The organism is Alcanivorax limicola, from assembly GCF_019931215.1.
Lineage (GTDB): Bacteria > Pseudomonadota > Gammaproteobacteria > Pseudomonadales > Alcanivoracaceae > Isoalcanivorax > Isoalcanivorax limicola.
This window is the reverse complement of sequence record NZ_JAIOUB010000001.1, coordinates 952,394-1,008,822: the sequence shown is the minus strand read 5'-3', so window position 1 is coordinate 1,008,822 and position 56,429 is coordinate 952,394. Positions and strand designations below refer to the sequence as shown.

Below are 56,429 nucleotides of genomic sequence, written 5' to 3'. Positions count from 1 at the left end.
TGCGGCACAGCTGCTGGTCAATATGCACCAGCGCGCACCAGATTATCGGGGGCTGGGCGATGCGTATGTCCTGTTGGCCCGGGTCTATCTGGAAGGCGATGATCGGCTGCCTCAGGCGCAGCAGTTAATGCAGTTTGTGGCGACACGCTTTCCCGACAGCCACGCCAGCGAAGCGGGTCGGCAGGTGCAGGATCTGCTCGCACGTACGGTGAATATTCAGGCCTTGTCTGCCGGTGACGCGTCTGCCGGTGACGTGCCGGACGACACCTCTCCGGCAAGCTGCTGAAGGAGCCGCTCCAGACGGGGATGCTGCCAGTTGTCCTGGTCGCGCAGGGTCGTGGCCAGTGCGCGACTCTGGCGCCAGTCTCGACGGCGCAGGCACAGCTCCGCCAGCATCAGCCGGTAAGGGGGTGGCAATGTCACGTCATCGCCACCCAGCTCATGAAAATGCCGCCAGAGCTGCGACAACTGGGCGTCAGAAATCTGTCGCGCATGGCGCGCCTTGAGGCTGGCAGCGAAGCTGTGCTGCAGCCGGGCATGGTCCAGTTGCGCTGCGGTATCCATCTCGAAAAATCGCAATGGCATGTGGTCGGGGGTGCGCGTCAGATGTTGCTGCGCCAACGCCAGTGCCTGGCCAAACTCCAGTGACTCCGCCAGTCTCAGCACCCCCGCGGGTAACGCGTCATCCGGAAGCGCGGCAGCCGCTGGCTCATCACCGGGCCGGATGATGTTCGGTTGCAGGGTCTGCCACAGCATTGCCAGCCCGAGGCCGGTGACCAGGCCGCCAGCATGGGCCATATAAGCGACATTGCTGACGGAGGTGAAGTGCTGGACCAGTTCCCAGCCGAACCAGAGGGGAAAGACCATCAACGCTGAGGCGCGGAAGCTGCCGAAGACGAAGCCGAGCGTATAGAAGAACTCCACCCTCCGGTGACGATAAGTGGCAACATAGATGCCCATTAATCCGGCGATGGCACCGGAAGCGCCGACCAGCGGAATCATGCTGTTGGGAAAAAACAGGATAAATGCCGCGCCGGCCCCCAGACCACTGGTCAGGTACAGCCCGAGCAGTCGCGTGGCGCCCCAACGGCGCTCCAGCGGAAAGCCGAAAAGCAGTAAAAAGGCCATATTGCCGACCAGGTGCAGGACGCCGCCGTGCATGAACTGGCTGCTGAACAGGGTGGTCAGTGTGGGCTCCGCAGGGGTCAGTCCCCATCTGAGCCAGCTGATCTGCCCCCGCTGGCGCGCCATGGCGCTGCGCGCTTCTTGCCAGGCAGCCGGTGGCGCTTCCGTCGCCCAGTGCGCGTGTACCGCTGCATCAAATTCCCGGTCCATCCAGCCGCGATAGAGCATCACCTGCTCCCGGTACCGCGCATCCAGCGTCACCATGGCGGCGTCATCGGTATAGCGCAGCCATAGCGGCCATTCGTAGTCAGTGAGCAGCTCGGTGTCGACGGTGTTGGTGAGACGCTCCAGCACACGCTGGTCATGACTGCTGCTCCAGGCAAACAGCAGTGTATTGGCTGCAATCAGCAGCAGGCACAGCCAGGGCGGCCGGCGCCAGTCGATGCGGTCTTCAACAGGTATCAGAAACATGGCAGGCCATGACAGTACGTTATTATTGTGGTGATTTTTTTCGGATCAGCACGGCAGTGCGCAGCCGATTGCGACCAAAGCGCGCCATGCGGTCGAAGTCTGCACGGGCAATCGGCAGATACTGGCAGTCCATATCCGTCTGTATGCCATCTTCCGGGTCTGGATCGTGCAGGTAAAGAAAATCCTCATCGAACGCGGACAGCACCACCCAGTGCGGGGTACGTTTGCCATCCATCTGCCAGGTGGAAATCATGATCAGCGGAATGGCGCCTTCCTTCAATGCCTTCGTCAGAACCTGCTGGGTGATTTCGCGGTGGTGCACGGTGATGCCTTCCTGTTTGGCCTTGCGCACAAAATCCTTGTGCACCAACTCGATAATCAGTTTTTTCTCTTCGTTGCGCACACTGTCAACAAACAGCGGCCCCGGTTGGCTGATCCAGACTTCCGCGTCATAGTCGCGCGCCACGGCCGCCAGTGCGAGGCCGAGCGGATGGCAGCCACCATGGCCGGCGGTCATGAAGATGGTGGTGGCTTCGCGCCAGATTTGCAGCTCTTCGCGCTGGCGCAGTTTCAGCGCCGGGTCCAGCGCCCGCATGGCCATCATCAGCGAGGCCGGGCCGCAGGTGAAATCCGTGGTCTGCCGATACCAGGGCACGGGCCGCTGCCACAGGGTGGCATCGAAATGGCGGATGCGTTTCTGATAACGCAAGGCGTCCTGGTGGTCTTCGTAGTAATCCCGGTACTCACCAAAACGCAGATAGCCCATGCTCTCGTACAGCGCGATGGCGGTGGTGTTGTCCTTGCGCACTTCCAGGCGCAGGGAAATGCGCTGGGCATCCAGCGCGGCGCGCTCTGCCGCTTCCACCAGGCGCCGCCCCAGGCCCGCGCCACGGCAGGTATCGCTGACCGCGATGGAATAGAGCCGCGCCATGGAGGTGCCCCGGTGCAGTATCACCAGCACGTAGCCGACCAGTGCTGGCAGGGTTGCGTCGGCGCTCTCTTTCTCAGCGCTTTCTTTTTCGGCGCTCTCTTTCTCAGTACCCTCTCTTTCCGCAATTATGAGCGCTGCATGCTCGCTTGCGAGCCAGCGGCGCAGGCTGCGGCGGCTCAGGCGATCGGATGCGAAGGTGCGTTTTTCCAGCGCTTCCAGTGCATCCAGATCTTCGCTGCGCCCGCGGCGTAATTGTATGGCCTGGGTGTGGCGCAAGGTGGGGCTCATGATGTCAGCCCTGCCAGTGCAAGGCCGACGACTTGTCGGGCGCGGAACAACACCAGTTCACGCCACTGCGGCGCGTCGGGACAGAAGTGATGGCGCATGGCCTGTTTGACCGCGCGGGTTGCCGGGCTGTGCCAGTCCGGCATGCCATGCTGATGCAACCGGTGATCGGCCAGGATCACCTCGAACAGGGTGTCCGTGGCGAAGCTGCCGAATTCCAGCGTCACGAAGCAGCTTTGCGCGTCCATGATGGCGTGCCAGGCGTAATCCAGAAGCCCGGCCTTCGGCACGGAAGAGGAGGTACCGGTTGCCGGCAGGGTGACGGCGTCGCCGTACCAGCGCCGCGCCGTCGCGGTGCCCGCGCTGTCCGGCGCATGGTCGCAGATCACCTCGCCATAGCCGTAGGGGCCCAGGCCGGTGTGCAGATCAATGACTGCCAGCTGGCGAGTCGCCAGGCGATGCTCCTGGATCAATGCCTGGATCAGATGGTTGGCTGCTGCCGGCGCCTGGCCGCCGTAAAACGGGCCCAGCGGGTCCGTGTACTGGCCGCCGCTGATGGCGATTTCCAGCGCGGTACGGCCGTGCTGCCGCTCGAAGGTGTGCAGCTGTTGCTGGCGTACTTCCCGCGATGTGCCGAGTAGCGCATCACGCAAGACGTTGTAACCCGGGTTCTCCGGCAACGGATGACGGAAATCGACAAAATTGCGGTTCAGGTCAATGCCTTGCTGATCACAGCGGCGCAGCCAGGCCGTGCCCCAGGGATTGAGCAGATGCACCATCAGGCAGGCGCAGTCAGGCGGCAGTGTCAGGCTGCCATCGGCCATCTGTTGCAGCAGATACTGCTGTATTGCCGAGCCTGCCAATCCTTCCACACCATGGGTGCCGGACATCAGCACCAGCACCCGCGACGCATCCTCCGGCCCTGACCACACGCTGTGACTTTCCAGTGTCTCGCCGTCTGGCCCACGCTCTGCGCCTGCATGGGCGCGCAAGACGCCCTGGCCGGCAGCCAGCGCCAGAAAGCGCTGTCTCGCTTCAGCATAGCTCGCAGGAAAGGAGAAAACGGAAGGGTGCCAAGCTGACATGACGTTAACCGCAATGTGATGGTCGAAGGCGATATACCGACGTTGCCGCCGATACTGATACGGGCCAGTGTACCAGCAGTCTCCGATGTATTGCGCTGCCAACAGGGCGGCGTTCGCGCCCGGCAGTCAGTCCGGTGTTTCGGTGGTCACCGTCACCATCTCACCGTTGTGATCCACAACATACAGGCTGCCGTCGCTGACGTTCACCTGCCAGGTGAAGTTGCGCGGCAGGTTGCGTGCCAGCATGTCCACCGACTCCCAGGGCAGCACAACGATCTGCGCCCGGCTCATCTTGCGGATGTCCTTCTCGTTGCGCTTCCACCATTGCGCCCATTGCCGCCCGTAAGGCAGCACGGTGACGCGCGCGGCCTTCAGGCAGGCCTTGCGCACCCGGTCGGCGTCCGGCTCGCCCACGTCGACCCAGTGGGCGATATTGTCGTGCAGGTCCTTCGCCAGCAGGTCCGCCTCATCGCGGGTGGAAATGCCGCTGCCGAATGTCAGCGGCGGGTCCGGGAACAGGCACCAGGCCAGCACCCGCGCGACCATGCGCTCCGGCGTTTCCGACGGATGCAACGCCAGCGTCAGCCGTTCGTGACCGAAGTGATTACGGTCAGTGTCTGCAATATCCAGGCTGGCGTGAAAAATGGTCGAGCTCAGTGCCATGAGGGTTCCTGATGGTGGTTGTCTGTCAGATCACTTGCGGGGCGGTTTTTCGGTGACCCACAGGTGGATGGTGCCTTCCACAACCACGGTACCGTCGACACGCCGGGCGGTCACGGTCACCGGGACTTCCGGGCCCTGTTCCCAGGCACCCGGCGCGACCTCGGCAGTGACCGTGATGTCGCTGTCCGCCTTGGCGGTATAACGTACATCCATGCCCTTGGGGATCCAGCGCAGGTGTGCCGGAATGGAGGCTTCCGCCACCACGCCCATGGCGAATTCCAGCCCGTTGCAAATGGCAATGACGTGCACGGTGCCGATATGGTTTTCCACCGCACGTCGCTTTTTCAGTGTCGCTTCGCAGTAGTCCTGTCGCAGCGTGACGATGCGCGGGCGCACCGTGCCGAAGTAGGGCGCTTTGCGACAGATGGCCATGGCGAACAGCGTTTTGCCGACGGGGAGGGCCTCCATTTTCTGGTACATCGCCAGAACCTTGTTGGGTGCTTGACTCATTGGTACGTCCTCACTGCCTGATTTGATCGGCTATTGTCCACGTCCGTCAGGCCAGAAGGAAGCGACATCTGCTAGACTTCTGCGCTTTCCGTGCGATCAAGGTGCACCATGTCAGACGTTCTTTTTCACTGCGACGGCCCCGATTATCTGCCTACGCCCGCCACCGGCAGCCCCTGGCACCCGAATATGTTGCACGGTGGTGCCGTAGCGGGATTGTTCGGGCATGTGCTTGAGGAAAATATCGCGGATTATGCTGATTTCCGCCTCGGTCGGTTGACCATGGACCTGCTGCGCCCGGTGCCCCGGCAGCGCCTGCGGGTGGAAACGCAACTGCGGCGAGACGGCGGTCGCCTCAAGGTATTGCAGCTGGACATGTACCAGGGCACGACATTGGTGGCATCGGCTTCAGCCGTGCTGCAGCGCGCCCATCAGATCGCCTTGCCGGCGCACGTACCGCGTCCGCAGGCGCCGCCGCCTGGGCCGGAAGGTCTGGCACAGACAGATATCCAGGCCATGCTGGACGCCAAGGGGCTGAAGATTCCCCGCGGGCTGCATTCCCGGGTGGCGGTCCGTGCGGTGACCCCCTGGAACGAATCCGGCCAGGGCACCAGTTGGTTGCATCTGCCGGTCACCATTGTCGAGGGGCAACCGTTGAGCGCGATGGTCCGTGCCGCAATGCTCAGCGATCTGGGTAACGGGGTGGCCCAGCTCAACCTGGGCAATGCTACCGGCACCATCAATGCGGACATCAACCTGTCTCTGTATCGCTATCCGGTGTCCGAGTGGCTGGCGATCCGGGCGGAGACCCAGTTGCAGGACAATGGCCTGGGCCTGGTGCACGGGGAGCTGTTCGATACGCAGGGGGCTTTCGGCCACGTCACCCAGGTCGTGCAGACCTACGGCGAATACGCAGGATGACGGCTGACGTACTTTACCGGCACACGGATTTTCTGGCTCTCAACAAGCCAGCAGGCGCGAGCATGCACAGTGAAGATGGCCCTGGCTGGGTGGTCGCGGTCAGTCGTGCCCTGGGTGAATCGCTGTTACCCGTACACCGTCTGGACCGGGCAACATCCGGACTGGTATTGCTGGCCCGACACCGTGACGCGGCAGCAGCACTGGGCGAGCTGTTTGCCGGGCGCCGCATCGACAAGACCTATCTGGGTATCAGCGCACGACGCCCGGTAAAAAAAATGGGGCTGGTGGCCGGTGACATGGTGCGCAGCCGTGACGGCAACTGGCGCCTGACGCGGGACCAGCAGCATCCGGCGCTGACCAGTTTCATCTCCGCTGCCGCTGGCGACGGCCGCCGCGCTTTCTGGCTGAAACCCTGGACCGGGCGAACCCATCAATTGCGCGTGGCAATGAAGGCCATGGGCGCGCCGCTGCTGGGTGATGAGCGCTACGGCGGCGCCCCCGCGGCACGTCTGGCGCTGCATGCCTGGACGCTCTCCTTTCTCTGGCAGGGCGAGATGATGCATTGCCTGGCACCACTGCCGAGCGACGACGCTTTTGTGCATCCGGTATTCCAGGATCAGGCGCGTGAGTGGCTTGCCCTGCAGCAGTCCGATGCGACACCTCACCCTGCAGCTCACTGGACAAGACCCGCCGATGCGCTGCTGGCGCGGGTCGGCATGGAGGACGATACGTGGCAGTAGTCTGGCGTGCCGGCCGTGACGGGGTGGAATACGAAGTACGCCGTCACGGCCGTACATTACGTCTGTATGCCAACGGTGTGCAGCATTCGGAATTTCACCCGCAGCGTCTGGTGACGGGCAGTGTGTGGGACTTGTTGTGGTTGCCCGCGCTGCTGACCACGCCGGATACCTTGCGTCGGGTGCTGGTGCTCGGTCTGGGCGGTGGCAGTCTGATTCCGCCGCTGCGCAAGCTGGTAGACCCGGATCTGATGGTGGCGGTGGAGCTGGACCCTTTGCATCTCGAAGTCGCGGAGACGCACTTTGGTGTCAAGGCATTTGGTGTCGAAACCTTTTGTGCGGACGCGGTGAAATGGGCGGCGGCCTACGAGGGGCCGAAGTTCGATCTGGTCATCGAGGATCTGTTTGCACCGGCGAACAAGCAGGTGACGCGTGCTGTGGCGGCGGACAAGCGCTGGTTGAAGCAACTGGATCAGTTGGTCAGCCCGACGGGCATGCTGGTCATGAATTTTGGTGAGTGGCGTGAGTTCAGTCGCAGTGAGGCGGCGAAAAAGCCGCGGGGGTGGGCCAATGGTTATCGATTGGCGACGCCGGATTGCCACAATGCGGTAATCGTGTGGACGCGGCAGAGTACCAGCAGTAATGCGTTGCGGCGGCGGGTGCAGTCGGAGCCTGAGCTGGCGGATGCGCTGAGTCTGGAAGAGTTGCGGTATACGATTCGCAAGTTGTTTTGACTGGTTGTTTTTTTCCATTCTGTTTTGGTTTGGTGGTTGTGGCCCTCGGGGGGCGGTAAAGGTTTTCAGGACACGCCGTAAACCCATCCCTGGGGGCTTGGTTTCGGCATCCTGCCTCAAACAGTCCTGAAAACCTTTCCCGCCCCCCGAGGGCCGTCACGCGCAGCTCGGTTAACAAGCCGGAAGCCAACTGACGGTTTTGTTCCTCTAGAAAGTTGATAAAACCACCATACTTCGAATTTCCTGCCAGCGTTGAGCCGGGGTATGCCGTGGAGGGACCTCTTTGGCCAGGGATGGCCAAAGCGCGAGCGACCAGGGATGGCTTGAGCGGTCCCGGAAGGGCATACCCCGGCTCAACGCGTACTCGATGGAGGGTGACCAACTCTGCTGAAGGGACGGCAGCCTGTTTTCCAACAGGCGCCAAATCCATCACGTTTGCAAAGGCTGCTACGGAGCCGCGATGAATCCGGGAACGGCTTCAGTTTTCACCACGCAGGGCGGCCAGGTGATAGCCGGGGTTTCTCTCGTGGGGTTCGATCAGTGCGATCTTGCCCGGGTCCTGGCCATCCAGTGTTTGCAGTAACACACGGTAGGCGAGGACGGCCTGGACATAGTCGCGGGTTTCGCTGAAGGGAATGGATTCGATCCAGACATCGAACGGCAGCGTCTGGTCGCTCAGCCAGTCATCCACTCTGTGGCGTCCGGCGTTGTAGGCGGCCAGTGCCAGCAGGCGGTTGCCCTGATAGCGCGACAGCAGGTCTGCAAGGTAGGTGCTGCCGAAGCGGATGCTGAGTTCGGGAACATAGAGGCCGTCGATATCGGGCGCCGGTTCTTCCAGCCAACCGGCAATATTTTCGGCGGTGCCGGGCATGATCTGCATCAGCCCACGTGCGCCAACCGGGGATACGGCGTGGCTGTGGAAAGCACTCTCGCGACGGGCGAGCGCCATCAGCAGATAGGGGTCCATGTCTTTTTCTTTTGCTACGGCAACAAAGGCGTTCTTGTAGGCATGCGGGAAGCGCCAGTTGAGGACATTGTGTGCGCCGGCGTGTATGGCGGCGTCGACCACCAGCGGGTACCACTGTTGTTCAAGGCCATAGTTGGCCAGGGCGTGGGCGTTGGCATTGTTGCCCCGGCGCAGGAGCAGGAGCCATTCGTCGCGGGCCAGTGCAGGTTCATCAATCGCCAGCAGCAAAGCGATGCGGGCCAGGGCGTCTTCGTTGCCCGGGGCCGGGGTTGCCGGGGCCGGTGCATGGTGCAGTGCATAGGGTTGGCCGATGCGGTCGGCGGCGGCAAAGCCCCAGAAGTTGCGACGCCCGGCGGCTTTTTGCCAGGAGAATACGGCCAGTTCCGGTTCGCCGGTCGCCTCGTAGGCGCGCCCGAGCCAGTATTGCCAGCGGGCGTTTTCCTGGGCGTCGGCGGGGAGCCGGGCAATCCAGGCAATGACGTGGTGCCAGCGTTGTTCAATGATGGCGCGGCGGGCGCGTTGCTCGAGCATGGCTTCGCTGCCGTGGGCCAGCAGCCAGCGGTCCAGCCAGGCGCGATTTTCCGGCAGGTCGCGGATGGTGGAATAGAAGGCAATGCGCCGTTCGGCGGCGCTGCGACCGGACTCTGTCAGGGCCGGGTCATGTTCGATCAGGGTGTTGAGGGTGCGCAGCGCCTGGGGGGTGTCGCTTTGCGCCATGCGGTACAGGCCGGCGTCCAGCAGTTGAGAGCGTTGCCGGCGTGGCAGATCGCTCGGGAGGCTCAGAATCAACTCGGGGCGGTTGAAGACCTGCCGCAGCAACAAGCCGGTGGCTTGCATCTCGTCGCTGAGCTGGTCGCCGAGATAACGCATCAAGGCCGGATCACCGCGGCGGAATACCAGCAGCATGCGTTCCCAGACCAGATCATCGTTGAGCACGCCCGCGTCCCGGGCCAGATCGAAAAGGGGGTCGCAGGCACCGGGGCGTGAGCCGCCGTGGCGCCAGATGGCGGGCACTTCTGCCAGGGCTTTTTCCGGTTTGCTGTCGTGGATGGCGCGCCAGTAGTAACACACCAGATCGTCGGAGACCGGCGGTGTGGTGCGGAACTGACGCAGCTTGCGCCAGTCTTCGGCCTGACCATAAGCGCGGATAGCGATGCGCTCCATGCCAGCAGCCAGCGGCAGATCAGCATAGCGTTCGCGATAACGGTTGACCTCGGCCGGGGAGATGCCGGGCAGGGCTCGGCGGACCCGGTGATAGTCAAGGTAGCCCTGCAGGGGGTGATCACTGCCCAGTGCCTCTTCCAGAGCTTTCAGCGTCTCGAAGTCACCGTCTCGGGCTGCTGCCAGCGCGGCTTTGGCAAGCGCCGGGTCGGTGTCCGGGGCTGCCGGGGTCATGGCGGAGCCGGGCTGCATCAGCAGGCTGGCCGCCAGCACGAGACTGATCAGCACGGGCGTGGTACGGAAGGAGGGCAAGGCAACTGACAAACGCATGATGACGTGATCCGGTGTCGGCACACAAGGGATGCAACATCGCATCCCGGATCACAGCAGTGTAGAGAAAGTTAGTGAATACAAACAGTAGGCCTTTTGTAAAATCCGGGGCAGGGCTTGACGAGGCTCTCTGACTGCTAAGCCCGCAGGCTGGCACGCCAGACCTTGAAGCGCCGGTTCTCCCGCGCCACGGCAACCTGGGTAAAATGCTCCCGCAGCCAGTCACCGTAAGGCAGCCCCTGGTTGGCGACCAGCAGCAGCTGTCCGCCTGGCAGCAGGTGCCGGGGGGCTTCGCTGATCAGCCGGCGGCTGATGTCGGTGGTGTGGGTCAGGCCGTCGTGGAAGGGCGGGTTGGTGCACAAGGTGCGGAAGCGGCCCGGCACGGCCTGATACAGATCACTGTGGTGCACTTCTGCGTGCAGGCCATTCTCCGCCAGGGTCAATCGGGTGGCGGCCACGGCGGTGGCGCTGACATCCACGGCCGTGACGCTCAGCCCCTGCGCCGCCAGGCTTGCCGTCAGCACGCCAGCGCCGCAACCGATGTCGAGTACTGGCCCGGCGGGCGGCTTCTCTTTGAGTTCTTCAAGGAGCAGGTCAGTGCCGTCATCAAGGCGCCCGTGACTGAACACCCCCGGCAAACTGCACAGCGTCAGCCCGCCCAGCGACCAACGCCGGACAAAGTCCGACTGCGGTGCCGGATCAGCGGGCACCAGTTGGCCGCGATACAGCTTGCAGTGGCGCGCACTGTCCACGGCTTCCGGTTCCGCGCCGGCATGGCGGGCGAACTGCTTCAGCGCGCCGCGAATGCCACCTTTACCGGGGCCCACCAGCCAGCATTCCATCGGCGCCGACAGGTTACCGGCCAGCGTGGCCAGCAGCATGTCCAGACGTTCGCGTGCCTTGGGCAGAATGACGATGAGCAGGTCGGTGTCCGCAGGAATCTCCGGCACAGGCGCGGTCTGATCCAGTGGCAGGTTGGCCAGATCACCGTGCAGATGCAGGTGGGCAGCGGGCAGATCACGCAGGGCACCATCATTGGCATCAATGATCAGCGCACGCCGACCGGCCAGCAGGGCAGCCTGGCGTTGCAGCAGGCGGGTTGTGTTTTCCATGGTGCTCCAGAGGCCCCGGTGAAAGTTGTTTCAATGTGATGTCAGAGCAAGGCCTCAGCGCGCATCCAGTCAATGCACTCCCTGAGCATGGTCTCCAGCGGCACTTTATTGTTGAAGCCCAGCTCCTGTTCGGCACGGGCGCTGCTGGCGACAACACGGTTGGTCACCAGGGCCACCTTTTCCGGGGTCAGCCGCGGCTCATTACCGGTGAACAGCGACCCGATAGGGTAGAGCTGGCCTGCCAGCCGCAGGACCAGCGCCGGGACTGTGCGACGAGGCGCTTTGCGGCCGAGAATATCGCAGATGATGCGCACCATATCCAGAAAACTGGCATCAATGCCCGACAGAATATAGTTGGCGCCCTGGCGGCCTTTCTCCCAGGCGCTGATATGCGCCCGGGCAACCTCACTCACATGGCAGAAACTGCCGCTGCCCGGCGGCACGCCCGGCAGCTTGCCGGCGTCGATCAGGCTGATCAGCTGTGACCAGTTATGGGTGTCGCCAGCGCCGATGATGCCGCAGGGATTGAGAATAACCGCATCCAGTCCCTGCTCTGTACCGCGCCGCACTTCCTCTTCTGCGAGATACTTGGTGCGGTTATAGCCGATCCAGTCCCTGGCGGCGGTGGAAGGCGTGTCCTCGGTGATCGGCGCGCTCTGGATACCATAGGCGGAAATAGATGACGTATGCACCATCCGGTGGGCGCCCCGCTGAATGGCCGCAGCAACCACGGCACGGGTGCCCAGCACATTGTCGCGATACTGGTTGGCGTCCTGGCGACGCCAGAGAGAGGTGTTGCCGGCAATGTGAAACACCGCATCAGGGGATTCCGGCATCACTTCACAAACCTGTGACACCTCGTGCAGCTGGGCGGCAACGGGTTTGGCTCCCAGGGCTTCGAGCCGTTCCCGATTGCCCCGTGGACGGTGCAGCGCGGTCACCTGCCAGCCCTGTTCGATCAGCTGGGTGATCACATGGCCGCCAAGAAAGCCGGCGCCGCCAGTTACAAATGCCTGTTTGCTCATTGAAACATCCCCTGATGCTGCGCACGGTATCTGGTACTGCGTCCCGGATGTTTGCCTCCGGTTGAAAGGTCTCCCGCCCGGGTGGAAAGCGTGCCGTATCGGGCGCCGCGAATCAAATGCCTCTGGTGGCACGCTTTGTTTGCCCTCGGGGCTGGACCCTCGTGGGTGCGGGGAGAATAATGGGCGCCCGTATGCGCTGGTGGAGGACTGTGACGTGATTCAGAAAGGCAAGGTGGTGAGTTTCCATTATCAGTTGTCGGGTGCCGATGGTGTGTTGATAGAACAGTCCACCCCGGATGCCCCCAATCTCTACCTGCACGGTGCCGGCAATATCATCCGGGGTGTAGAGCAGGCGCTGGAAGGCAAGGCGGAGGGCGACCACGTCGAGGTCGAGGTGGCGCCGGAGGATGGTTACGGGCACCGGGACGAGTCACAGAAGCAGCGGATCTCCGCAAAGTATTTCAAGCATCTGGGCAAGAAGCTGCGCCCTGGCATGAGCGTACCCGTGCAGACCGATGACGGGCAGCGCTGGGTCACCATATTGAAGGTCGGCCTGAAAACCGTCGATGTGGATGCCAACCATCCGCTGGCCGGGCAGGTGCTGCGATTCGTGATTGATATCGCTTCTGTACGTGATGCGACGGAAGAGGAGATCGCCCACGGCCACGCTCATGGGCCTGGCGGTCATCAGCACTGAGGGAGAGCAGAGGCAGCTTAAATTAGCAGCGGCTATTCCAAAGCGGTGGCCGCTCTGGTACAAAGCTCCTCTGCCAGCGGTACTTGTGTTTGCGGGTGTAGTTCAATGGTAGAACGGCAGCTTCCCAAGCTGCATACGAGGGTTCGATTCCCTTCACCCGCTCCATTCTCCGGCTTGTTGAGCCAGTCTGTGCTCAGTCCCCGTGTTTCTCGTCGAAAGACATCAATTGCAGCGTGCGCTCCAGCCCCAGTGTGACGAGCAGTTTGTGTACTGCTTCGCGACGTACCGGTTTGCTGAGGAAATGATCCATGCCTGCCTCGCGCATCTGCTCGCGCTGGGCTTCCATGACATGTGCGGTAAGCGCGACGATGGGCACCGGCGTGAGACCGGCGGCCTGTTCCTGTTCGCGGATGGCGCGTGTGGCTTCAAAGCCGTCCATGACCGGCATCTGACAGTCCATCAGTACCAGATCAAAAGCGCCGCCTGCGGCGCGGTATGCTGCGACGGCCTCTTCGCCGTTCTGACAGATGACGGGCTGGATGCGCAGGGTGCTGAGGATGGCTGTGATGACGTCACGATTGACCTCGTTGTCCTCGGCAATCAACACACACAGATGATCGAAGCGGCTGTGCTCTCGCACCTGGTGCGCTGGCTGAGCACCGTGCTGAGCATCCGGGCCGTTGCGCTTCAGCAATGCCTCCAGTTGGCTTGCGGTGACCGGACGTGTCAGCACCATGAAATCGTCGATACCCGTGTCGAGCGATGCCAGCACGCGGACTCGCTCCCGTACGCGTTCGAGCCGTCTCCGCTGATCCGTGTCACACCGTGCCAACAGGCGTTGGTCAATCAGCAGGTAACGGTAGCGGTCGGTCATGTTCAGGTGTGACAGGTCTCTGGCCACGGAGACGCTGACGCCGTGGAAGCCCAGCATATTCTGCAGTGCCTGCTGGGCGGCGCCCGGGTCGCTGAGGATAAGTATCTGGCCCGGGTCATCGGCGGGCGGACCCACAAGTGCATACTCGCTGTTTTGCTGCGAGGCCGGGATCGGCAGGGTCACAGTGAAACATGAGCCGGTGCCGGGCTGGCTGCGCAGACTGATCTGCCCGCCCATGGCCTGGGTCAGGCGCTGGCACAGGGCAAGCCCGAGTCCACTGCCGCCAAAATGTCGGGAGGTGCTGTCATCGGCCTGCACGAAGGCGTCGAAGATATCGGTGAGATGACGGGCTTCAATGCCAATGCCGGTGTCTTCCACCTCAAACCGTAACAGGCCGGCATCGAGATCTTCCTGGACTCTGACGATGACGTGGCCGGAGCGCGTGAATTTCAGTGCGTTATTGATCAGATTCAACAGGACCTGACGAATGCGCAGCGGATCGCCGTCAATATGACGGGCTGCCTTGAGGCGTACATCCAGCACCAGATCCAGATTCTGCTGCCGGGCGATGCCGGCGAAGGCGGTGACGGCATCCTCCACCAGCACTTGCAGATCGACCCTGATGCACTCCAGTGTCAACTGGCCGGCTTCGATACGCGAATAATCCAGAATGTCATTGAGGATCGCCAGCAGGTTGTCGCTGGAATGCTGCATGAGCTGCAGGTAGTGTTTCTGACGCTCGTCCAGACGGGTATTTTCCAGCAGATCGAGAATACCGATGATGCCGTTCATCGGCGTGCGGATTTCATGGCTCATGGTGGCCAGAAACTGGCTTTTTGCAAGGCTGGCGCTTTCGGCGCGGATGGCATTTTCCTGTGCGGCAAGCCGTTGCCGCTGTTCCTGATGCAGCGCGGCTTCCGCCTGCTCCCGGAGGCGGACATCATCATGCAGGCTGGTACGCATCTGGTTGATGGCATCGGTGATGTCCTGCAATTCATCGGGCTCTTGCCGTGCTCTGTCCAGCGAGAGCGGCGTCTGCAGGTTTTGCAGGCTCAGCCCGCGGGCATATTCGGCAATGCGATTCAGGTGCCGGGTGAGCACGAAGCGGATCAAGGCAATGATCACCAGTGCAATCAGCAGTGTCTTGAACGTCTGGAAGAGAGCGATAAAGAAGGCATGCCCCGCGATGCGCTGATAGAGGGCGGCATGATCCATACGCAACATCAGCTCACCGATTTGCTCGACGGTGCCATCATTACGGTGATATTCCAGCGGGAAAAGACGTATGTTGCTGGTGGACATGTCGTCGGGCCAGTCGGCGAGGGCGGCGCCGGCCGTGTCCAGATGCATATGGCGTACCTCGCCGCGCCAGTCCTGCCAGCGAATCGCGGCAGCACTGATGTCGGGCAGGCGTAGCAGCGCTTCGAGCTGCGTGCTCAGTTGCTGCTCATCGAAATGCCAGAGGGCCAGCGTCAGGCTGGGCAGGGCGGTCAATTCGGCCTGTTCGAGATTCCGTTCCATCTGCGAAAGGCCACTGCTGTATTCGCGACTGAGCAACAACAGAATCGCGACCAGCATGATGACAGAGCTGATCAGCACGATGGCGCCCATCAGCCGGAAGGCCAGCGGGTTATTCTGGCGATACTCGCGCCATCTGTGCGCCATCGTAGTTACGCTCCCTGTGAATGACGGATATTGCGCTCGCTGCATCCGGCAGAGAGCGAAGGACCTGCTTTATGGTAAAAGCCAGTCCTTGCAGGAGGCAATGCGTGGGCAGCACGACCCGCTGAACGGTCGGTCAGGATGCCTGGGGGTTGGGTGCCACCAGCCGCAGACGGCGCAGTTTCTCCGCCTCCATGCGATCCAGGCGCGCCAGGCATTCACGGAAGGTGCGGCTGATGTGGGTGGTATTGCGCACCAGGTCCATCTTCGGCCAAGTGGTTCTTTCGCCCAGGCTGATGTAGTTGCGCACGTCACTGACGGACGGGTTGGCGAGCATGCGCAGCAGATTCAGGGGCTGGCGGGGCGGAATCAGATTGATGTCACCAATATATTTCTGTTGTACCACAGAGCGTGCCTTGTCCAGCATCAGGCCGAGGTCATTGGATTCGACCCGGTTCTGCACCAGCTGGATGCCATACCGCAGATTCATTGACACATTGCGCACCGCCCAGTCTGTGAGGGTGGGCAATATGCCGCGGCTGTTTTCCGAGCGGGAAATGAAGGGCACCACATGCGGATTGGTCTGGCTGACGATGGAGTGGTTCACGCCGTACAGGCGTGCCAGTCGGCGGATCGGTAAATCATCCTTGATGGAACCATCAACAAACTTGCGCCCGGGAATATAGGGTACGCGCTCGCCTTCCAGATTCTTGGCCCAGAGATTGACCGGCGGGTAGATACCGGGAATCGCACAGGAGGCCAGCGCCGCCTTGCGAATCAGGACGTTCGGCGAGGTGCGCCAGTTCAACAGTCGTGCGAACTGGTGGCGGTCGTAGGGGCTCACGGTGATATTGATCTCGCGCCCGGTCTTGCGATAGGCCTCTTCGAAGGTCATGTCCGGAATGTTTTCTTCCAGGCAGGCTTCCAGATGATCACCGTCCAGTACCGGTGTGCCGCGCAGTAAACCGCCCCAGCCGATATACCGGAAGGCCTCAAGGTAGATGTTTTCCGGTTCAAGTCGGTTTTGCAGTTCACTGTCGTCATGGGTGCCGACGACACTGGCGATGATTGAACCCGCACTTGAGCCGGAGATCACCGAGGGCAGCAACCCTTCTTCCCACAGACTCTTGCAGACGCCGATGTGAAACAGCCCCAGGGCAGCGCCCCCCGACAACATGAGGCCGCTCTGGCCGAAGGCATTGCCGGTGGTTTCGAAGAAATCCAGTTTTTCCTTGAACGGAAACTCATCGAAGTCGTTGTCACAAAGATAGTTCAGTGCCGTGCTGACTTCGTTGAGATAGTCCTCGATCAGACGTTTGGTGCCGATGCGGGTGTACTGATAAAGCCGGGGGTTGGAGATATTCCCCAGATTGCCGTGCAACCCCTCATGAAGGTGGAAGACGAGCTTGTTGACGTCGTGCCGCTCGCGTGCCTGGCGAATCTGCGCCAGACGATTGCGAATCAGCTCGTAGTCATAGTGCTGGGAGCGGTCGATATTCTTCCATTCTTCCGCACCGGAGAGTCGGTCATGTTCCTGGCTGGCCTCATGCCATTCCTGATAGGTGGCGGCATGTTCAATGGCGCGCTCCAGTTGCCGCAGCGCTCTTCTCATTATGGATCTCCTGCAAAGCAGCTGTGCTTTGGTGTGCGTGGGCCCTGCGAGGGCCGAGCATAGACAGCGGCTGATGATTCAGTGCGAATTGTCGATGAATGGCTCGAGTATAGCGATGGCAGAGTGCCATCGCGGCGCTATTGTCGAACAATTAATGCTGTTGTTGCGCCGGGGCAACATAGAACAGGCAGTCGCTGGCGGCGATATCCGCGCGGGCCGTGGCCATGAACAGATGCAGTGGCTGGCGGGGTGTCAGGGTGCCGGCACGGGCCTCGAACAGCTCCGTGAGCACCGGCCGCCCCCGATGATCGCGGGCCACCAGATGGCCGAGCCCGTCACGCCCCAGGGACGCCAGAGCAACGCCCGGGAGCGCGAGGCCGAAGTTGTGCTGCTGGATGTCTGTGCGCAGCATGACGTCGGCAACCTCTGACGGGTCAAAGCTCAGCGAGGCCCCCGGTGCGAGTTCGACGCGCACGGGGTTGCGAAAGACGGTCAGAGTGTCCGTCGCCGGTTGCGCCGCAAACAATGCCGGGCTGTCTGCGAAGCGGGAGATCACCGTGGCCGCCATGGCATCCGCCCGGGGATCGCCGCTGCCGCCGCATTCGATGGTCAGCGTCGGGAACAGATGTTCGGCGGCCTCCATCAAGGCGCCCAGTCGCAAATCGGTGACGATCAGGTGATCACAAAAGCGTGCCGCAAAAGCGCGGTGCCGGGCGTCGTCGATGGCGGCTACAGCGAAGGGCGGGCTGGCGCCGGATGTATTGTGCAGATCGAGCACGGCTTCTGGCCCCAACGCAACCAGCGCGCTGAGAATCGCCTGGGCCAGCTGCCCGGGGCCATCCTGCCAGGGCGCGCGGAAGCAGCGGTTGAGGTCGCGCTCATTGGGTAGTTGGCGATGGTTGTAGCGCGGCGGCAACCGCGCTGCCGCCACGTTGGCAATGATCAGCACCAGATCGGTGGCAGGCGGCGGGGCGGCGGCCGCGCCGGATAACCATCCGTGGATGGCGCGCAGGCCGGAGGGTTCGTTGCCATGCAGCAAGGTGACCAGCGCACGCACCCGGGTGCGGTCAACGCCGGGATAGCGCAGCATCACCGGGCCGGGCAGGCCGGCCAGCCAGGCTTCTGCGGTAGCGGGCAGAGGCTGCCCCGCAGACAGCGTCAACGAGAGGTCATGCAGGCGACTGTCGTCTGCCGTCATCATGACGCGCCCGCCCTGGGCCAGGTGTGCACGGGCTTGCCGTCGGCCTGGTGCCGGGCATAGCGCTCTAGCAGCATGCTGGCGGCCTGATGGTCGCCACCCAATGCATGGAAGCCGGCCCGCAGCCACCGGCTGCCGGTCTGCCCGCTTTCCAGCCGTGCGCGAATCAGATCGCAGTGGTGCCGGGCCTCGCTGGCGTCGACGCCGAGGGCTGTCAGGCCCTCCTGCGCAGCCGGTAGCAGCTCGGTGATGATGTCATTCAGGCGCCGGTCGAACAGTTCGATCTGTGTGCGGCAGGGCCAGATGATGCGCGCATCCAGGCCCTGCCGGGCAGCTTCGACAAAATTGTATTCGGCGTGGCGAAACGGCAAGGCGGTGATCAACTCACGGATACGGGGCCGCAAGCTGTTGGCGGCGCCGATCAGAAAGGCGCTGGTGGCGGCCATATCGGCCCCGCTGGGGCCGGCCGGCAGGGCGCGCATTTCGATGCGCAGATGGCCGCCATCGGCGGGATCGAACACCGGGCGATTCCACAACCAGACGGTGCCCATATGCAGGCGCAATTCATGCAGTGCATTGTCCGGCAGGTCGGTACGGCACTCCGGCAGTATCGGTGGATATAACGCCACGGCGCTGGCGAACAGCTCCCAGGCGCTGTCCCGCAGCCAGCCCTCACCGAAGGCGACGCGGGCCGGCGGGCGCCAGCGCGGGTGGCGACTGCCCCGGCTGTCGATGGATTGCCGGAACAGGGCAATGCGGGTTTCTTCCCACAGATTCTGCCCGAACAGCAGCGGGCTGTTGCCCGCCATGCCCAGCGCCAGCGGCGTTACCAATTGAATGGCGTTGTACCAGTCGGCGAAATCGCGGGCAGCGACGCGCAGGTGTAACTGCCAGGAGGTATTGGCGCCCTCCAGGGACACGTCATCGCTGCAGAAATCCACTCGGCCCTGGCCGTCGGTGCCCTCGATCTGGATCTGGAACGGTTCACCACGTATGGCGCGCAGCCCCTGCGCGAGGGCGTGGTAGCGCGGCTCATCGGTCATGCAGTCGTCGAAGTCAGTGCGTTGCAGGGTGGGCAGGATGCCCACTGCCAGTACCCGTCCCGGCACAGGGGCCAGACGGCTGGCAGCGTCGTTCAGGTGTGTCAGCCGGGTGTTCACCGCATCGGCACAGGCGCTGAACGGCGTACCGGCCAGCGGCAGCGGGTCCAGGTTGTATTCCAGGTTGAAGCGATTGAGTTCGAGTTGCAGGTGCGGGTCGTCCAGTTGCGCGAGGAGCGCACGGTTTTCGCCCAGCGGACGAAAATCCCGATCAGTCAGATACAGTTCCAGTTCAGCGCCCAGGCGCAGCGCGGCGGGATTGTCTGCGTCCTGATCCAGGGCGCCACTTTTCAGCTTGCCGGCCAGCAATGCCAACTGCGTGCGAACGCGATGCGCGAAGGCAACGTACTGTTCGTCATCGTAATCGCTGTGCCGTCCACTGCCGCTGATAGTGCTGCCCATAGTGCTGCCCCATAGCGCTGCCTTGAATAGTAATGCCCTGAACAGCACTGTTATGAACAGTGCTGCTCTGTTCAGTGGCCGCCGGGCAGGCCCGGCGGCGTCGGCTGTCAGTGCATTTCGAAACGCACCTGTATCTGTTTGCGCAGCGTGATTTCACCGGGGCTGTAGGCGCTGCCACTTTCTGCAGCATCCCGTGCCATCGCCATCATCGGCTGATGACCGCCACCGCCACCCTGTTCCTGTATCACAATAGCATCGCCCAGCGTGCGGCCGGCGGCCCGGGCCAGAATATCGGCCTTGTTGCGGGCGTCCTGCATGGCAGCCTCAAAGGCCTGGTTTTCCAGTGCGGTGGCCTCGGCCAGTTCGGCACCGACCTGCTGCAGCTGTTTGAAGCCCAGGCGGGTCATGCCTTCCAGCAGCTCGGCGTAGGCTTCAACCCCGTCCACGGCCATGTCGATATCCCGCGATACCTGATGCCCGATGATCTTGCGCTCGGGCTGCCATTGCCACTCGGGGCTGATGTTGATGCCGGTGGCCCGCACCAGGCGCTCTTCCAGGCCCAGCTCGTTGGCCAGGCTGATGGCGGCGCGAATCTCCGCATCCACTTCCTGTTTCATGGCATTGATATCATCGCCGGTGCGGCTGGATACCGCCCGTACCCGGAAGCGATCCGGTGTGGCCTTTATTTCGCCGATACCGGACACGTCCACGGTATTGCGGTCAGCGGGTTGTCCACCGCAGGCGGCCAGCAGGGTCATCAGGCCTATCAGTAGCAGAGAGGGCAGGAGCAGGGGAGTGGCAAGCCGTTTTGGCGCCATAGTCGTTTCCTCATTCATGTGTTTGACAACATAGTGTTCCGCAGCATGTTGCCGCAGGCGCATTGCCGTTTATGATGGACGCCCTCAACAGGAGTAGCTATGTCCGGCATCGACCCATCCAGCAACGATCAATCCTCTGTGGATCACGCTATCAGACAGGCGCTGGCCCAGGTAGTGCCCGATGCATTGGGTTGCGACCTGATATCGGCCGGCGTGGTGCACGCCCTGACGGTGACAGAAGACAGTGCGAACCTGACGCTGCGCTTTGGTTACCCGATGGACAGCTTGCGGCCGCTGTATCAACGCATGGTCGAACAGGCAGTGTCACCGGTGCTGGCCGGGCGTCGTCTCGCGCTGACCCTGGATTGGCAGGTCAGTGCCCACCGTACCCAGAACCAGATGGCGGCCTTGCCGGGTGTGCGCAATGTGATCGCCGTGGCGTCCGGCAAGGGCGGTGTGGGCAAATCCACCACCGCCGTGAATCTGGCCCTGGCGCTGGCCGCTGAAGGCGCCGCCGTGGGCATGCTCGACGCCGATGTGTTCGGCCCCAGCCTGCCGCTGATGCTGGGGTTGCCGGAGGGCACCCGCCCGGAGACGCGCGAACAGAAGTATTTTTTGCCCCCCAAAGCCCATGGCATCGAAGTCATGTCCATGGGCTTTCTGGTGGATGACAGCACCCCGGTGGTGTGGCGCGGCCCCAAGGCCAGCGGTGCCTTGCAGCAGCTGGCCACGCAGACCCGCTGGAGCAATCTGGACTACCTGATTGTTGATTTGCCGCCGGGCACTGGCGATATCCAGCTGACGCTGGCGCAGCGTATCCCGGTGGCGGGCGCGGTGGTGGTTACCACGCCGCAGAAGGTTGCGCTGCTGGATGCACGCAAGGGGATCGAGATGTTCCGCAAGGTGGGCATCAGTGTGCTGGGGATCGTCGAGAATATGGCGGTGCATGTGTGCAGTGAATGCGGCCATGAAGAGCATGTGTTCGGTGAAGGCGGCGGTGCTCGCCTGGCGGAGCAGTACCAGACGCGGTTGCTCGGCAGCCTGCCGCTGGCCGCCGCCATTCAGCAGCAGGCAGACGGTGGCATGCCGACGGTAGTGGCGAGCCCGGACAGCCCGGCGGCGCAACTCTATATCAGCGCGGCGCGGCGGCTGGTGGGACGTCTGTCACTGCAGGGCAAGGGCCAGCAGTCCATCGTGCGCATGGCGATGGATGGGCCGACGCACTGACGCACTGACAGCGCACTGACTGAAGGAACCGGACGCCTGCCCGGGCGGGGTGCACATTGTCCGCTGGCTGACGTACCATTGCCCGGCTTCGCCGCCATCATCTGTTGAGGAAGAGAGACATGAGCATCAAGTCAGACCGCTGGATTCGCCGCATGGCTGAAGGACAGGGAATGATCGAGCCGTTTGCGCCGCAGCTGATCCGACAGAACGAGCAGGGCGGCAAGATCATCTCCTATGGCACGTCCAGTTACGGCTATGACGTCCGCTGTGCCGATGAATTCAAGGTGTTCACCAACATCCACTCGGCCACGGTTGACCCCAAGGCGTTTGATGAAAAGAGCTTTGTGGATGTCCGGGGTGAGTATTGCATCATTCCTCCCAACTCCTTTGCCCTGGCGCGTACCGTCGAGTACTTCCGGATTCCGCGCAGCGTGCTGACGATCTGCCTGGGCAAGTCGACCTACGCGCGCTGCGGCATCATCGTCAACGTGACGCCGCTGGAGCCGGAGTGGGAAGGGCATGTGACCCTGGAATTTTCCAATACCACGACCTTGCCAGCGAAAATCTATGCCAACGAGGGTGTGGCGCAGATGTTGTTCCTGGAATCCGACGAGGTGTGCGAAACCTCCTACAAGGATCGCGGGGGCAAGTATATGGGGCAGCGCGGCGTGACCTTGCCGCGCACCTGAGCCGGCAGGCATTCAGGGCGTAAACGGCCCCTCATAGTCGACCAGGCGCAGCTCGCCGAACAGGGCGCGGGTTTCAACGTGGCGGGCGCGCACCAACAGGTAGTCCAGTTCCGGCGCCAGCCAGAATATGCTGCGCCGCACGCTGTCTGCGTCGCGGCTTTTCTCGATGCGGATGGTTTCCAGATCCCCCAGTGGCGTGCTCAGGGTTTCGCGACCTGCGACGGTGATGTGGTGGGTACGCAGACGGGTCCCGTAGGCACTGGTCAGGGCATAGTTTTCCTGCTCATCCTGCAACAGACAGCGCGCTGCCAGTAGCATGGTCAACTCGTCCATGGTGTCGTCGGCGATGTCGTAGGTCTCGATTTCCTCCTCGCCGCCGTCGCGACTGCTCACTGTCGTGACGGTGGGCGTATCCTCCCAGAAAAACTCCATGAAGTAATCGCGCTGGCGACGGAAGCCCTCGAACTGGTGCATGTAGTGCATGGTACGGGGGGCGCAGTCCTGCCAGCGAAAAATACTCAGCTCTGTATTCTGCATCAGGCGAGAATCGACGCTCAGCTGCATCCGATAGACGCCGTCCTGATCGCTCGCCTCCAGGACCAGTTCAGCGCGGATCGGTGTCGGGATGCGGCTGACATTGGCGCGATATTCTGCACGGAAAGGCTGCAACGGCTTTGATGCGGCCGGGGACAGGGCCTGTGATTCTGGTGTGGCAGTGGGAGCGTCACCTGCGAACAGGGCGCCGCTGAGCAGTAATGCGCTACCGCCGAAAAAACGTCCGACTCTGATGCCCATCTTTGATGCCTGTGCCGTTACCGGCTCCGCAAGACCATTTCATATTGCCCGTCGCCGTCATCCTGGACCATTTTTATCAGGGCGTAGTCGAGCTCCGGAGCAAACCATAGCAGGGTCTGTCGATCACTGTCATCGTCACGCACGCGGATGACGCGTACCGCGTCGAAGCGGCCCGCGGGCACGCGTACATTCTCCTCGCCGGTAGCCTGGTAGATCATGGTTTCACGACGACGCTCGCTGGCCACGTCAATGCTGATGTCGTCGCGCTCTCCGCGCATCAGCCGACACTGCAGGCCCAGCGTCTGGGACAGGATATCGGTGGTGGCATCATCAATATCGAATTCCTGTGCATCGCGGCCGTCACGGTGCGCTACCGCGATGTTGGTGTCGCGATCAATGTCCAGGTTGGCTTCGCGGGTGCGTCCCAGGCCGCGCCGGCGGTAGCTGTACGAGGTGCTTTGCGGCGTACAATCCTGCCAACTGAAACGGGTGGTTTCGCGAATGGAGCCGAGAATGTTGCGGGCGCGAATTTCCATCTTCCAGCCGTCCTCACCCTCACGCTCCAGCGTGCGATCGGCGGCAATCGAGAAGGGTACGCCGGAGCCGCTGAGGCCGTAGGTAAAGCTGAAGGCGCCGATGGGCGCGGCAGGGGTGGGTGATGGGGTGCCTGAACGGGTATCGGTTGCCTGCTCGCTGTCAGCGCTGGCGGGCGTCAGCGCCAGGGCACTGCTCAGCAGCGTCACGGCGATGCCATTGATAACCCTGGGCGGGAAGTATTTGGCCATCGAGTTCAACTCCGTCGTTAGTCAGCCGCAAGCGGCCTTCGGCGCGCCATGCGGCGACCTGTGGGTACAGCAGGTGTTCGCTGGCCTGTACGCGTTTCGACAGATCAGTTGCATTATCGTTCGCCAGAATCGGTATGCGCGCCTGGGCGATCAGCGGGCCGCCATCCAGCTCGTCGGTCACGAAGTGGATGGAGCAGCCATGTTCCGTATCCCCGGCGTCCAGCGCTCGCTGATGGGTATTGAGGCCCGGATAGCGGGGCAACAGGGACGGGTGAATGTTGATGAGTCGCCCGGCATGGTGCTGCACGAAGGCGGGCGTCAGGATGCGCATGAAGCCGGCCAGTATCACCGTATCCGGCGCACCCTGTTGGTCCAGCACCTCGGTCATGGCCTGATCGAAGGCCGCCCGGCTGTCATAATCGCGGTGATCCACGACCGCCGTGGCGATACCGTGCTGGCGGGCGCGGGCGAGGCCGCCGGCATCTGCCCGGTTTGACAGTACCAGTGTGATGTCAGCGCGCAGCTGACCCGCGCTGATGGCGTCAATGAGCGCCTGCAGGTTGCTGCCGTTACCACTGATCAGCACGGCAATGCGATGTGTCACGCCGGGCCGCCTTCGATGACCACGTCGGTGTCGCCGTCATGGCTGACGATGTCGCCCAACAGCCAGGCTTTTTCACCGCTGGATTCCAGCAGTGCCAGCGTCTGATCCACGGCCGATTCCGGCACCACCATGACCATGCCGACGCCGCAATTGAAGGTGCGATACATTTCTGCTGTGGCAACCTGGCCCTGCTCCTGGAGCCAGCTGAAGACGGCGGGCCATTCCCAGCTGCTGCCGTCGATGCGCGCGCGAACACCCTCCGGCAGTACGCGGGGCAGATTCTCCGGCAAACCGCCGCCGGTGATATGTGCCAGCGCATGGACCTCGCTCTGTGCCAGTACCTGAAGCAGGGACTTGACGTAGATACGGGTGGGCTCCAGCAGGGCATCCATCAAAGGCGTCTTGCCGACACGGGTATCGGCATCAAAATCAGCCTGTTCCAGGATGCGACGAATCAACGAGTAGCCATTGGAATGAGGGCCGGAGGAGGCCAGGCCGATCAACTTGTCACCGGCTTGTACCTTGCTGCCGTCGAGAATGCTGTCGCGCTCGACCACGCCGACGCAGAACCCTGCCAGATCGTAGTCTTCGCCCTCGTACATGCCGGGCATTTCGGCAGTCTCACCGCCTACCAGCGCGCAGCCGGCCAACTCACAGCCTGCGCCGATGCCGCTGATGACGCGGGTCGCCGTCGCCACGTCCAGCTTGCCGGTGGCGTAGTAATCGAGAAACATCAGCGGCTCGGCGCCGCCAACGATGAGATCGTTGACGCACATGGCGACCAGATCAATGCCCACGGTGTCATGACGGTCGTACTGCATCGCCAGACGCAGCTTGGTGCCAACGCCGTCGGTGCCAGCGACCAGGATCGGTTCGCGGTAGCCGGTGGGCAGCGCGCACAATGCCCCGAAGCCGCCCAGGCCGCCCAGCACTTCCGGTCGCCGGGTGCGTTTGGCGATGGGACCGATTTGCTTGATCAGTGCGTTGCCTGCGTCGATATCGACACCGGCATCGCGGTAACTGAGGGGGCGCTTCTTGTCTGACATGACGGACTCCGAATGGCGAGGGCGCATATTCTAGGGCCTGCCCGCACCATTGTCATCGGCCCTGTCGTGGGCAGGCCCTGTGCCTGTGACACAAGAAATCATGGGGAAAAGCGCGGTGCCTCGCTCCCCCGGGCGGAAATATGGATAATGAGCGCAAGCCAATCCGCACCACATCAACCGGATACTTCATGAGCAGATTGATCGTACCAACGAAGCGCCCGCGCCACAGTCGCCCGTCGAGAACGCCTTTCCTGGCGTCGGTTCTGGCCTCAGCGCTTGCGCTGGTGGTCGCACTGACCCCCGTAGTGACGATGGCCGAGTCAGGGGAGGGCATGGCAGAGGTCCGTCTCAACGCTGTCGAGGTGGCGGTGGCGGATCGCAGCACGGCTGCGCGCAATGCCGCGTTGCGCGAAGGGCTTGAGCAGATACTGGTGCGCATTACAGGGCAGCGCAGCCCCGGCAGCGTGCCGGGGGCGGAGGCATTGCTGTCTCAGCCCGGCACATGGGTAGAGCAATTCAGCTATAGCACGCGAGGCGACAACCTGCGCTTGCATGCCCGCTTTGATCTGCGCGGGATCAGCGAGCAATTGGCCAGCGCCGGGGCGCCAGTCTGGGGACGTTCGCGACCGACCGTGCTGGTCTGGGTGGCAGCTGATCGCGGTGACATCCTGTCGCGGGAGAGCAGCACGTCGCTTGCTGGCAGCCTGCAACGCCAGGCGGCGTTTCGGGGCCTGCCCCTGCGGTTGCCGGAGATGGACGCGGAAGACCGCAGCCGCATCAGTGCGGCGGACGTGCGGGGCCGCTTCGACCGGCAGATACAAAATGCCTCGCAGCGCTATGACGCGCCCCTGGTGGTGTCTGCGGTGTATTACTCCAGCGGCCGTCCCAGTATGCGCTGGCGTCTGCTGCAGGACGGGAACAGCTTGCGTGACGGGCAACTGGATGCGAGCAGCGAAGCAGACCTGGGCGACGCGCTGGTTGACGCGGTGGCAGACTACCTGGCCGAGCTTTACGCCGTCCGTGGGGGCGACGCCAGTGCGCTGGTCCTGCGTGTCGAAGGGTTGGAGCGCCTGCAGGCCTGGCATGAGGTGCAGCAGTTTGTTGCGCGGCAGTCCGGCGTGCGCGGTGTGACGTTGCAGCGCCTGGCTGGCAGTGCTGCGGAGATGCGGCTCGATTTCACGGGCGACCCGGCACAGCTGGAGCGCTTGCTCCGCCTGCACCAGCATCTTGGCGTATGCCGCGATGCCCCGCGGGAATTGCCGGAAGCGCAGACCGTGACACAGACGCTGCGTCTTTGCTGGCAGTCAGCCTGATGGATATACAGCTGCCGCTGGCCCTGCGCCTGCGGGATGGCGCAGATCTCGATAGCCTGCTGGGCGCCAGGCCGCTGGTGGCGGCCGTGCAGGCGCTGGTGAGCGGTGAACTGAATCAGCTGTATGTGCACGGCGACGTTGGCAGTGGCCGCACGCACCTGTTGAGTGCGGCGGTGCGCGAAGCCGAAAACCGAGGACTCACGGCCTGCCTGCTGCCCGGGGAAGAGCTCGGCCAGCTGCCCCCCGAGGTGCTGGAAGATTTCGAGCACTTTGCGCTGATCGCCATCGACAATATTGACGAATTGGCCGGCCAGCGCGCCTGGGAAGAAGCCCTGTTTCACTTGTATAACCGGTGCCAGGACACCGATGCTGCCTGCCTGTTCGCAGCGCGCTCGGCGCCCGCGTCAGCGGGTTTCGGGCTGGCGGATCTGTCCAGCCGGCTGGCGGCGGGGCCGGTGTACCGGTTGCCGGTGCTGGCGGAGGATGATCTTGTGGCACTTTTGTGCCAAAGGGCGACCCGTCGAGGGCTCTCACTCAATGCCGATGTGGCGGGATACATTGTCCTGCGTGGCGAACGCACGCCCGCAGCCCTGCTGGCGCTGCTGGATACGCTGGATGAGCACGCGCTGGTACGCCAGCGCCGCCTGACTATTCCCTTTGTCAAGGAAGTGCTGGGGTGGTAATTTAGCAAGCTATAACAAAAACGCTCGGCAAGAGTGCCAATAAGAATAAAACAGCGAGGCGATGATCTCGCCGGAGAACACTATGAGTTATCGCGGGTTACGACCCCTCCTGACGGGGTTGTTGCTTTGCTTGGGTTCCGGGGCAAATGCTGCACAGTTCATCATTACCACCACCGACGATGCCTCCCTCCCTGGCGAATGTTCCCTGCGTGATGCGTTTCACGCCATCACCCAACGTGAAGAGGTCAACGAGTGTCCTGCGGGTGCCGGCACGGATGTGATTCGTTTGACCGCCGGGGAAACCTACCACCTGGATAGCCAGCTGGTGCTGGGCGGTTTTATCCAGGAGATACCGGTCACGGACGGGGACGACAATCCGGTCTACGTCGATGGTTGTGACCCGGAAACAGCGCCCCCCGGAGATCCCTGCGTGCAGGAGGTGATCGAGCGTCCCATCAATCCCACCCTGCGTATCCAGGCCATGGCACCGGAGGATGTTGATTCGGATGAGGCGGACGAACTGGATGCCCCCGTCATCATTGCTGCACCCGGTGAGCGTGCGTTGTGGGTGCGCGGTGGCGCGACCCTGACCATTGATGGCATTACCGTACGTGGGTGCGAGCCCGCCGATCCGACGGAAAGCACCTGTGATGTCCCGGTCGCTGCAACGGCGGATACGCCGGAAGATGGCGGCCTGTTATTCGTGGACGGACGATTGGTGCTGCGCAACGGGGTACGCCTGGAGGGCGGCCATGCGCGGCACGGTGGCGCCCTGTTTGTGAACGGCAATGTGTCGGTCAATCTTCAGGACATCATCATCAGGGACAACCGTGCGACAGGTTACGGAGGCGCCATCGGCACCTCGGAGGATTTCGGTAACCTGCTGCAGATCAATCGCTTTTATATCGCGCATAACGCCGCCGAAGGGGTGGACGGCGGTGCGGGCGGGATAGCGATGCCGATCGCGTTGCGCAGCCCGCGCCTGGTGCTGCGTAATGGCACGCTGCATCGCAATACCTCGCTCAGCGGCGGCGCTGCGCTGCATGTGTGGCTGGCAGATATTGATGAGGATGAGGAAGAGTACGGCGAGCCGGCTTTCGGTTTCGGCAATATCACCGTGGTAGAAAACAGCAGTGCAGATCCTGCTGCCGGTGGCTTTTATATCGAACCGGTCGGTGAGAGTGATCTGCTGGTTAACAGCATGCTGGTAGCCAACATGCCGCGCGATTGCGCCGGTGCTGGCCTGGCGGCCAGCGCCGTTGATGGCATTACGGTTGCTTACACCGTCACCAGCGATGCGGACTGTCCACTGCCCGTGGCAGAGTTTCCCGGCAATGCGGGCTATTCCAACAGCGCCGATATTTCCGTGTTGCGTAACGCGGATGGTGCCTGTGGGCCGGGATGTGAACCCTTGATACCGGATACACCGTTTGCATTGCCCGGTTTCCTGCCGAATTTTGCCGCCAGTCCTGTTGCCAATGGTTTGCCTGCTGTGGTGGACGCCGGCAGTCCCATCACCAGTATCCAGTTCTCTTGTGAAGCGGAAGATCAGCGTGCCTTCAGGCGAGAGGATCGCTGTGATATCGGGGCCTACGAGTTCCGCAAGGCAGAGGGCGCCAATGACACCAGCAAACTGGTGATTGGTGAGGCGTCAGTCATTGATGTTATCGCCAATGATCTGCGTGACGCGACGGTGGATTGTGATCTGCTTGCGCCGGGTACGCCCTGTATCCAGGTCGTGCAGCCTTCGGGCCGGGGGGCGGTGATCGAGGCAGTGATAGAAGATGGTTACCCCACTCTGCGTTATACCTTCAATGGTCTGTATGACGGTTATGACTATTTTTCCTATCGCGTGAACCGGGATGCCATCGTCGGCGCGACGTTGGGTGACAACGATATCGGTGCGCGTGTCGCCATCGAGGCGCGTCCGGCGAGCGGCCTGACGAAAAGTCGCAATATCGATGATTTTGGTGGCGGCGGCCTGGTGTGGCTGCTGCTCGTCTGTGCCGGATACCTGCGGCGCGTCCGTGGCAGATCAGCGATACACGCAATGCTGGCTTTCGCCGCGCTGACGCTGTGCACCGGTGCACAGGCGGCAGAGATCCAGGTGACACACCCGGGTGACAGCGTGATCCTGCCGCCGCCGGTGGCGGGGCAGTGCAGTTTGCGTGAAGCGATAGACAGTGCTATCGACAAGGTGCCCAACAGCACCGGTTGCGCCAACGGCCAGACCGGCGAGGATCTGATTCTGTTACCGGAGGGCACCATTACGCTTGTCGCGCCACTGGCTGTCGGCTTGAGTAACCGCGTTATCATCCAGGGCGAAGGCCCAGACAAGACGGTTATCGATGCGGGCACATTGCACCGCATCATGGAGAACCGCAGCCGTGTCGTGTTTCGTGATCTGACGTTGCGGGGCGGCAACGCGGGTGCCCAGCCTGGCGGTGCGATCCTTGCGCATACCAGTCTGGTACTGGACAACGTGCGCATCGAAGACAGCCAGGCCAGCGCGGGCGGTGCTGTCTATCTGAATTTCAGCGCGGATGAGCGTCGCAGTGTTGTGATTCGCAACAGCGTGATGCTCAACAACCAGTCCTCAGGGCACGGCGGTGCTCTCGCCATGGTCGCGCAACAGGAAAGCCATGATATCGAGATCAGCAACAGCACGTTTGCCGGCAACAGCGCCGGTGATGCTGGCGGCGCACTGGATATTCGCGGCTTTGGTCAGCTGCGTATCGTCAACAGCACCTTCTTCGAGAACAACGCCACCCAGGGTGGTGCTGCGATAGACCTGAATGAAAACGCTGGTACGGTAAACATCATCAGCAGCACCTTCCTGGACAATGCTGGGCCTGCACAGCTCGATCTGGGCGTACTGCCTGACCCGGTGCTGGATATCAGCGTGGGCAATGTAACGCTTTCCAATAGTATCTACGCCGGTGCTTCCGCCCTCTGCGGTCTGGGTGACCGGCGCCTGCAACGCAGCAAGTACAATCTTTTTGCCGGAAGCATCGACGCCAGCTGTCTGACGGATACCAGTAACAACATGGAAGAAAACGACACGGCACCGTTGGCAGACATTCGTGCGGCGCTGAATGCTGGCGTGCTTGCAGTGCCGGATGAACTGGCAGGCGATGACTGGTTTCTGCCGCACTTGCCGGTAACAGACGGCAGCTATGCACCGATCATCGAGGCGGGCAATCCTGCGGCCCTGGTCAACGGGCTGGGTTCGGCGGACGTCTGTCGTGTTACGGATTTGCGCGGTGCGTCGCGCGCCTCCGGCGGCCGTTGTGACCGGGGCGCTTTCGAGTTCCAGCGCCCCACGGCAATTGATGATGTGGGCAACAATAACAATCGCTTCACGCGCTCCGTGCGGCTTGATGTAGTGGCCAACGACATAGCAGGCGAGGCGGACATGGGGTTCCGGCGCGGCACCCTGACGTTGCTTTCCGGTGACGGTGAGGATGTGGCGGAGACCACCGGTGAAGTATTTGTCCGTCAGCGTCGGCGTGATCCGGACAATACCGATGAGCCAGTGCTGCAATACGACGACGTAGTTCAGCAACTTCCGAACGGCGAAGAGTTCGTCCATGCCCTGGATGATATCCATAACGCAGATTTCGAGTGTGGCATCGGTCAGAACATCGACGACCAGGACAGCATCAATAATCTCGGCGCTGATCCGGCGGATCATCTGGACGATGATTGCATTGTCGTCTATCGCTTCCGCCAGCCTTCGCCGATGGTGACCTGCGGTGATTTGCCGTTCAAGGATCGTTTCCGCTACAGCGTCGATGTAGACCGCTTCGACACGGTGGTGGACCCCGTCACTGAAGAAGAGGAACGAGTCTGGGACGAAACGCCGACCACCATCACGGGTATCGCCGAGGTGACGATCGTCAATGTGCCACCGATAGTGCCTCGACGCGCGATCGAGCGTCGCATTTCCCCGGGTGGCGAAGTCACCATTCATCTGCTGGATGAAGGGGTGCGGGAGTCAGACTTCCGCATTGTTGCCCTGCGCCTGAATGAAAACCGCCGCCCGCTGTTCGCCCGGCGTGCTCTGGATAACAGTATCGAAGGGACCGGCGTGATCTTCGACCTGGAGAACTTCACGGTGACCTATCGCCATGGCGATGATACCAAACGCTTCACCGACAGCTTCGATGTGGATCTGGAGGATGAATGTGGTGACAAGTCCCGGCTCAGGATCAGTATCACCTTCCCCCAGCAGAACGCATCCGGGGGCGAGATGATCGGGGCGGGCGGCGGCTTGCTGCTGCTTGCCAGCCTGCTGCTGATGCGCCGTCGTGCAGGGCGGCGCGTAGCTCAGTAATAGGGTTTGCGTTTCGCCATGCCGCCGCGTTTTTGATGACGCCGCCGGCGCAGGCTCTCCCAGAGCAGTGCGCCGACGGCCATGGCGGCCAGCAGCAGTAGCAGCTTGGGCACGGCCGGCAACTGCCAGAACAGGAGGTTCACGGAGGTGGGCTCCATGTTCTGCAGCACGATGATGACCACCAGCACGACCCCCAGAATCTTGAGTGCCGTTGCAGGATTGTTCCGCAGCCATCGCGTTGCGCGCTGCCACTGCCCCCGCCAGCCTGATGCCATGCCAATACTCCTTTCCGGTGACTGTTTTCCGGTGACTGTACCCTGGTCGTATGCAGTAAATTTGCCGACCTGCGTATAATGGTGCCACATACATCGGTAAAACGTTACAGGAGCGCATATGAACACCTCTTCCGGTTGGGACCTGGTAGTAATAGGCAGTGGTCCAGCAGGGGAGGCGGCAGCAATGCGAGCCGCGAAAAGTGGTATGCGGGTTGCCATGATCGAGGATCAGCAGCAGGTCGGGGGCAGCTGCACGCACCTGGGCACCATTCCCTCCAAGGCACTGCGCCATCAGGTACGTCAGGTCATTCGCCACCAGCGCAACCCGCTGCTGCAGGGCGTCTCGGCGGTGCCGGATGTGGGCTGGCCAGATCTGGTCAACAAGATCAGCGATGTCATCGGTGCGCAGGTGCGGGTGCGCTCAGGCGCCTATTTTCGCAATCGCGTACAGCTGTTCAATGGCCGTGGCCGCCTTGCCGGTGAAGGCCGGGTGCAGGTAGAAGACGAGCAAGAACGTGAATGGGTGCTGGAAACCCGCCACGTCATCCTGGCGACTGGCTCGCGCCCTTACCGACCCGACGATGTGGATTTCAACCATCCTCGCATTTACGACAGCGATACCATTCTGAATATGGCGCACACGCCGCGGAATCTGATCATCTACGGTGCGGGCGTGATCGGTTGCGAGTACGCGAGCCTGTTCACCGGGCTCGGCATGCGCATCGATCTGGTGAATAACCGGGAGCACCTGCTCGATTTCCTGGATGCCGAGATCTCCGACGCGCTCAGTTATCACTTGCGTGAGCAGGGTTGCACCATCCGTCACGGTGAGGAATATCAGTCGGTACAGGCAGATGATGAGGGGGTGACGCTGATCCTGCAGTCAGGGAAGCGTCTGCGCGCGGATGCCTTGTTATGGTCGAATGGCCGCAGCGGCAACTCGGGGCAGCTCGGGCTGGAAACCGTGGGGCTGGAACCTAACGCGCGAGGTCAGCTGCAGGTCGATGAGCAGTATCAGACACAGGTGCCGGGCATCTATGCGGTCGGTGACCTGATTGGTTGGCCCTCACTGGCCAGCGCGTCTTACGACCAGGGGCGCTTCTGTGCGGCGGCGCTGTGTGGCGAGCCGGCGCGCCATGTGGGCAATGTGCCTACCGGGATCTACACCATTCCGGGCATCAGCTCCGTCGGGCGCACCGAACACGAACTGACCGAAGCGCGGGTGCCCTACGAAGTGGGCCAGGCGTTTTTCAAGAACCTGGCCCGGGCCCAGATTACCGGCGAGAAAGCAGGCATGCTCAAGCTGCTGTTTCATCGCGACACGCTGGAGCTGCTGGGCATTCACTGCTTTGGTTACCAGGCCACCGAAATCGTGCATGTGGGGCAGGCCATCATGGCGCAGCCATCGCCCAACAACACCATCAACTATTTCGTGGAAACCACGTTCAACTATCCGACCATGGCAGAAGCCTATCGGGTCGCCGCCATCAACGGGCTGAACCGCCTGCGCCGCTGAAGCCCGCTCTGGCCGGGGTCAGGTCTTGCGCTGCGCACGGCTGCGCTCAGCGTACACCTCCCGGGTCTTGAGGCTGGCCTCGGAGGATTTGCGCAGCAGCACATAGGTTGCGCCGGTGCCACCATGGGCCGGTTTCGCCGAATGGAAGGCCAGCACCAGATCGAATTCCTCGAGCCAGTGCAGGGTGTGGCTTTTCATGCGCGCAGGCGTTTCGCTGTGCAAACCCTTGCCATGGGTAATCATTACGGTTCTGAGACCCGCTTCGTGGGCATGCCGCAGGAAGTCGTAGACCTGTGTCCGTGCGTCCCGCAGTAATACCCGATGCAGATCAAGCCGCGCCTGGATCTCATACTTGCCCAGTCGCAGTTTGCGGTAGACCCCCTCCTGAACCCCGTTTTTCTTCAGCCCGACGATATCGTGGGCACCGACCTGCGGGACCTGCTCTGGCAGCGTCAACGGGTTCGGGTCCAGACGTCTGGCGTGCTGGGCGGCATCGCGACGGGCTTGCTGGCTCAATGTCGGCGCGGGCCTGCCTTCGGGGCGGATGCGATCGCTGGGGCCGATAGGGCGTACGTCTCCCAGTTCGCTGTGAAAGAGATCCAGGTCTTTGTCCGTCATGGCCATTACCTGCTGGTATGGTGTCTGTTGTGTCTGACTTGAATAGTACCCAATGCAGGCGGAAACTGGGACCTCAAAGGTCGTTTCAGGCCAGCTTCCCGCGGGAGGTCGTCATGCACCAACGTCCGCAGCAAGGTTCACACCAACGTCAGCATCGTGATCATCTGAAAATCAATGTCCGCGTTCAGGACGCTACCAGCGGCCGCAATCTCGGCCATCTGGTGGATATTTCCATGCGCGGGTTTTGCATCTCGGGGGTAGAGCCCGTTTGCGGCGACAGCCCCGCACACTTGCGCTTTATCCTGCCCTGGACCCTGGCCGGGCGGCGTGAAGTGGCGGTGGATGCCGTATTGCGCTGGGAGCGCAGTGTGTCGCAGCGCCGCCATGCCGGCTATCAGATCCGGCATTGCGACAAGTCGGCAGAGGCGGTGCTGGATGCGCTGGCCGCGCGATTTTCAGCGTAGGGATACGATGGCAGGACGGGCGCTTGTGTGATCTGCAGGCAACAGCGAAACCTGCCGGGCCGCGCAGGGGCGGCGCCCGGTGGTAAGACAACTCCCGGCGAAGCCCTGAATCAGGCGTCGTGATCCCGGTGCGAGTGGCGGTCCGGCTTTGGTGCTGCCGGTGCATCCTGAGCACGCTTGCGCAGATGCGCTTCGCGACGCTGCTTGTGCCGTTCCTCGCGGGCGTGGTGCTCTTGCCATTCGTCCTGTTCGTAATCGTCGAATTGACGGCGTCCCATAACCAGTCTGACTCTTGCGTTGTCCGGTAATTTGCCTTGCTGAACACACGGCAGTGGCGCCCGGCGGGCGCCACAACTCCTTTTGTAATCGCTTTTTCTGCACTTGTCATCGGTTTTACATCACCGACCGGCGAGTGGCGCTTCCGTCGACACCCGAATATGCCACAATAGCGGCCACATTGAATGCCTTGCATGGGCAGGTTGGCAGCAGTATTGCGAGGCTGACCGGGCAGTGAAAAACCGGCAAAAGGAGGACTGGGTTGGGGGTGATGGAGTACATCTGGGCCGGGCTTGAACCGCTGGGACGCCAGCTTTACGACTACTGGCCCGGTCTGGTGGCGTTCAGCAGTCTGGTTGTCGCGGTGCTGGCGATGTCGCACGCCGTGATGCACAAGCGCGATGCGCGTGCCGCTGCCGCATGGACCGGGCTGATCTGGCTGTTACCGTTGATCGGCGCCGTGCTCTACCTGCTGCTGGGCGTGAACCGCATCCAGCGCCGCGCCCGACAGATTGCGCCCGACAGTCTCACGGACACACCGGATCAGATGCCGGTTGTGCAGCCTCGGCCCAGAGCCAGCCACCTGCATACCCTCGCGGAGCTGTCCGGTCGGCTGACCGGGTTACCCCTGCTGAATGGCAATGCGCTGGATGTCATGGATGCCCCCGACGCGCTGGCGGCCATGACCGCGGCCATCGACGAGGCCAGCGACTCGATTTTTCTGGTGACTTATATCTTCGGCAATGACGCTGCCGGGCGCCCTCTGGTGGATGCCCTGGCTGCCGCTGCAAAGCGCGGTGTGCAGGTGCGGGTGCTGATTGATGGTATGGGCGCGCTGTATACCTTCCCGTCCATCGTGCGCCGGCTGCGCCGGCGTGGCGTTATCGTGGAGCGTTTCCTCTACTCCCTCGCGCCATGGCGAATGCCCTATATGAACCTGCGCAATCACCGCAAGGTCATGATTGTTGACCGGCGTATCGGCTTCACCGGTGGCATGAATCTGCGCGCGGGTTATGTCCAGCAGCCGCCAGATATTCGTGACCTGCATGCGCGCATCGAGGGGCCCGTGGTCGAGCATCTGCTGCGCAGCTTCGCAGCGGACTGGTATTTCACCTGCCGCGAACACCTCAACCAGGAATATGTGGGCACGCTGGACGCGGGCCCGATACTGGCACGGGGGATCAGCGCCGGGCCGGATGCGGATCTGGGTAAACGGCGATTGACGCTGCTTGCCGCCATTGGCAGTGCCCAGTATGAAGTGCGCATCATGACACCCTATTTCGTGCCGGATCAGACCTTGCTGACCGCACTGCAGCTGGCCTGCATGCGTGGTGTGCGTGTGACACTGATACTACCCGGCCGCAACAACCTGCGGCTGGTGCACTGGGCATCGCTGCACATGCTGCCCTGGCTGGTCAACGACGGTTGTGAACTCTACTTCTCCGGCGAGCCGTTTGACCACAGCAAGGTGATGACGGTGGATGGTCACTGGGCCTTGCTGGGCTCCGGTAACTGGGATGCCAGGAGTTTGCGCCTGAATTTCGAATTCGACCTTGAATGCTACGATGAGGCATTGGTGGCAATGCTCAATCGCCGGATGGACATGCGCCGGGCCAATGCCCGCCGGGTGAGTCTGGATGACATGCATAGCCAGCCTTACCTGAAGCGGCTGCGTAACGGCGTGGCCTATGTGCTGGAGCCATATCTCTAGGAGTGAGCAGGAGTGAGTGAGCAGTGAGACTCGAGCAAGGCCAGATGTTGCCACCACGCGCGGCGCTGATGTTACGCCTTCATTACGCGCTGGTACTGCTGATTGTACTGCTGGGCATCTGCGCCTGGCTGCCTGAGGCTCAGGGCCGCCTGTTGCTGGCGCGCGGCGTCAATCTGCTTACTGCGCTGTATCTGTGGCAGTTGGCGGGCCTGTACATGGCGCCGGTATTTACGCCAGCCAGCGGCCCGGATGCGGCGGAGGACGGCGGCGCCGCGCCGGGCCTGGGCCTGGCGCTGAGTATTCCGCTGCTTGCCGCAGCGGCCGCAGTATTCATGCCCCTGGCGGCGGGTGCGGTGGTACTGTTGCTGGCGTCCGTGTTGCTGGCCGGCATTGAACACCTGCCTTCCCAGCGCCGTCTCTGGCCGGTGCCCTGGCTGGCCGCCCGGCGCCAGCAGACACAGCTGTTGGTGGTGGCTCTTGCCAGCGCGGCAGTCGCGGTCTGGTCTGTGGGGCAGGTTTATTAGCAGGTTTATCAGTAGAACAAGTCTGTCACGAGACACACGGGGCCGGTGATGGCAGTGTGATAGCATCCATGGGGTGCTGTTCAGGTTTCCTTGGGGGGGAACGTGGTGAAATGCAGTCGGTGAAAAACATACCAGGTGTTCTGTTGTCAGGCGCGTTGGCATCTTGGCTGTTGCTGTCGGCTTCGGCCCATGGCGACATGGGAAGTGGCGTTGACACCGCAGAGCGTGCGCATGTCTGGCATCTGATCACTGATCGAGACAATATCCAGGTATTCCTGCGCAAGCATGAAGACAGCCGCATGCGATCTTTTCGTGGGGTCATGGTGATGCCCGTGGAGGATTTTTCTGCCATCGGGGCGCAGCTGAACGATTACGCGTTTATTGCCAGCTGGATGCACATGGTGTCGGAGATTACCGAGATAAGGCGGCGCACGGCACAGGACAGGGACGTCCATGTGACCACTTTCCTGCCCTGGCCGGTGAGCAACCGGGATGTGGCGTTGCTTATCAGGCTTCACCAAAGCGCTGACGACCACACCGTGAACGTGCGCTATCGGGCGCTGGAAGGGGACATGCCGTTAGTGCCGGGATATGTGCGTATGCCCGAGATGACAGGGCACCTTCGTTTTGAACCGCTGGAGGCGCCGGATGTGCGCGTCACGTTTGAGGTGGTCGTTGATCCGGGCGGTTTTATTCCTGCCTGGCTGGGCAATCTCATTCTGCGGGATATTCCGTATTTTTCACTGCAGCGGCTGAGCCGAATGATCAACCAGCCGGCCTATCAATGGCAGGATAATGGCCTGGTCACGGCACCGCCTGCCTGGCCGGCCGCGCAGGGGCAGGCTGCTCGGCCGGACCCCTGAGCGGCCATACGTTGCCTACTGTTTCAGTGGACTGCCGGGCCCGAGTAATGCCCAGATGATCAGGCCCAATACGGGCAGGAGTACGACCAGCACAATCCAGAGGATCTTTTCTCCCGTGCTGGCGCCGGAGCGTGCAATCAATACGATGGCGTAGACCACCAACGCCAGAACGATCAGACCCAGAATATTTGTCATGATGCCACCTCCCTGAATGCGTCAGATCCAGACTACTGCGTCCTACGCGTGCCTGTCTGTCATGGGAAGTAAAAAGATGTCATCGGAAAGTGGTGCCCCGGAGACGATTTGAACGTCCGACCTAGCGCTTAGGAGGCGCTTGCTCTATCCAACTGAGCTACCGGGGCAGGGAGGCAGTGCGATGGCAGCAGAGGCCAATCACAGAGCCCGGCTGCAGGGGTCAATTGTAGAGCCTTGGGGGATTTGTGCCACCCCCGGTGGGCACACGTTACTGATGTCCGGTCTGATAGTGTTGCCGGTGGTGTTATGCACAGTACGGTTGCAAGCTGGCCTTGCAGGTTCCTTACTTCACAGATTGATGGCGAGACACATGCCCGGACATTCCTCCACTGGCTCATCTGAAACGAATGCTGTCGACGCGCACTCGCCTGAGCCTGCCGGTCACTCCGTGCGGACGCCCTGGCTATCGGTAATCGTGCCGGTGCGTAACGAGGCGCAGCGGCTTGGTGCTACCCTCATGCCATTGCAGGCCTGGCGTGCCCGGGGAGTGGAAGTGCTGGTGGTAGATGGCGGCAGTGATGATGGCAGCCCGGTTCACGCAATGGAGCTCGCCGACCGTGTTCTGCATGCTGCCCCCGGACGGGCGCTGCAGATGAATCGTGGCGCGCAAGCCGCCCGGGGCCACTGGCTGTGGTTTCTCCATGCCGACACCGGTGTGACGGCGCAACACCTGAACGCCTTGCAGACGTTGCCAGACGATGCCTGCTGGGGTTTTTTTCGTGTGCGCATGTCTACGCCTGGCGTCCTGTTGCGCTGCGTCGCCGGGCTGATGAACCTGCGCTCCCGAAGCACAGGCGTGGCCACCGGTGATCAGGGGATTGTCGTCAAGCGCTGCGTGCTTCATGACACCGGCGGCTATCCGTCACTGCCGCTCATGGAAGACGTCGCGCTGAGCAAGTTGTTGCGCGCGCAGGCCGTGCCCCGGGTGTTGGGGCCGCCACTCACCGTGGACAGCCGGCGCTGGGAGCAGCAGGGTGTCTGGCGCACCATCATACTGATGTGGTGGCTGCGGTGGCGCTACTGGCGCGGTGAGGACCCGCATCGGCTCCATGCGTTGTATTATGGCCGTTCTGCCTCGCAGCGTCGGCGACCTCATCGAGACCTGACGGATGACTGACAGTGCAACACGCAGCACCACATCCTCGGCAGTGATTCTGCTGAGCAAGGGGTTCGAGCGGGGCAGGGCGAAAACCCGGCTGATACCGACCCTGGGCCCTGACGGCGCGCTGGCTGTGCATCAGGGGCTGGTTCAGCGTGCGCTGCAGACCTGTTCTCCCGGGGATCGTTCTGGTGATGCGTGGGATCTGCGCTGCCATGTGGACGGTGATCCGACGCCGTTGAGGGCGTGCCTTCCGCCTGGCCAGCAGGCGACATGGCTGCCGCAGGCGTCCGGTGACCTGGGGTGGCGGATGCAGAGTGCCCTGGCGAGCGCACACGCCGCAGGATACCGGTACCTGGTACTGGTGGGCAGCGATTGCCCGGCCCTGACCCGTGAGGATCTGGGGCAGGCCCTGGCGGCGTTGGCGCACAACGATTTTGTGCTCGCTCCGGCAGAAGATGGCGGCTACGTGTTACTCGGCAGCGCACAGCCATCCGCCTGGCTTGGCGCGCCGGTGTTCAGCGGTGCGCGGTTCGGCGGCCGACACGCGCTGGCTGATAGCCTGGCTGCCCTCACGCCACGGGGGCGGGTTGCCCGGCTTGCAGTGCGCTGGGACGTGGATGATATCGCTGATGTCGAGCGAGCGCGGGAGGCCGGATTGTTGCAACCCGCTGATAAATGAATGCTGTAACGAACAACGCTACGCCAGATGGGCCCGGGAGAAATGCATGAACACTGCAGAAGTGCTTGATCACGCCCTGGTGGCGGAACTGCGCGATATCATGGGGACCGAGTTCCCGATGCTGGTGCAGGCGTACCTGCGCGATGCCAGCGCCCGCCTGGATGAGCTCAGGGGCCTGGCCTCGGAGGGCACTGGCTCTGCCGGGGCCCAGGGAGAAGGTGAGGCGCTGCGCCGTGCAGCCCATACCCTGAAAGGCAGCAGCAGTAACCTGGGCGCCGTCCGGGTTGCCGCCTTGTGTGCAGCGCTTGAGAACGGCCTGGTCGGTGCAGATGAGGGGACGGCCCAGGCCGCTAGCGAGGTTGACCGTCTGATTGAGGCACTCGAAAGCGCAGTCGCTGAAGCGTCTGATGCGCTGGATGCCCTGGTGAACGGGGATCGCGGCTAGGATAGCAGGCAAAAAAAACCCCTCTCCAAAGTGGGGGGAGAGGGGGGGTTGTGAGCGCTATCTTTCATAGCGCCTTGGGGGGATCGCGCGCTGGGCTGAGACTCAACAACCAGCGACTTGATGTATAAATAATGCTACGCGGGGCGGCCGGAACAAGCTGTTAAATCAAGCTGGGATAATGTTAAGAGATGCGCCTCAAATGCGGCGAAATGTAATTGTGGTGCTGTGTCGCAGGCGATAAAGACGAAGATTGTGCGGGCACTTGCGGGGTTTGCCGGGCGTGCGGCGCTGATGTCGTGCGAGTTTGCCGATCAGTCTTGTAAGACATGTCTTACATAGCGTGTAGGATAAAGCTGTTTTTTACCGGTATGCGGGTTGCTTTTACAGCATTTTATTTTCATAACTTCATGATTTTAAATAAAAAAACCGAAGCATGCGAAGAAAGGATGAGTGAAAAGCGCGTGTAGACCCCTCAAATGCGGCATCAGGCCTTGATATGATGCTCGTGTGTCGCAGGGAATGCAGTGCACAAGGATCTGCAAAGGACAGCAGACAAGGATGTTACGGTGAGCGCAAGACGGGTAAGGAACACTCGAAAAAGGGCGGCAGGATGCCGCCCTTTTACTTTTGTGCAGAGCCTGTTTTTGCAAAGCCTGGTTTAGCGCGCCAGCTTTTCTCGCTTGTTCGGCACACCATCCCACTCTTCAGCGTCCGGCATGGCATCCTTCATTTCAGTGATGTTCGGCCAGGTTTCCGCCAGCTCCGCATTGATCTCCAGAAACTCTTTCTGATCGTCCGGCAGTTCATCTTCCGAGAAGATGGCATTCACCGGGCATTCCGGTTCACACAGCGCGCAATCGATGCACTCGTCAGGGTGAATGACGAGGAAGTTGGGGCCTTCATAAAAGCAATCCACCGGGCACACTTCCACGCAGTCCGTGTGTTTGCAGTTGATGCAGTTCTCGCCTACTACGAATGTCATAGCCAGTCCTCGTGGTGTGCTTTCTCCGGGCGGCGGTAGTCTAGCCAGTTCCCCAGCCGCTGAACACCCCCAGTTAATGGCGCCAGTTTACCCGATTGCCGCAATGAAGGAATTGACCCGAGAGAGGCGGCTGGGCAGCCCTGTCAGGTCAGGTGTTGTTTTAGAAGCCAGGCGCGCCGGGGCACGCCTGGCACGCTAGGGCTGCACCAGCTTCTTGAGCTGGTATAGCAGGTCCAGCGCTGCCCGCGGGGTGAGGCTGTCCGGATCAGCATCTCGCAGCGCCCGCTCAGCGGGCGACGGCCCGCTGGCAAACATATCCGGCTGCTGCGGCGCCGCCGCGCCCACGGCACGGGGCGAGACCGGCACTGTACCACCCGGCATCGCATGGCCTTCCAGTGCTGTCAGTTTTTCCCGCGCGTTGGCGATCACCACGCCGGGCACGCCGGCCAGTTGCGCCACCTGCAAGCCGTAACTGCGGCTGGCCGGCCCTTCCTGCACGCGATGCAGGAAGACGATGTTATCGCCATGCTCGCTGGCGGACAGGTGCGCATTGAAAACTCCGGGCAGTTCCTGCTCCAGCTGGGTCAGCTCAAAATAGTGTGTCGCAAACAGGGTAAAGGCCCCCAGCGACGTGGCCAGGTGGTGCACCGCCGCCCAGGCCAGGGCCAGACCATCGAAGGTGCTGGTGCCCCGGCCGATCTCATCCATCAACACCAGCGATTCCTGCGTGGCGTGGTTGAGAATGTTCGCGGTTTCCGCCATTTCCACCATGAAGGTGGAGCGCCCCCCGGCCAGATCATCCGACGAACCGATACGGGTAAAGATGCGATCCAGCGGCCCGATGCGCGCACTGGCGGCGGGCACGCCACAGCCGATATGCGCCATCAGACAGATCAGTGCGGTTTGCCGCATATAGGTGGATTTACCGCCCATGTTCGGCCCGGTGATCACCAGCATGCGCCGTTCCCGGTCCAGGTGCAGGCTGTTGGGCACAAACGCATCATCCAGCACCCGCTCCACCACCGGGTGACGACCATCGATGATTTCGATCACCGGTTCGTCCACCAGCGCTGGCGTCACGTAGCCCTGCACTTCAGCGCGCTCCGCAAAGCAACACAGCACGTCCAGCTCGGCCAGCAGCTGCGCGCTTTCCTGCAGCGGCCCGAGCGTGGCCGCCAGGGTTTCCAGCAGGCCCTCGTAAAGCCCTTTTTCCACCGCCAGCGCACGGCTGTTGGCGGACAGCGCCTTGTCCTCGAAGGTTTTCAGCTCCGGCGTAATAAAGCGTTCGGTGTTCTTCATGGTCTGACGGCGCACGTAATCGGCGGGCGCCTGCTCGGCATCGCGCCGGGACAGCTCAATGAAGTAACCATGCACCCGGTTGTATTTGACGCGCAGCGTCGCCAGGCCGGTGCGCTCGCGCTCGCGCCGCTCCATCTCCATCAGCACATCACCAGCGTTGGCGCTGATGGCGCGCAGCTCATCCAACTCGGCGTCGAAGCCGCTGGCAATGACACCGCCATCGCGAATCAGCATTGGCGGGTTCTCGATAATCGCCCGCTGCAACAGATCCGCCTCGTCGGGGAACAGCGTCAGCGCTTCTTTTAATGCGCCCAGCACCGGGTCCTGATCATCCAGTTGCGCATGCAAACGCGGCAGGGCATACAGGCTGCGCGCCAGCCGCGTGAGATCCCGGGGGCGCGCCGAACGCAGCGCCACCCGGCCGAGAATGCGCTCCATGTCGCCCACTTCTTCCAGTACCTTGCGCAACTGCTCGAACAGCCAGCCCTGCCGCAACCGCGCCACGCGTGCCTGCCGCTCTGCCAGCCGTGTGCGGTCACGCAGCGGATTGCCGATCCAGCGCCGCAGCAGACGGCTGCCCATGGCGGTCACCGTGGCATCCAGCACCCAGGCCAGGGTATGGGTGTCGCGGCCATCCAGCGTCTGCAACAGCTCCAGATTGCGCCGTGTGGCGGCATCCAGTTGAATGCCGGCGCGGGTATCTTCCCGGCGCAGGCCCCGAATATGGGGCAGGGCGGTGCGCTGCGTATCCCGGGCGTATTGCAGCATGCAGCCCGCTGCGGCGATTTCCAGCTGGGTCGGCTCACCGAACCCGCTCAAATCATGGGTGCCAAACTGCTGGCACAACAGGCGTTTCGCGGTCTCCGCATCAAACTCCCAGATCGGCCGCGACTGGGCCCCACGGCGCTCGCGCACGCCCTGAGGCAGCAATGCATCCTCGCTGTACAGCAACTCCGCCGGTTGCCAGCGTTCCAGCAGCGCCAGCAGGCTTTCATGGCCGTTGACCTGGGTGACGACCAGACGGCCCGCTGCCAGATCCAGGCTGGCCGCCGCAAAGGTCTCGCCGTGTCCGGCGATTGCGCACAACAGGTTGTCGCGGCGCTCATCCAGCAGCGCCTCATCACTGACCGTTCCCGGCGTGACAATGCGCGCTACACGGCGCTCCACCGGCCCCTTGCTGGTCGCCGGATCGCCGAACTGTTCGCAGATCACCACCGATTCGCCCAGCCGCACCAGCCGCGCCAGGTAACCCTCCGCCGCGTGATAGGGGATGCCCGCCATGGGAATCGGCGCGCCATTGGACTGCCCGCGCGCCGTCAGCGTGATATCCATCAGCCGGGCTGCTTTCTCCGCATCTCCGAAAAACAGCTCATAGAAGTCGCCCATGCGGTAGAACACCAGATGCTTGGGGTGCTCGGCCTTGATGCGCAGGTACTGCTGCATCATCGGGGTGTGCGCGCTGAGATCGTCCTTTGACATGGTTGCGAGGTCTGCCTTGTGTGCGGAAACGGGAAACATGGTCCATCGGGCGCTGGCCACCAGGGCGGCGCCGTGAAGAGGGGGAGCATAGCAAAGGCGGTGGCGATGCTCTATGCCGTGCAGGCCGCACGGCAGCTCTCAGGCGGGGGACTCCGGTAATTGCAGCGGCAGCAGCAGCGTCAGGCGCGTGCCGGTGGCCAGCGGCGCGATGTCTATGTGGCCGCCAAGCTGCCGTATCCGGCGACGCATGTTGATCAGGCCGGTGCCGTGGTGGCCCGGGTCATGGGGGAAGGGCGTGCCGTCGTTGATCACATCAATGCGCGCCTGGTGCTCGCCGCCCTCGCTGCCGGACACCTGGATGCGAGTGGCCTGGCCGTGCTTGAGGGCATTGGTAATGGCTTCCTGAAGAATGCGCAGCACGTTCAGCGCCTGTGAGGGGGTGACCCCGGTAATTTCGGGCAAGCGCGCCATCGACCAGTCGAGCGTGACCCCCATGCGCTTGAGCTGCCGTTCCAGGCGTTCGCGCAGGCCCGCCAGCGCCACCGGCAGTTCGCGGTCCTGGATATCCAGTGAGTGGATCACCAGCCGCAGATCTTCCAGCGCCTCACGGGCTGCGCGCTCTACCTGGTCGGATTTCTCCCGTTCGGACAGGGCAATGATCGAAGCGAGGTGGCCGGACAGGCCGTCGTGCAGATCGGCGGTCAGGCGTCGGCGTTCATTGCCCAGCGCCCGGCGTGCCGTTTCCCGGCGCTCTTCTGCGTGCAGGCGTTCCAGTTCGCGCTCTTGCTCGGTGAGGCGCTGGGTGAGCCAGGCGTTGACGTCATCCAGCCGGTTCAGGCTGACGCCCAGCCGCCGCATCAGAATCATGGCGATACCGATCATCAGCGCCGGGCGATAATACACCGACAGGAAAATCGGGCCGTCCAGGCGGGCGCTGATCACGGCATAGTCGTGCAAGGCGGCCAGTACCGCCAGCAGCAGCGGCAGCAGCAATAACCAGGCTTCACTGCTACGTCGGGCCATTGCGGCCCACGCCGTAATGCCCAGGCTGATCAGCGAGCCGAGAATATTCAGGGGCGCATTAACGAACATGACCAGCTGTGGTGCGGGGACAAGGTTTGACAGCCCGAGTGCAATGCAGACCAGCGGGACGATCAATGCTGTCAGCTTCAGCCAGCGGGGCGGCGGTATGCCGGCAATCAGCAGCACGATAATCACCAGTATCGCGCTGGCCGCCGAGCCGATCATGTGCAGATAAGGCATCAGATCCAGCAGGCGCGGCAGCAGGTCCCGCATCATGCCCAGATAAATGAACATGGACGTCACCAGCAGCAGGGACAGCCAGCCGAACAGGGCGTCCTGCGGGCGGTACAGCCACAGCACCAGGACGACGAGCGCCATCAGGAGCTGACCGGCGGGCACCATCAGACGCAGGTATTCCAGCAGAAATACCCGGCTGCGGTAATAGGGCGTCAGCTGCTCGGCGCTGCCCACATACATCGGTGACAGGTAAGCGGGCACCAGCCCGATGGATTGCAGCTGGATATCGATGACGTTATCGCCAGGCGTCAGCAGGCGGGCGGGCAGGGGCACCAGGGCTGTGATCCCGGAGGCCAGACCGATCATGGTGGTGCGGTGCTCGGTGTCGGCGATTTCCTCGCCGGCGAGCGTGACAATGGCGCGTTGGCTGATGGTGGGAATAAACAGGTAGCGGCCGTTGATCTCGTCCAGCGGCACGGTGATGCGGTAATGCTCCCAGTGCCCGGCTTGCCGTCTGGCGCGTGGCAGCGACACTGCCTGCCAGGTCTTGTCGTCCTGATACTGCGCCGCCTGACTCTGTGCCGCCTGATCCTGCGCTGCCTGATCTTGCGCGGTATAGAACGCCTGGGTGATCGCGGGGATATCCGGCTCGGATTGCTCCAGCCACAGCGGCATGCTGGCCAGCCAGGCCAGTAGCCCCCACAACACCCCCAGCCCCAGTTTGCGCATCACAATCGTATCAGGCCCCGTCGAGACGCTTCGTAGACCGCTTCGGAACGGTTGTTGGCGGCCAGCTTGCGATAGATATTCTTGATATGCACCGGCACCGTCTGGCGCGAGATGTTGAGCCATTCCGCCAGTTCGGCATAGGTAAAGCCCTTGGCGATGCCACGCAGGATTTCTGTCTCACGGGGCGTCAGCTGTGGGCCCTCGGGATTGACCACCGGCGTCCCCATGCGCCGCACCAGAATACGGGCAATCGAGGAGGAAATCGGCGAGTGGCCTGCGCGCAGTGACTTGATGGCCTCCACCAGTTCGATGGAATCGGCATCCTTGAGCAGATAACCCACCGCACCGGCCTCGATGGCAGAGAGCACCGTCTCGTCGTCGGCCAGCACGGAAATGACCATGGCATCCGCATCCGGGTGGCGCTGGCGCAGCATACGGATCGCCTCGATGCCGTGGCCGTCCGGCAGGTTCAGATCGGTCATCAGCAGATCCACCGGCTGCTGTGCCAGTACCGTCAGGGCGTCCTTCAAGGTGGCACACGCGGCCACCAGCTCCCCGTCCGGCCAGGCGTCAAGAATGCGGGCGAAGCGCTCGCGCAGCGGCGTATCGTCCTCCAGCAGGAGAATGCGGGGGATGGCAGCGTCAGTCATCGAGGTCTCGCCCTTGTTGGTCGTCACACACTGCCCGATCAGTGTGCGAATCAGTATACCCCCTTCATGGTATGCCCCTGCAGCACGCACGCGCCGATACTCCCTGCAAACCGATAAACCGATATTTCAATATGTGGGGGGAAGAGGCATGGCCATTCATCGATACGCCGCCTTGCTGTGGGTGGGGCTGCTGCTCAGCGCTTGTGGGGGCGGTGGCAGCAACGGAACGGCGGAGACAGACGAGGGCGAGGCGCCCTGGCAGGCGGGCCTGGTGTTGCAGGTGGGGCTGCGCGAGGACAACAGCCTGCTGGCCGAACAGGCGGCGGATGCCCTGGTCGGCTTGCTCGCCGAGCACTCGATTCATGCCGGTCATCGCGTCGTGCGTACGCACTGCCCGCGCGGTACCGGGCTGGGCGGCACCCGGGCCTGTTTCGATATCTGGGTGCGCATTGCCATGTCGGCACCCTTCCAGGCCTACCGGCTGGCGACATTGCGCGAGGTGGTGGCCTCAGAGCAGTTGGCGGCGCGGCTCGCGGATCACGAAGCACTGCAGGAGATTACCTTCGTAGACCAGAAAGGCACCCTGGCCCCGCAATACGCCATGTTGTTCGCGCTGCGCGGTATGTCCGCAATCACCGAAGAGGAATGGCTGGCGATGTCGGCGATGCCACGCATGGCCACCAGCAGCAGCGACGAGGGGGCGGAGCTGCAGCGCGTGCCCGAACTGATCTGGAAGAACCCGATCACGACCACCACCAAGAACGAAGGCTATCAGCAGCGCGTGCTGGCACCCGGTTACCACGAAGGCAGTGGTGTGGGCACCAAGGTGCTCACCGGCCTCAGCGCACGGGTATCGAAAGGTGGCCTGACGTGCCTGCGGGGCGTCTTCCACGACCTGGCCACCTTCAATGGCGACAGCGGCCATTTCGGCAACGTCATGGACGTGGTCACCTCGGGTGATTGCTCCTCGACCGAACGTGAGGTGCAGCTGGATACCAGCCAGGTCGCGGTCGGCATGAACATGAAAGTCAGCGACAACAACGTCAAGGCGCTGGGCCTGGCCTGGGGCAACCCGACGGTGTGGATCCGGGATGACAAGGACCACTTTCCCGACTTTCTGCTGAATGTCGACGGCAAGAAAAACGTCGCGCAGAACGGCACCTCCTCGGGTACCTGGGCCCCGGATGCATTTTATCTGGATGAAAGCTGGCCCTACGTGATTGTCGGGGTCGAGGCGCGCACCACAAACAGCAAGGTGTCTGGCCTGACCCTGCATCTGGGCTACCTGAGCTCGCCCGCACCGGACAAGAGCGATTTCTGGTACGGGCACACGATTGAGACGATCGAGCAGGCGGCTACCGACATTCTGAACCAGGTCTATCCCGTGCTGGCGACGGAGATGAACTTTGAACTCTATCCGGATTGTGCCTCGACGATCGGTCACATTCGCTTCTGCGGGAATCTGGGGGCGAAAGATTCCTACTCCGAAAATATCCTGGCGGGTTGGGCTGACGTCGCAATCTGTGAAACCGAATATGGTCTGTGTATGGGAACGGTGGGTATTTTCGATCCGGGGACCTGCAAGAAAGAACGCAATAAATGCTACGACAGCATGACCCTCAACGTGACCGGCTCTGCCGAAGTGGATATCCGCAACGTCAAGGGCCTGGCAGGCACGCACTTTGCCGGCACCGAGATTCCCTACCTGTCGAGCGGTCCGAGTCTCAGCATCGAGACCAGGGCCATCGTGGAGGACGGTCTGGCGTCCGATGCCTACTGGCGGCTGCAGCAGGACCCCGGCATCGTCGTTTCCGATACCACCACCATCAGGACCGACAAGCTCAAGTTCCGGATTCGCGCCAAGGTGGACGGCACGCAATGTGTGCCCGGCGAGTCTGGTGCCTTGTTCCTCACGGTGTCCGCCATCGACGTGATTGATCTGGGCGTCTGGGACATCGACGGCTTTATCGGCGACGTGCTCGGGGTGGTGGATGATTCGCTGGCCTGGCTGGGTGAGAGCCTGGATGACCTGTTTCAGGTGCCGAGCCTGCAGAACGAATATGAAAAGCTGCTGGACGACATGACCGATATGTTGACCGGTGAGCTGAACGTCATGCTCGCCGACATACCGATACTGTCGTGCGAATGATTTTGGGGGGAATGAAAATGAAAAATCAAAAAGGCATGACGCTGCTGGCGGCGAGTCTGGCGATGCTGCTGTCCGCGTGCGGTGGCAGTTCCGGCAACAGCACCGGCGACGCGACAGAAGAACACCCGACGCAGGCCGGTATGGTCCTGACGGTCGGTCTGAGCGAGGATGACGCCGCATTGCTGGCCCAGGTGGAAGATGACATCGTGGACCGGCTGGGGCGTGCCCTGATTCCTGCCACGGTGCGCTCCCAGCGCATTCATTGCCCCGCCGGCTTCGATGAGGACGAACACACCCGCGTGTGCCACGACCTGAAAGTGAGCGTGCCGGTGGTGGTCGATGCCTTGCGCGCGCAACGCTTGAGGATGCTGGTGGACGGGCAGCAATTGTTGCGTGATCTGGAGGCCAGCGAGACCTTCCCGGACGTCGTCTGGTCCGAGACCGACGCGCTGCCGCTGTCACCGGGCGTGACGTTTGTCGACACCAGCGCGCTGGTCTGGGGGGAGCAGGTTGGCTTGCTGTTTGCGCTACGCAATGGCCTGGCCTGGCACGAGCCGGCACCGGCACTGTTTTCGAAGCATGCCGTCCAGAGCCTGTCCACAACGACTCTGGCCACAACGAGTCCGACCACCACCAGCGTCGCCTCGGATCGCGCGGTACTGGACGAGCCGTTGATGTGGCGCCATCCCAGGACCATCCAGGTCAAGAACGCAGGCTATCAGCAGCGTGTGCTGGCGCCGGGCTACAGTGCCGGGGAGAACGCTGGCGATGACACCGGCTACTGGGTGCTGGACGGCCTGTCCGCCCGCGTCGGCAACGACAAATTGCGTTGCCTGCGCGCACGCTTTGTCGATCTGCGTGATCTGGCCAATACCCGTATCGTGGAATCGCCGCAGGATTGTGGTTCCGTAACACGACAGGTGTCACTGGATGCCGAAAGCACGCACCGGGTTGCGGCGGGTGTGCAGATGAAAGTGAGCAGTAACGATGTGGTCGGTCTGGGGCTGGCCTGGGGTGAGCTGGCCACGGAAGTGGATGTGCTGGCCCCGGAGTTTCTGCTGGACACCGCCAAAAGCCACGTCAAGCACGACGGCAAGAAAGACGGCACCTTCAACCCGGACCCGTTCAAGCAGCTCAACGGCCACTGGCCCTACGTCATCATCGGCGTTGAGGCCCGGACGACGGACAGCAAGGTCTCCGGGCTGACGCTGCATGTGGCGGAACTGACCTCCACGCCGCCCGCCCCTGATGGACTCTGGCCCATGCCGCAGACCGCCTGGTCCGGCTACCGGGTGGACGAGATCGAAGCGGCGGTGACGGCGGCCATGGCGGAGGCGTTCGGCCAGTTGGCAGACCCGGATACCGGCCTGTATTTCGAGAGCTTCCCGCCCCCCGTGTGCGCACCGGGCTCGTCGCAGATGGCGCATATCGACCCCTGCGACCAGTTCTATGCGATGTACAGCGAATCCAGCAACGAGACGCGCCAGGAATGTGAAGACGGGTGTTCGCTGGCCAAAGGTTACTGTGATGCCCTGGTGCTGGACTGCGAGACACAAAACCTGCTGACGCCGGGCGTGTCCTGCGCGCACCCCTGTGAGGACGACGTGGACATGTGCTACGAATCCTGTGCCTGGCCGCAACCCTCTCATACGGCAAAGCTCAATATCGTCTCCCTGCACGGGCTTGAGCGCATGCAGATGACGCGCTCGAGCATGCCGTTCATGACTCAGGGCATGGTGACCGGCATGGATACCCTGGGCGACCTGCACCAGGGCCTCACCGCCATGGTGGTGTGGGAACTCTGCCGCACCAGCGGCGGCCAGGCCTACTGCGAATCCGGCATGTCGCCACTGTCGTCGCAAGCCACCACCGTGAGAATGCGCAGCCGCCTGACCGCCGACGGCGCCGACTGCACTGCCGGGGCGAGACCGGCCGTGCGGCTGGACCTGTCACTGGACTTCGGCCATTGGGGCGCCTGGGATGTCGAGGCGTTCGCGGAAGACGTGGCGCAGCAGGCCGGCATGTCGTTCGACTGGGCTGTGGAGACGCTGGAGGAGTTGATCCGCGTCAACTGGCAGGACGAGCTGGTCCTCGCCGGGCAGCACATCTCGCAGGCGCTCAGCGCCGCCATGCAGGAACAGTTTGATGTCGAGCCATTGCTGCCTTGCAATGGTTGAGCGAGCAAACGCTTCAGGCGGGCGGGCCGCAAGGCCCGTTCGTCCCTGCTAGCCCCTGAACAACAGCCCCCGCAACTCCCGTTCATTGGCCACCATATCCGCCAGCGTGTACCCGTCCAGCACCGCCATGAAAGCATCATGCGCCTGCTTGAGCGCCTGTTTCAGGCGGCAGGCCGGGTCGATCGGGCAGGTCGAATCGGGGCCGAAGCATTCCAGCAGTTTCAGATTCTCGGTCTCCCGGACCAGGGTGCCCACCCGGATATCCTTTGGTGCACGCGCCAGCACCAGGCCGCCACCGCGCCCGCGCAAGCTCTGTACATAGCCGTGCTGGGACAGGGTCTGCGCCACCTTGGCCACATGATGGGCGGAGATGCCGTAACGGCGGGCGATGTCCTGCACCGTGACCGGCGTCTGTGTGGGTTGCAGGGCCAGATAGATCAGGCTGCGCAACGCGTAGTCGGTATGTGTGGAGAGCTGCATGGCTTGACCCGGCAAAAAGAGGTATCTAATATGCCGCTTTGAAACAGGTATGTAAAATGCCTATTTAAACAAGCTAATTCAAGGAACCCTCCATGCTCACAGCCCGCCAACTCGACGTCATCCAGCAGACGGTCCCGGTCCTTCAGGAACATGGCGAAACCCTCACGCGCCATTTCTACGCGCGCATGTTCAGAGAAAACCCCGAGGTGCAGCGCTTCTTCAATCCCGCGCACCAGCACGCCGGCACCCAGCAGCGCGCGCTGGCCGCCGCCATCTGCGCCTACGCGCAACATATCGAGACCCCTGAAGCCCTGACGGCCGCGGTGGAACTGATCGCCCAGAAGCACGCCTCCCTGGGTATCCAGGCGGCGCACTATCCGATCGTGGGCGAGCACCTGCTGGCTTCCATCAAGGAGGTGTTGGGAGACGCGGCGACACCGGCCATCATCGAGGCCTGGGCAGCCGCCTACGGCGCGCTGGCGGACATCTTTATCCGTCGCGAAGCAGACATTTATGCGCAACAGCACACCACCTTCGGCTGGACCGGCTTCCGGCGTTTCGTGGTGAAACAGCGGGAAGCTGCCAGTGACAATATCGTTTCACTGTATCTGGCACCGGAGGACGGCAAGCCCCTGGCCGCGCACCGGCCGGGCCAGTACATCACCGTGCGTGTGCAGCCGGAAGGCGGCGAACCGGTGATGAGAAACTACAGCTTGTCCAACCGCCCGGGCGCGGACCGCTATCGCATCAGCGTCAAGCGCGAGCAGGCCATGGCGGCGGGCGCCCCCGACGGCGTGGTGTCGAACTGGCTGCACGACGGCCTTGGCGAGGGTGACGTCATCGAGCTGGCGCCCCCCTGTGGCGAGTTCGTCCTGAAGCCTGCGCCAGCCGATGCGCGGCCACTGGTGTTTATCGCGGGCGGGGTCGGCATCACGCCGTTGCTGTCGATGTTGTATGCCGCCCTGCAAGAACAGCCGGGCAGGGCAGTTATCTTCATTCAGTGCGCACTCAACGGCGCGGTCCGCGCCTTTGCCGATGAGCTGACCTCGCTGCGCGCGGACTATCCACAGCTGACCACCCACGTGCGCCTGAGCGACGCCACGGACGCGGACCGGGCGCGCGGCCATCATGACAGCGAAGGCCTGCTGGATGAGAGCCTGCTGGATCAACTGATCGGCCAGCGCGAGAGCGAGTTCTACCTGTGTGGCCCGACGCCGATGCTGGCCCATGCCCGGCGACTGTTGCTGGCACGGGGCGTAGACGCGGCGGCGATCCATCTGGAGTTCTTTGGTCCGGCGGCTGATCTGGCGGCGTGACGGCATTCGCTCCTGGTGCAGATCAGGAGCGCAACTTCTCAGGAGCGCGACGTCAGGAAAACGGTTTTCCCCGGCGTGCGCGCCGCAGCCGAGTCGTTGAACACCTCTGGCAATGCCGTGAACCCATGGCAGGCGCCGACGATGTTGGCAGTGCCGGGGTGGGCAAACAGGCTTGCCAGATATTCAAGTTGCTGCGGATTTTCCTTGAACAGCACCCAGCGATAACGAATGCCATGCCGACGTGCTGCGAGGCGTTTTTTCAGGTAGGTCTTGCCGCTTGTGGCCAGGCCGCGAACAACGCCGTGTTCAGTGACAGCGCCAAGCACAGGATTACTGGTGGTGACATAAGCGCGGCCCGGCGAGGTGCGGCGCTGCAATATCTCCATCAGGGGATCACGCTGTCGGTCATCATCGGCAGGCGTCGCACAATTGACGATGATGTCGGCGGCGATGTCCGCCATGGCGGCCGGATCACGGTAATCGACGATCTGGTGGGCGCCAAGACGTTGCAGCCATGCCCGGTTCTGGCCCGAGGCCACGGCGGTCACCGTGGCGCCCCAGCGCAACGCCAGAATCACCGCAACGGAACCGACGCCGCCACTGGCGCCGTTGATGCAGACCTGTTTGCCGCGCGCGGTGTCGGCCGACAGATTGGCCGCCGTCAGGGCTTGCAGTGCGGTCAGCCCGGCGTAGCCCAGGCCTGCGGCGGTGGTGTCACTGAGCTCCGGGCCGATGGGCGCGACGCAATGACGCGGCAGATTGAACAAATCTGCATAGGTGCCCCCGATCCGGGGTGACGCGGCTACCAGCACGCGTTGCCCCGTCTGTATATCCGTGATGCCCTGGCCAACGGCAACGACGCGGGCGACGGCGTCTCTGCCCAGCATCACCGGAAAATGCCCCCTGCGGTTGAACAACGGCGCGCCGTATCCCCGGGCCACCATGGCATCAATCGGGTTGATGGACGTGCCGATCAATGCGAGCTGGACCTGGTTGGCGCCGGGCGCAGCCGGTGCGGGCACCGTTGCGGAAAGCAGCGTGCCGGGGTTGTAGCCCCCGATCATAAACGCCTTCATTGCGATGTGGCCTCATCCGCGACGGTATGGCGCTGTGTGCCGAGATGGAGACGACCATCCAGACTGGTGATGGTGGATTCCACCACATCCCCCGCCTGAAGATAGTGCTCGCGGCGTTTCTGCGACTTGACGAACAGCTGCCATTTTTTTGCCTCTGGCAGCAAGCCGACCATCTTCACCAGCGCGGGCTTGGGCAACCCCAGGGCGCAGCCCGACGGCGTGCCCGTCATCAGCACATCCCCCGGTGCAAAATCCTGGACCTGGGAGTATTCCGTCAGGGTTTCTGCGGGCTTGAAGACCAGATTGTCGGTGCTGTCCTGTTGTCGTGTGTCACCGTTGACGGTGAGGCGTAACTGCATTTCATGCAGGTAGTGCATCTCGCTTTTATCCAGCAGACACAGCACCGGGCCCAGTGGGCAAAAGGTGCGATAGCTCTTGCCCTTGTGGAACTGCATTTGCGGAATCTGCACATCCCGTGCCGACACATCATTGCCGATACAGATACCGGCCACATATTCATGCAGGTTGTCGTCGGTGACCTGCACGGGCGCCTGGGTGCGTTTGCCCAGCACCAGTGTCATTTCGATTTCGTAGTCCAGCAGTTCAACATGGCGCGGCTTGACGATGCGGCCGGTGGGCCCCGTGATGGACGCCGATGATTTGGTAAAGAACATGTTGAAGCTTTTGTCATCCGGGTTCATGCCGGAATCGATCATGTGCTGGCGATAGTTGGCGCCCTGGCACAGCACCTTGGCGTCGGTGGTGATGGGTGACAGCAGCGCAACGTTGCCAACGTCCACCTTGTCCTGATCGGTGGCAAGACAGCTTTGTACTCCGGCATAACCCAGTTCGATCAACTCGGACGTGGTGGTGCAGGGCACAGTGATGGGCTGGATGTGCGTGCCATCGAGCAGGCCCCAACGGGTCTGGTCCTGATGGCGAAAGCGGACAATAGGAAGTGCCATGATAATGCTCTCCGGTCAGCCAAACAGCTTGGCGAGGGTGATCAGTTTTTTCAGCGACAGGTCAGGGCTGTGGCGCAGGTTGTGCACCATGCCTTTGAGGGCCGCTGGCGTGAGTTTGGGTTTGGTGAAACTGGCCGGCATGTCCTGGCCCCACTGGGCCATGGCCTCCCGGCTTACCGGATGTATGCCCATGGGGAGATCGGCGGTAAACACGTCGCCATCACAATAGTGTTCGTGCTTGGCCTCCCAGGGGTCTTGCCAGTAATCAAAGATCTGGCTGCCGAGGACGTGGCGCCCGATGCCCCAGGCATGCTTCCAACCGCGCTCCTTCAATATGCGCTGGCCCATGCCTACTGCATCAGCGTCGATCACCTCATAGGCGCTGTGGCTGTAGAGCGGCATGAAGCCCTGGGCCATGGCGAGGGTGTGGTGGTCCGCCGGGGTGTCGCCGAGATCCAGGCGCAAAAACACCACGGCCGGTGAACCGTCCGGCAGTACCTGCACATCGCTGGGGATCAAACCGAAGTGCCGGGTATACCAACCGCAGGTCGCCTGGAAATCAGCCACCTCAAGCACCAGATGGCCGAGCCGCAGCACTTCCGGCGGGCTTACCGGCGGGCGTTGCGTGTCATTGACGCGGGGCTGTTGCGCCGCAGCGTTGAACGGCAGCGCGTCGCGATGCGGCAGCACTTCAGCCGGGGTCTGCCCGTAAATCGCTTCGACCGTGAACCCGGATGGGTCGGTCAGGCGCACCAGCTCGCCGCCGCCGGGATATTCCGCAGGCTGTATCGTCGAGGCGCCGGGCAGCTGGCTCAGCCGGGTCAGATCGTCGCGCGAGAATACCGTGAACCCGAAGCCGATAAAGCGCGGTTTTTCTGCGCGCTGCACGCGATAGCAGAAGGGCTCCGGGCCGGTGCCGCGCAAATAAAGGGTTTGCGGTGAACACGACGCGGTCTGCAACCCGAAGTCGTTGAGAAACTGCTCGGCCTTTTCCAGATCGGGGCGCTCGAACAGCAGATACGCCAGCGCCTGCGCCCGGACAGTGGGGTCAGGGTGCCGTGCGGGTTGGGAAGTCGTCAGTTCGGCCATCATTTTTCGCCTTGTGTCGTCCAGGTCTGTTTCAGGTGTTCGGTGCGCTGGCGCTTGAAGGTCTGGCGCGCGGCGGCCATGGCGTTACCCATGGCGGAGGCCGCCAGCTTCCCGAACCGGGCGCGTTCCGGTTGCAGCCGCGCGGCACGCTCCGC

Annotated in this window: 51 protein-coding genes and 2 tRNA genes (2 of these 53 running past the window's edge); 22 read left to right on the top strand and 31 right to left on the bottom strand. The window is 62.5% G+C overall.

What is annotated here, in order from left to right:
• A protein-coding gene (locus K8B33_RS04435; RefSeq protein WP_223423764.1) for a tetratricopeptide repeat protein crosses the window boundary here: on the top strand, window positions 1-286 show its 3' portion. Its footprint begins 1,241 nt before the window's first position; only the last 286 of its 1,527 coding nucleotides appear in the window; its start codon lies beyond the left edge, outside the window; the stop codon is at window positions 284-286.
• On the opposite strand, the gene K8B33_RS04430 is transcribed toward K8B33_RS04435, so the two are convergent.
• The 5 genes from K8B33_RS04430 to K8B33_RS04410 all read right to left on the bottom strand — a co-directional run bounded on the left by K8B33_RS04430 (window position 217) and on the right by K8B33_RS04410 (window position 5,070).
• On the bottom strand, window positions 217-1,596 hold the full coding sequence (locus K8B33_RS04430; protein WP_223423762.1) for a rhomboid family intramembrane serine protease: 1,380 nt from the start codon (window positions 1,594-1,596) through the stop codon (window positions 217-219). The genes K8B33_RS04435 and K8B33_RS04430 overlap by 70 nt on opposite strands.
• 22 nt (window positions 1,597-1,618) lie before the next feature.
• Entirely contained in the window at window positions 1,619-2,815 is a 1,197-nt protein-coding gene (locus tag K8B33_RS04425; RefSeq protein ID WP_223423760.1) for a GNAT family N-acetyltransferase/peptidase C39 family protein, read from the bottom strand.
• Window positions 2,812-3,897: a DUF2817 domain-containing protein gene (locus tag K8B33_RS04420; RefSeq protein ID WP_223423757.1), complete on the bottom strand. Its 1,086-nt coding sequence runs from the start codon at window positions 3,895-3,897 to the stop codon at window positions 2,812-2,814. The genes K8B33_RS04425 and K8B33_RS04420 overlap by 4 nt, the downstream gene beginning before the upstream one ends.
• 126 nt (window positions 3,898-4,023) lie before the next feature.
• On the bottom strand, window positions 4,024-4,560 hold the full coding sequence (locus K8B33_RS04415) for a YaeQ family protein (protein WP_223423755.1): 537 nt from the start codon (window positions 4,558-4,560) through the stop codon (window positions 4,024-4,026).
• Between the two features lie 30 nt (window positions 4,561-4,590).
• Complete coding sequence (locus K8B33_RS04410) at window positions 4,591-5,070, bottom strand: hotdog fold domain-containing protein (protein WP_223423753.1); 480 nt, start codon at window positions 5,068-5,070, stop codon at window positions 4,591-4,593.
• 108 nt (window positions 5,071-5,178) lie between these two features.
• Here K8B33_RS04410 and K8B33_RS04405 point away from each other — a divergent pair, with 108 nt between their 5' ends.
• From K8B33_RS04405 to K8B33_RS04395, 3 genes are read left to right on the top strand one after another with little or no spacing between them, the layout of a single operon-like run.
• Entirely contained in the window at window positions 5,179-5,988 is an 810-nt protein-coding gene (locus K8B33_RS04405; protein ID WP_223423751.1) for a thioesterase family protein, read from the top strand.
• The gene (locus K8B33_RS04400) at window positions 5,985-6,728 is read left to right on the top strand and encodes a pseudouridine synthase (RefSeq protein ID WP_223423749.1); all 744 of its coding nucleotides are present in this window, start codon (window positions 5,985-5,987) and stop codon (window positions 6,726-6,728) included. Before K8B33_RS04405 ends, K8B33_RS04400 begins: the two co-directional genes overlap by 4 nt.
• The gene (locus K8B33_RS04395) at window positions 6,719-7,459 is read left to right on the top strand and encodes a spermine/spermidine synthase domain-containing protein (RefSeq protein WP_223423746.1); all 741 of its coding nucleotides are present in this window, start codon (window positions 6,719-6,721) and stop codon (window positions 7,457-7,459) included. The genes K8B33_RS04400 and K8B33_RS04395 overlap by 10 nt, the downstream gene beginning before the upstream one ends.
• Window positions 7,460-7,937: 478 nt before the next feature.
• Here K8B33_RS04395 and K8B33_RS04390 read toward each other — a convergent pair whose 3' ends face one another.
• The 3 genes from K8B33_RS04390 to K8B33_RS04380 all read right to left on the bottom strand — a co-directional run bounded on the left by K8B33_RS04390 (window position 7,938) and on the right by K8B33_RS04380 (window position 12,054).
• Window positions 7,938-9,917 (bottom strand): transglycosylase SLT domain-containing protein, encoded by a 1,980-nt coding sequence (locus K8B33_RS04390; RefSeq protein WP_223423744.1) that lies wholly within the window; start codon window positions 9,915-9,917, stop codon window positions 7,938-7,940.
• A 137-nt stretch (window positions 9,918-10,054) separates the two neighbouring features.
• Window positions 10,055-11,029: a class I SAM-dependent methyltransferase gene (locus K8B33_RS04385; protein WP_223423741.1), complete on the bottom strand. Its 975-nt coding sequence runs from the start codon at window positions 11,027-11,029 to the stop codon at window positions 10,055-10,057.
• Window positions 11,030-11,070: 41 nt separating this feature from the next.
• Window positions 11,071-12,054 (bottom strand): NAD-dependent epimerase/dehydratase family protein, encoded by a 984-nt coding sequence (locus tag K8B33_RS04380; RefSeq protein ID WP_223423739.1) that lies wholly within the window; start codon window positions 12,052-12,054, stop codon window positions 11,071-11,073.
• Between the two features lie 214 nt (window positions 12,055-12,268).
• On the opposite strand from K8B33_RS04380, the gene K8B33_RS04375 reads away from it, so the two are divergent.
• Window positions 12,269-12,751, top strand: a complete 483-nt coding sequence (locus K8B33_RS04375) for an FKBP-type peptidyl-prolyl cis-trans isomerase (protein WP_223423736.1) — start codon at window positions 12,269-12,271, stop codon at window positions 12,749-12,751.
• A gap of 91 nt (window positions 12,752-12,842) precedes the next feature.
• Window positions 12,843-12,916: transfer RNA gene (locus K8B33_RS04370), tRNA-Gly, on the top strand.
• 28 nt (window positions 12,917-12,944) lie between these two features.
• Here the strand turns inward: K8B33_RS04370 and K8B33_RS04365 are convergent.
• From K8B33_RS04365 to K8B33_RS04345, 5 genes are all read right to left on the bottom strand, one after another.
• Entirely contained in the window at window positions 12,945-15,290 is a 2,346-nt protein-coding gene (locus K8B33_RS04365) for a hybrid sensor histidine kinase/response regulator (RefSeq protein WP_223423734.1), read from the bottom strand.
• Between the two features lie 133 nt (window positions 15,291-15,423).
• Entirely contained in the window at window positions 15,424-16,899 is a 1,476-nt protein-coding gene (locus K8B33_RS04360; RefSeq protein WP_223423731.1) for a DUF3336 domain-containing protein, read from the bottom strand.
• A gap of 151 nt (window positions 16,900-17,050) precedes the next feature.
• A complete protein-coding gene (locus tag K8B33_RS04355) occupies window positions 17,051-18,100 on the bottom strand; it encodes a M14 family metallopeptidase (RefSeq protein ID WP_223423729.1) in 1,050 nt (349 codons plus the stop codon).
• The gene (locus tag K8B33_RS04350) at window positions 18,097-19,599 is read right to left on the bottom strand and encodes a hypothetical protein (protein ID WP_223423726.1); all 1,503 of its coding nucleotides are present in this window, start codon (window positions 19,597-19,599) and stop codon (window positions 18,097-18,099) included. The genes K8B33_RS04355 and K8B33_RS04350 overlap by 4 nt, the downstream gene beginning before the upstream one ends.
• 107 nt (window positions 19,600-19,706) lie before the next feature.
• Window positions 19,707-20,417 (bottom strand): SIMPL domain-containing protein, encoded by a 711-nt coding sequence (locus K8B33_RS04345; protein WP_223423724.1) that lies wholly within the window; start codon window positions 20,415-20,417, stop codon window positions 19,707-19,709.
• 99 nt (window positions 20,418-20,516) lie between these two features.
• Here K8B33_RS04345 and apbC point away from each other — a divergent pair, with 99 nt between their 5' ends.
• Both apbC and dcd read left to right on the top strand, forming a co-directional pair.
• Window positions 20,517-21,644, top strand: a complete 1,128-nt coding sequence (gene apbC, locus K8B33_RS04340; protein ID WP_223423722.1) for an iron-sulfur cluster carrier protein ApbC — start codon at window positions 20,517-20,519, stop codon at window positions 21,642-21,644.
• Between the two features lie 119 nt (window positions 21,645-21,763).
• A complete protein-coding gene (gene dcd, locus K8B33_RS04335; RefSeq protein ID WP_223423720.1) occupies window positions 21,764-22,333 on the top strand; it encodes a dCTP deaminase in 570 nt (189 codons plus the stop codon).
• Window positions 22,334-22,345: 12 nt separating this feature from the next.
• Here the strand turns inward: dcd and K8B33_RS04330 are convergent, their stop codons facing one another.
• The 4 genes from K8B33_RS04330 to purM are packed head-to-tail and all read right to left on the bottom strand — an operon-like array spanning window position 22,346 to window position 25,563.
• Window positions 22,346-23,128 (bottom strand): DUF3108 domain-containing protein, encoded by a 783-nt coding sequence (locus K8B33_RS04330; protein ID WP_223423718.1) that lies wholly within the window; start codon window positions 23,126-23,128, stop codon window positions 22,346-22,348.
• Between the two features lie 17 nt (window positions 23,129-23,145).
• On the bottom strand, window positions 23,146-23,913 hold the full coding sequence (locus K8B33_RS04325) for a DUF3108 domain-containing protein (RefSeq protein WP_223423715.1): 768 nt from the start codon (window positions 23,911-23,913) through the stop codon (window positions 23,146-23,148).
• Window positions 23,825-24,517 carry a phosphoribosylglycinamide formyltransferase gene (gene purN, locus K8B33_RS04320; RefSeq protein ID WP_223423713.1) on the bottom strand — a complete coding sequence of 231 codons (693 nt, stop codon included), beginning with the start codon at window positions 24,515-24,517 and terminating at the stop codon, window positions 23,825-23,827. The genes K8B33_RS04325 and purN overlap by 89 nt, the downstream gene beginning before the upstream one ends.
• Window positions 24,514-25,563: a phosphoribosylformylglycinamidine cyclo-ligase gene (gene purM / locus K8B33_RS04315; RefSeq protein ID WP_223423711.1), complete on the bottom strand. Its 1,050-nt coding sequence runs from the start codon at window positions 25,561-25,563 to the stop codon at window positions 24,514-24,516. Before purM ends, purN begins: the two co-directional genes overlap by 4 nt.
• Before the next feature lie 188 nt (window positions 25,564-25,751).
• Between purM and K8B33_RS04310 the strand changes: the two genes are divergently transcribed.
• From K8B33_RS04310 to K8B33_RS04300, 3 genes are all read left to right on the top strand, one after another.
• Window positions 25,752-26,876, top strand: a complete 1,125-nt coding sequence (locus tag K8B33_RS04310) for a DUF2066 domain-containing protein (protein WP_223423709.1) — start codon at window positions 25,752-25,754, stop codon at window positions 26,874-26,876.
• A complete protein-coding gene (hda, locus tag K8B33_RS04305) occupies window positions 26,876-27,559 on the top strand; it encodes a DnaA regulatory inactivator Hda (RefSeq protein WP_223423707.1) in 684 nt (227 codons plus the stop codon). The genes K8B33_RS04310 and hda overlap by 1 nt, the downstream gene beginning before the upstream one ends.
• 82 nt (window positions 27,560-27,641) lie before the next feature.
• Window positions 27,642-31,895 (top strand): choice-of-anchor Q domain-containing protein, encoded by a 4,254-nt coding sequence (locus K8B33_RS04300; RefSeq protein ID WP_223423704.1) that lies wholly within the window; start codon window positions 27,642-27,644, stop codon window positions 31,893-31,895.
• On the opposite strand, the gene K8B33_RS04295 is transcribed toward K8B33_RS04300, so the two are convergent.
• A complete protein-coding gene (locus K8B33_RS04295; RefSeq protein ID WP_223423702.1) occupies window positions 31,889-32,170 on the bottom strand; it encodes a hypothetical protein in 282 nt (93 codons plus the stop codon). The two genes, K8B33_RS04300 and K8B33_RS04295, sit on opposite strands and share 7 nt — an antisense overlap.
• A gap of 118 nt (window positions 32,171-32,288) precedes the next feature.
• On the opposite strand from K8B33_RS04295, the gene sthA reads away from it, so the two are divergent.
• Window positions 32,289-33,686 carry a Si-specific NAD(P)(+) transhydrogenase gene (gene sthA / locus K8B33_RS04290; protein ID WP_223423700.1) on the top strand — a complete coding sequence of 466 codons (1,398 nt, stop codon included), beginning with the start codon at window positions 32,289-32,291 and terminating at the stop codon, window positions 33,684-33,686.
• Window positions 33,687-33,704: 18 nt separating this feature from the next.
• Here sthA and smrA read toward each other — a convergent pair whose 3' ends face one another.
• On the bottom strand, window positions 33,705-34,304 hold the full coding sequence (smrA, locus tag K8B33_RS04285) for a DNA endonuclease SmrA (protein WP_223423697.1): 600 nt from the start codon (window positions 34,302-34,304) through the stop codon (window positions 33,705-33,707).
• Window positions 34,305-34,417: 113 nt separating this feature from the next.
• Here smrA and K8B33_RS04280 point away from each other — a divergent pair, with 113 nt between their 5' ends.
• A complete protein-coding gene (locus K8B33_RS04280) occupies window positions 34,418-34,768 on the top strand; it encodes a hypothetical protein (protein ID WP_223423695.1) in 351 nt (116 codons plus the stop codon).
• Window positions 34,769-34,878: 110 nt separating this feature from the next.
• Here the strand turns inward: K8B33_RS04280 and K8B33_RS04275 are convergent, their stop codons facing one another.
• A complete protein-coding gene (locus tag K8B33_RS04275; RefSeq protein WP_223423692.1) occupies window positions 34,879-35,046 on the bottom strand; it encodes a hypothetical protein in 168 nt (55 codons plus the stop codon).
• A 269-nt stretch (window positions 35,047-35,315) separates the two neighbouring features.
• On the opposite strand from K8B33_RS04275, the gene K8B33_RS04270 reads away from it, so the two are divergent.
• The 3 genes from K8B33_RS04270 to K8B33_RS04260 all read left to right on the top strand — a co-directional run bounded on the left by K8B33_RS04270 (window position 35,316) and on the right by K8B33_RS04260 (window position 38,142).
• On the top strand, window positions 35,316-36,755 hold the full coding sequence (locus K8B33_RS04270; RefSeq protein WP_223423690.1) for a phospholipase D-like domain-containing protein: 1,440 nt from the start codon (window positions 35,316-35,318) through the stop codon (window positions 36,753-36,755).
• Window positions 36,756-36,778: 23 nt separating this feature from the next.
• Entirely contained in the window at window positions 36,779-37,279 is a 501-nt protein-coding gene (locus tag K8B33_RS04265; RefSeq protein WP_223423687.1) for a hypothetical protein, read from the top strand.
• 119 nt (window positions 37,280-37,398) lie between these two features.
• On the top strand, window positions 37,399-38,142 hold the full coding sequence (locus K8B33_RS04260) for an SRPBCC family protein (RefSeq protein ID WP_223423685.1): 744 nt from the start codon (window positions 37,399-37,401) through the stop codon (window positions 38,140-38,142).
• A gap of 15 nt (window positions 38,143-38,157) precedes the next feature.
• Here K8B33_RS04260 and K8B33_RS04255 read toward each other — a convergent pair whose 3' ends face one another.
• Both K8B33_RS04255 and K8B33_RS04250 read right to left on the bottom strand, forming a co-directional pair.
• Window positions 38,158-38,337, bottom strand: coding sequence for a PLDc N-terminal domain-containing protein (locus K8B33_RS04255; protein ID WP_223423682.1), 180 nt, complete (start codon window positions 38,335-38,337; stop codon window positions 38,158-38,160).
• 90 nt (window positions 38,338-38,427) lie between these two features.
• Window positions 38,428-38,504 (bottom strand) — tRNA-Arg (locus K8B33_RS04250).
• A 203-nt stretch (window positions 38,505-38,707) separates the two neighbouring features.
• On the opposite strand from K8B33_RS04250, the gene K8B33_RS04245 reads away from it, so the two are divergent.
• The 3 genes from K8B33_RS04245 to K8B33_RS04235 are packed head-to-tail and all read left to right on the top strand — an operon-like array spanning window position 38,708 to window position 40,623.
• Window positions 38,708-39,514 carry a TIGR04283 family arsenosugar biosynthesis glycosyltransferase gene (locus K8B33_RS04245; protein ID WP_223423680.1) on the top strand — a complete coding sequence of 269 codons (807 nt, stop codon included), beginning with the start codon at window positions 38,708-38,710 and terminating at the stop codon, window positions 39,512-39,514.
• Window positions 39,507-40,178, top strand: coding sequence for a TIGR04282 family arsenosugar biosynthesis glycosyltransferase (locus K8B33_RS04240; RefSeq protein WP_223423678.1), 672 nt, complete (start codon window positions 39,507-39,509; stop codon window positions 40,176-40,178). Before K8B33_RS04245 ends, K8B33_RS04240 begins: the two co-directional genes overlap by 8 nt.
• Before the next feature lie 46 nt (window positions 40,179-40,224).
• Entirely contained in the window at window positions 40,225-40,623 is a 399-nt protein-coding gene (locus K8B33_RS04235; protein ID WP_223423676.1) for an Hpt domain-containing protein, read from the top strand.
• 658 nt (window positions 40,624-41,281) lie between these two features.
• Here K8B33_RS04235 and fdxA read toward each other — a convergent pair.
• The 4 genes from fdxA to K8B33_RS04215 all read right to left on the bottom strand — a co-directional run bounded on the left by fdxA (window position 41,282) and on the right by K8B33_RS04215 (window position 47,022).
• A complete protein-coding gene (gene fdxA / locus K8B33_RS04230; RefSeq protein WP_223423673.1) occupies window positions 41,282-41,605 on the bottom strand; it encodes a ferredoxin FdxA in 324 nt (107 codons plus the stop codon).
• Window positions 41,606-41,800: 195 nt separating this feature from the next.
• On the bottom strand, window positions 41,801-44,383 hold the full coding sequence (gene mutS / locus K8B33_RS04225; RefSeq protein ID WP_223423671.1) for a DNA mismatch repair protein MutS: 2,583 nt from the start codon (window positions 44,381-44,383) through the stop codon (window positions 41,801-41,803).
• 138 nt (window positions 44,384-44,521) lie between these two features.
• Complete coding sequence (locus tag K8B33_RS04220; RefSeq protein WP_223424500.1) at window positions 44,522-46,372, bottom strand: sensor histidine kinase; 1,851 nt, start codon at window positions 46,370-46,372, stop codon at window positions 44,522-44,524.
• Entirely contained in the window at window positions 46,372-47,022 is a 651-nt protein-coding gene (locus K8B33_RS04215; protein WP_223423668.1) for a response regulator, read from the bottom strand. The genes K8B33_RS04220 and K8B33_RS04215 overlap by 1 nt, the downstream gene beginning before the upstream one ends.
• 148 nt (window positions 47,023-47,170) lie before the next feature.
• Here K8B33_RS04215 and K8B33_RS04210 point away from each other — a divergent pair, with 148 nt between their 5' ends.
• Entirely contained in the window at window positions 47,171-49,171 is a 2,001-nt protein-coding gene (locus tag K8B33_RS04210; RefSeq protein WP_223423666.1) for a hypothetical protein, read from the top strand.
• Between the two features lie 17 nt (window positions 49,172-49,188).
• Complete coding sequence (locus K8B33_RS04205) at window positions 49,189-51,348, top strand: hypothetical protein (RefSeq protein ID WP_223423663.1); 2,160 nt, start codon at window positions 49,189-49,191, stop codon at window positions 51,346-51,348.
• Window positions 51,349-51,396: 48 nt separating this feature from the next.
• On the opposite strand, the gene K8B33_RS04200 is transcribed toward K8B33_RS04205, so the two are convergent.
• On the bottom strand, window positions 51,397-51,828 hold the full coding sequence (locus tag K8B33_RS04200; RefSeq protein WP_223423660.1) for an RrF2 family transcriptional regulator: 432 nt from the start codon (window positions 51,826-51,828) through the stop codon (window positions 51,397-51,399).
• A 92-nt stretch (window positions 51,829-51,920) separates the two neighbouring features.
• On the opposite strand from K8B33_RS04200, the gene hmpA reads away from it, so the two are divergent.
• Entirely contained in the window at window positions 51,921-53,144 is a 1,224-nt protein-coding gene (hmpA, locus tag K8B33_RS04195; RefSeq protein ID WP_223423658.1) for an NO-inducible flavohemoprotein, read from the top strand.
• 38 nt (window positions 53,145-53,182) lie between these two features.
• On the opposite strand, the gene K8B33_RS04190 is transcribed toward hmpA, so the two are convergent.
• The 4 genes in view from K8B33_RS04190 to K8B33_RS04175 are tightly spaced (at most 15 nt apart) and all read right to left on the bottom strand, a layout consistent with a single transcriptional unit that may run on beyond the window.
• The gene (locus K8B33_RS04190; RefSeq protein ID WP_223423656.1) at window positions 53,183-54,220 is read right to left on the bottom strand and encodes an alcohol dehydrogenase catalytic domain-containing protein; all 1,038 of its coding nucleotides are present in this window, start codon (window positions 54,218-54,220) and stop codon (window positions 53,183-53,185) included.
• Window positions 54,217-55,185 (bottom strand): fumarylacetoacetate hydrolase family protein, encoded by a 969-nt coding sequence (locus K8B33_RS04185; protein WP_223423654.1) that lies wholly within the window; start codon window positions 55,183-55,185, stop codon window positions 54,217-54,219. The genes K8B33_RS04190 and K8B33_RS04185 overlap by 4 nt, the downstream gene beginning before the upstream one ends.
• Window positions 55,186-55,200: 15 nt before the next feature.
• A complete protein-coding gene (locus K8B33_RS04180; protein WP_223423652.1) occupies window positions 55,201-56,274 on the bottom strand; it encodes a VOC family protein in 1,074 nt (357 codons plus the stop codon).
• Window positions 56,274-56,429 carry the 3' end of a phytanoyl-CoA dioxygenase family protein gene (locus K8B33_RS04175; RefSeq protein ID WP_223423650.1) on the bottom strand. The gene runs 822 nt beyond the window's last position, so only the last 156 of its 978 coding nucleotides appear in the window; its start codon lies beyond the right edge, outside the window; its stop codon occupies window positions 56,274-56,276. Before K8B33_RS04175 ends, K8B33_RS04180 begins: the two co-directional genes overlap by 1 nt.

Bases quoted from the DNA above. Each gene is read 5' to 3' on its own strand.
- K8B33_RS04235 (WP_223423676.1), top strand. From the start codon at position 40,225: ATGAACACTGCAGAAGTGCTTGATCACGCCCTGGTGGCGGAACTGCGC.
- K8B33_RS04380 (WP_223423739.1), bottom strand. From the start codon at position 12,054: ATGAGCAAACAGGCATTTGTAACTGGCGGCGCCGGCTTTCTTGGCGGC.
- K8B33_RS04430 (WP_223423762.1), bottom strand. From the start codon at position 1,596: ATGTTTCTGATACCTGTTGAAGACCGCATCGACTGGCGCCGGCCGCCC.
- K8B33_RS04210 (WP_223423666.1), top strand. From the start codon at position 47,171: ATGGCCATTCATCGATACGCCGCCTTGCTGTGGGTGGGGCTGCTGCTC.
- smrA (WP_223423697.1), bottom strand. From the start codon at position 34,304: ATGACGGACAAAGACCTGGATCTCTTTCACAGCGAACTGGGAGACGTA.
- K8B33_RS04385 (WP_223423741.1), bottom strand. From the start codon at position 11,029: ATGGAAAACACAACCCGCCTGCTGCAACGCCAGGCTGCCCTGCTGGCC.
- K8B33_RS04280 (WP_223423695.1), top strand. From the start codon at position 34,418: ATGCACCAACGTCCGCAGCAAGGTTCACACCAACGTCAGCATCGTGAT.
- dcd (WP_223423720.1), top strand. From the start codon at position 21,764: ATGAGCATCAAGTCAGACCGCTGGATTCGCCGCATGGCTGAAGGACAG.
- K8B33_RS04325 (WP_223423715.1), bottom strand. From the start codon at position 23,913: ATGGCCAAATACTTCCCGCCCAGGGTTATCAATGGCATCGCCGTGACG.
- K8B33_RS04295 (WP_223423702.1), bottom strand. From the start codon at position 32,170: ATGGCATCAGGCTGGCGGGGGCAGTGGCAGCGCGCAACGCGATGGCTG.
- K8B33_RS04345 (WP_223423724.1), bottom strand. From the start codon at position 20,417: ATGGCGCCAAAACGGCTTGCCACTCCCCTGCTCCTGCCCTCTCTGCTA.
- K8B33_RS04240 (WP_223423678.1), top strand. From the start codon at position 39,507: ATGACTGACAGTGCAACACGCAGCACCACATCCTCGGCAGTGATTCTG.
- K8B33_RS04245 (WP_223423680.1), top strand. From the start codon at position 38,708: ATGCCCGGACATTCCTCCACTGGCTCATCTGAAACGAATGCTGTCGAC.
- K8B33_RS04185 (WP_223423654.1), bottom strand. From the start codon at position 55,185: ATGGCACTTCCTATTGTCCGCTTTCGCCATCAGGACCAGACCCGTTGG.
- K8B33_RS04390 (WP_223423744.1), bottom strand. From the start codon at position 9,917: ATGCGTTTGTCAGTTGCCTTGCCCTCCTTCCGTACCACGCCCGTGCTG.
- K8B33_RS04425 (WP_223423760.1), bottom strand. From the start codon at position 2,815: ATGAGCCCCACCTTGCGCCACACCCAGGCCATACAATTACGCCGCGGG.
- K8B33_RS04215 (WP_223423668.1), bottom strand. From the start codon at position 47,022: ATGACTGACGCTGCCATCCCCCGCATTCTCCTGCTGGAGGACGATACG.
- K8B33_RS04220 (WP_223424500.1), bottom strand. From the start codon at position 46,372: ATGCGCAAACTGGGGCTGGGGGTGTTGTGGGGGCTACTGGCCTGGCTG.
- mutS (WP_223423671.1), bottom strand. From the start codon at position 44,383: ATGTCAAAGGACGATCTCAGCGCGCACACCCCGATGATGCAGCAGTAC.
- K8B33_RS04420 (WP_223423757.1), bottom strand. From the start codon at position 3,897: ATGTCAGCTTGGCACCCTTCCGTTTTCTCCTTTCCTGCGAGCTATGCT.
- K8B33_RS04400 (WP_223423749.1), top strand. From the start codon at position 5,985: ATGACGGCTGACGTACTTTACCGGCACACGGATTTTCTGGCTCTCAAC.
- K8B33_RS04405 (WP_223423751.1), top strand. From the start codon at position 5,179: ATGTCAGACGTTCTTTTTCACTGCGACGGCCCCGATTATCTGCCTACG.
- hmpA (WP_223423658.1), top strand. From the start codon at position 51,921: ATGCTCACAGCCCGCCAACTCGACGTCATCCAGCAGACGGTCCCGGTC.
- K8B33_RS04270 (WP_223423690.1), top strand. From the start codon at position 35,316: ATGGAGTACATCTGGGCCGGGCTTGAACCGCTGGGACGCCAGCTTTAC.
- K8B33_RS04415 (WP_223423755.1), bottom strand. From the start codon at position 4,560: ATGGCACTGAGCTCGACCATTTTTCACGCCAGCCTGGATATTGCAGAC.
- hda (WP_223423707.1), top strand. From the start codon at position 26,876: ATGGATATACAGCTGCCGCTGGCCCTGCGCCTGCGGGATGGCGCAGAT.
- K8B33_RS04330 (WP_223423718.1), bottom strand. From the start codon at position 23,128: ATGGGCATCAGAGTCGGACGTTTTTTCGGCGGTAGCGCATTACTGCTC.
- K8B33_RS04360 (WP_223423731.1), bottom strand. From the start codon at position 16,899: ATGAGAAGAGCGCTGCGGCAACTGGAGCGCGCCATTGAACATGCCGCC.
- K8B33_RS04310 (WP_223423709.1), top strand. From the start codon at position 25,752: ATGAGCAGATTGATCGTACCAACGAAGCGCCCGCGCCACAGTCGCCCG.
- K8B33_RS04180 (WP_223423652.1), bottom strand. From the start codon at position 56,274: ATGGCCGAACTGACGACTTCCCAACCCGCACGGCACCCTGACCCCACT.
- K8B33_RS04350 (WP_223423726.1), bottom strand. From the start codon at position 19,599: ATGGGCAGCACTATCAGCGGCAGTGGACGGCACAGCGATTACGATGAC.
- fdxA (WP_223423673.1), bottom strand. From the start codon at position 41,605: ATGACATTCGTAGTAGGCGAGAACTGCATCAACTGCAAACACACGGAC.
- K8B33_RS04410 (WP_223423753.1), bottom strand. From the start codon at position 5,070: ATGAGTCAAGCACCCAACAAGGTTCTGGCGATGTACCAGAAAATGGAG.
- K8B33_RS04300 (WP_223423704.1), top strand. From the start codon at position 27,642: ATGAGTTATCGCGGGTTACGACCCCTCCTGACGGGGTTGTTGCTTTGC.
- K8B33_RS04275 (WP_223423692.1), bottom strand. From the start codon at position 35,046: ATGGGACGCCGTCAATTCGACGATTACGAACAGGACGAATGGCAAGAG.
- apbC (WP_223423722.1), top strand. From the start codon at position 20,517: ATGTCCGGCATCGACCCATCCAGCAACGATCAATCCTCTGTGGATCAC.
- sthA (WP_223423700.1), top strand. From the start codon at position 32,289: ATGAACACCTCTTCCGGTTGGGACCTGGTAGTAATAGGCAGTGGTCCA.
- K8B33_RS04200 (WP_223423660.1), bottom strand. From the start codon at position 51,828: ATGCAGCTCTCCACACATACCGACTACGCGTTGCGCAGCCTGATCTAT.
- K8B33_RS04205 (WP_223423663.1), top strand. From the start codon at position 49,189: ATGAAAAATCAAAAAGGCATGACGCTGCTGGCGGCGAGTCTGGCGATG.
- K8B33_RS04365 (WP_223423734.1), bottom strand. From the start codon at position 15,290: ATGGCGCACAGATGGCGCGAGTATCGCCAGAATAACCCGCTGGCCTTC.
- K8B33_RS04255 (WP_223423682.1), bottom strand. From the start codon at position 38,337: ATGACAAATATTCTGGGTCTGATCGTTCTGGCGTTGGTGGTCTACGCC.
- K8B33_RS04355 (WP_223423729.1), bottom strand. From the start codon at position 18,100: ATGATGACGGCAGACGACAGTCGCCTGCATGACCTCTCGTTGACGCTG.
- purM (WP_223423711.1), bottom strand. From the start codon at position 25,563: ATGTCAGACAAGAAGCGCCCCCTCAGTTACCGCGATGCCGGTGTCGAT.
- K8B33_RS04190 (WP_223423656.1), bottom strand. From the start codon at position 54,220: ATGAAGGCGTTTATGATCGGGGGCTACAACCCCGGCACGCTGCTTTCC.